The sequence below is a fragment of the Streptomyces hebeiensis genome, from assembly GCF_052983195.1.
On sequence record NZ_CM129812.1, the window covers coordinates 1 to 57,334 of the forward strand.

The 57,334-nt window shown below is 70.8% G+C and carries 48 protein-coding genes and 5 pseudogenes (1 of these 53 cut by a window edge); 27 read left to right on the forward strand and 26 right to left on the reverse strand.

From position 1 onward, the window contains the following. Positions 1-377 precede the first annotated feature (377 nt). The 3 genes from ACU6P3_RS00005 to ACU6P3_RS00015 all read left to right on the forward strand — a co-directional run bounded on the left by ACU6P3_RS00005 (position 378) and on the right by ACU6P3_RS00015 (position 3,665). The gene (locus ACU6P3_RS00005) at positions 378-569 is read left to right on the forward strand and encodes a hypothetical protein (protein ID WP_447195317.1); all 192 of its coding nucleotides are present in this window, start codon (positions 378-380) and stop codon (positions 567-569) included. A 100-nt stretch (positions 570-669) separates the two neighbouring features. Further along, complete coding sequence (locus tag ACU6P3_RS00010) at positions 670-981, forward strand: hypothetical protein (RefSeq protein WP_447195316.1); 312 nt, start codon at positions 670-672, stop codon at positions 979-981. 20 nt (positions 982-1,001) lie between these two features. Next, complete coding sequence (locus tag ACU6P3_RS00015) at positions 1,002-3,665, forward strand: helicase associated domain-containing protein (protein ID WP_447195315.1); 2,664 nt, start codon at positions 1,002-1,004, stop codon at positions 3,663-3,665. Between the two features lie 101 nt (positions 3,666-3,766). Here ACU6P3_RS00015 and ACU6P3_RS00020 read toward each other — a convergent pair whose 3' ends face one another. Then, positions 3,767-4,573, reverse strand: a complete 807-nt coding sequence (locus ACU6P3_RS00020) for a hypothetical protein (RefSeq protein ID WP_447195314.1) — start codon at positions 4,571-4,573, stop codon at positions 3,767-3,769. Here ACU6P3_RS00020 and ACU6P3_RS00025 point away from each other — a divergent pair. The 10 genes and pseudogenes from ACU6P3_RS00025 to ACU6P3_RS00070 all read left to right on the forward strand — a co-directional run. Continuing rightward, positions 4,572-4,859 (forward strand): annotated as a pseudogene (locus ACU6P3_RS00025) (transposase); the annotation flags it as partial. The gene ACU6P3_RS00020 and the pseudogene ACU6P3_RS00025 overlap by 2 nt on opposite strands. Positions 4,860-5,197: 338 nt before the next feature. Beyond that, a protein-coding gene (locus ACU6P3_RS00030) for an IS5 family transposase (protein ID WP_447195313.1) occupies positions 5,198-6,006 on the forward strand; the annotation gives its coding sequence in 2 pieces (ribosomal slippage) (positions 5,198-5,537 and positions 5,537-6,006; 810 coding nt in all). A 25-nt stretch (positions 6,007-6,031) separates the two neighbouring features. Further along, positions 6,032-7,045 carry a transposase gene (locus ACU6P3_RS00035; RefSeq protein WP_447198155.1) on the forward strand — a complete coding sequence of 338 codons (1,014 nt, stop codon included), beginning with the start codon at positions 6,032-6,034 and terminating at the stop codon, positions 7,043-7,045. Positions 7,046-7,089: 44 nt separating this feature from the next. Beyond that, positions 7,090-8,016, forward strand: a pseudogene (locus ACU6P3_RS00040) (IS3 family transposase); the annotation flags it as partial. A 36-nt stretch (positions 8,017-8,052) separates the two neighbouring features. Next, positions 8,053-8,901: a hypothetical protein gene (locus tag ACU6P3_RS00045; protein WP_447195312.1), complete on the forward strand. Its 849-nt coding sequence runs from the start codon at positions 8,053-8,055 to the stop codon at positions 8,899-8,901. After that, positions 8,898-9,137, forward strand: a complete 240-nt coding sequence (locus ACU6P3_RS00050; protein ID WP_447195311.1) for a hypothetical protein — start codon at positions 8,898-8,900, stop codon at positions 9,135-9,137. Before ACU6P3_RS00045 ends, ACU6P3_RS00050 begins: the two co-directional genes overlap by 4 nt. A gap of 304 nt (positions 9,138-9,441) precedes the next feature. Next, positions 9,442-9,603: a hypothetical protein gene (locus tag ACU6P3_RS00055; protein ID WP_447195310.1), complete on the forward strand. Its 162-nt coding sequence runs from the start codon at positions 9,442-9,444 to the stop codon at positions 9,601-9,603. Positions 9,604-9,995: 392 nt separating this feature from the next. Then, positions 9,996-11,240 carry an IS110 family RNA-guided transposase gene (locus tag ACU6P3_RS00060; RefSeq protein WP_447198153.1) on the forward strand — a complete coding sequence of 415 codons (1,245 nt, stop codon included), beginning with the start codon at positions 9,996-9,998 and terminating at the stop codon, positions 11,238-11,240. 313 nt (positions 11,241-11,553) lie between these two features. Further along, a pseudogene (locus ACU6P3_RS00065) lies at positions 11,554-11,853 on the forward strand (helix-turn-helix domain-containing protein); the annotation flags it as partial. A 234-nt stretch (positions 11,854-12,087) separates the two neighbouring features. Beyond that, positions 12,088-13,325, forward strand: a protein-coding gene (locus tag ACU6P3_RS00070; RefSeq protein WP_447195309.1) for an IS3 family transposase whose coding sequence is annotated in 2 segments (ribosomal slippage) — positions 12,088-12,417 and positions 12,420-13,325 — 1,236 coding nt in all. Because the reading frame shifts where the segments join, the coding sequence is not laid out codon by codon here. Here ACU6P3_RS00070 and ACU6P3_RS00075 read toward each other — a convergent pair. From ACU6P3_RS00075 to ACU6P3_RS00095, 5 genes and pseudogenes are all read right to left on the reverse strand, one after another. Then, positions 13,303-14,802 (reverse strand): ISL3 family transposase, encoded by a 1,500-nt coding sequence (locus tag ACU6P3_RS00075; RefSeq protein WP_447195318.1) that lies wholly within the window; start codon positions 14,800-14,802, stop codon positions 13,303-13,305. The genes ACU6P3_RS00070 and ACU6P3_RS00075 overlap by 23 nt on opposite strands. Positions 14,803-14,884: 82 nt before the next feature. After that, a pseudogene (locus tag ACU6P3_RS00080) lies at positions 14,885-15,450 on the reverse strand (transposase); the annotation flags it as partial. A gap of 151 nt (positions 15,451-15,601) precedes the next feature. Further along, complete coding sequence (locus tag ACU6P3_RS00085; RefSeq protein WP_447195319.1) at positions 15,602-16,270, reverse strand: DAK2 domain-containing protein; 669 nt, start codon at positions 16,268-16,270, stop codon at positions 15,602-15,604. After that, complete coding sequence (locus ACU6P3_RS00090; RefSeq protein WP_447195320.1) at positions 16,267-17,274, reverse strand: dihydroxyacetone kinase subunit DhaK; 1,008 nt, start codon at positions 17,272-17,274, stop codon at positions 16,267-16,269. Before ACU6P3_RS00090 ends, ACU6P3_RS00085 begins: the two co-directional genes overlap by 4 nt. Then, positions 17,271-18,611, reverse strand: a complete 1,341-nt coding sequence (locus ACU6P3_RS00095; protein WP_447195321.1) for an MFS transporter — start codon at positions 18,609-18,611, stop codon at positions 17,271-17,273. Before ACU6P3_RS00095 ends, ACU6P3_RS00090 begins: the two co-directional genes overlap by 4 nt. A 176-nt stretch (positions 18,612-18,787) precedes the next feature. Here ACU6P3_RS00095 and ACU6P3_RS00100 point away from each other — a divergent pair, with 176 nt between their 5' ends. The 3 genes from ACU6P3_RS00100 to ACU6P3_RS00110 all read left to right on the forward strand — a co-directional run bounded on the left by ACU6P3_RS00100 (position 18,788) and on the right by ACU6P3_RS00110 (position 22,365). After that, a complete protein-coding gene (locus ACU6P3_RS00100) occupies positions 18,788-19,675 on the forward strand; it encodes a dihydrodipicolinate synthase family protein (protein WP_447195322.1) in 888 nt (295 codons plus the stop codon). 72 nt (positions 19,676-19,747) lie between these two features. Beyond that, the gene (locus tag ACU6P3_RS00105; protein ID WP_447195323.1) at positions 19,748-20,446 is read left to right on the forward strand and encodes a GntR family transcriptional regulator; all 699 of its coding nucleotides are present in this window, start codon (positions 19,748-19,750) and stop codon (positions 20,444-20,446) included. Positions 20,447-20,724: 278 nt separating this feature from the next. Then, positions 20,725-22,365: a cellulase family glycosylhydrolase gene (locus ACU6P3_RS00110; protein ID WP_447195324.1), complete on the forward strand. Its 1,641-nt coding sequence runs from the start codon at positions 20,725-20,727 to the stop codon at positions 22,363-22,365. Positions 22,366-22,374: 9 nt separating this feature from the next. Here the strand turns inward: ACU6P3_RS00110 and ACU6P3_RS00115 are convergent, their stop codons facing one another. The 7 genes from ACU6P3_RS00115 to ACU6P3_RS00145 all read right to left on the reverse strand — a co-directional run bounded on the left by ACU6P3_RS00115 (position 22,375) and on the right by ACU6P3_RS00145 (position 31,781). Continuing rightward, the gene (locus ACU6P3_RS00115; RefSeq protein WP_447195325.1) at positions 22,375-24,762 is read right to left on the reverse strand and encodes a glycoside hydrolase family 3 N-terminal domain-containing protein; all 2,388 of its coding nucleotides are present in this window, start codon (positions 24,760-24,762) and stop codon (positions 22,375-22,377) included. A gap of 69 nt (positions 24,763-24,831) precedes the next feature. Continuing rightward, a complete protein-coding gene (locus tag ACU6P3_RS00120; protein ID WP_447195326.1) occupies positions 24,832-26,766 on the reverse strand; it encodes a glycoside hydrolase 5 family protein in 1,935 nt (644 codons plus the stop codon). A gap of 105 nt (positions 26,767-26,871) precedes the next feature. Further along, the gene (locus tag ACU6P3_RS00125; RefSeq protein WP_447195327.1) at positions 26,872-27,918 is read right to left on the reverse strand and encodes a LacI family DNA-binding transcriptional regulator; all 1,047 of its coding nucleotides are present in this window, start codon (positions 27,916-27,918) and stop codon (positions 26,872-26,874) included. Continuing rightward, positions 27,915-28,742 (reverse strand): carbohydrate ABC transporter permease, encoded by an 828-nt coding sequence (locus ACU6P3_RS00130; RefSeq protein WP_352088340.1) that lies wholly within the window; start codon positions 28,740-28,742, stop codon positions 27,915-27,917. Before ACU6P3_RS00130 ends, ACU6P3_RS00125 begins: the two co-directional genes overlap by 4 nt. Before the next feature lie 13 nt (positions 28,743-28,755). Beyond that, on the reverse strand, positions 28,756-29,697 hold the full coding sequence (locus ACU6P3_RS00135; RefSeq protein ID WP_447195328.1) for a carbohydrate ABC transporter permease: 942 nt from the start codon (positions 29,695-29,697) through the stop codon (positions 28,756-28,758). Positions 29,698-29,728: 31 nt separating this feature from the next. Beyond that, a complete protein-coding gene (locus ACU6P3_RS00140) occupies positions 29,729-31,018 on the reverse strand; it encodes an ABC transporter substrate-binding protein (protein ID WP_447195329.1) in 1,290 nt (429 codons plus the stop codon). Positions 31,019-31,235: 217 nt separating this feature from the next. Then, on the reverse strand, positions 31,236-31,781 hold the full coding sequence (locus ACU6P3_RS00145; protein WP_447195330.1) for a hypothetical protein: 546 nt from the start codon (positions 31,779-31,781) through the stop codon (positions 31,236-31,238). A gap of 659 nt (positions 31,782-32,440) precedes the next feature. Here ACU6P3_RS00145 and ACU6P3_RS00150 point away from each other — a divergent pair. Beyond that, a complete protein-coding gene (locus ACU6P3_RS00150; RefSeq protein ID WP_447198156.1) occupies positions 32,441-33,382 on the forward strand; it encodes an arsenic resistance protein in 942 nt (313 codons plus the stop codon). 469 nt (positions 33,383-33,851) lie between these two features. Further along, entirely contained in the window at positions 33,852-33,989 is a 138-nt protein-coding gene (locus ACU6P3_RS00155; RefSeq protein ID WP_447195331.1) for a hypothetical protein, read from the forward strand. Positions 33,990-34,188: 199 nt separating this feature from the next. Here ACU6P3_RS00155 and ACU6P3_RS00160 read toward each other — a convergent pair whose 3' ends face one another. After that, complete coding sequence (locus tag ACU6P3_RS00160; RefSeq protein ID WP_447195332.1) at positions 34,189-35,067, reverse strand: LysR substrate-binding domain-containing protein; 879 nt, start codon at positions 35,065-35,067, stop codon at positions 34,189-34,191. Positions 35,068-35,149: 82 nt separating this feature from the next. Here ACU6P3_RS00160 and ACU6P3_RS00165 point away from each other — a divergent pair, with 82 nt between their 5' ends. Further along, positions 35,150-36,232 carry an alpha/beta hydrolase gene (locus tag ACU6P3_RS00165; protein ID WP_447195333.1) on the forward strand — a complete coding sequence of 361 codons (1,083 nt, stop codon included), beginning with the start codon at positions 35,150-35,152 and terminating at the stop codon, positions 36,230-36,232. Between the two features lie 25 nt (positions 36,233-36,257). Here ACU6P3_RS00165 and ACU6P3_RS00170 read toward each other — a convergent pair whose 3' ends face one another. Genes ACU6P3_RS00170 through ACU6P3_RS00190 form a run of 5 tightly spaced genes read right to left on the reverse strand, consistent with a single transcriptional unit; the run spans position 36,258 to position 41,885 of the window. Continuing rightward, positions 36,258-37,289 carry an ABC transporter ATP-binding protein gene (locus tag ACU6P3_RS00170; protein WP_447198157.1) on the reverse strand — a complete coding sequence of 344 codons (1,032 nt, stop codon included), beginning with the start codon at positions 37,287-37,289 and terminating at the stop codon, positions 36,258-36,260. A 37-nt stretch (positions 37,290-37,326) separates the two neighbouring features. Beyond that, a complete protein-coding gene (locus ACU6P3_RS00175) occupies positions 37,327-38,328 on the reverse strand; it encodes an ABC transporter ATP-binding protein (RefSeq protein WP_447195334.1) in 1,002 nt (333 codons plus the stop codon). Then, positions 38,325-39,281, reverse strand: a complete 957-nt coding sequence (locus ACU6P3_RS00180) for an ABC transporter permease (RefSeq protein WP_447195335.1) — start codon at positions 39,279-39,281, stop codon at positions 38,325-38,327. The genes ACU6P3_RS00175 and ACU6P3_RS00180 overlap by 4 nt, the downstream gene beginning before the upstream one ends. A 14-nt stretch (positions 39,282-39,295) precedes the next feature. Further along, positions 39,296-40,225, reverse strand: a complete 930-nt coding sequence (locus ACU6P3_RS00185; RefSeq protein ID WP_447195336.1) for an ABC transporter permease — start codon at positions 40,223-40,225, stop codon at positions 39,296-39,298. 1 nt (position 40,226) lies between these two features. Then, positions 40,227-41,885, reverse strand: a complete 1,659-nt coding sequence (locus tag ACU6P3_RS00190; RefSeq protein ID WP_447195337.1) for an ABC transporter substrate-binding protein — start codon at positions 41,883-41,885, stop codon at positions 40,227-40,229. Between the two features lie 226 nt (positions 41,886-42,111). On the opposite strand from ACU6P3_RS00190, the gene ACU6P3_RS00195 reads away from it, so the two are divergent. Further along, on the forward strand, positions 42,112-42,747 hold the full coding sequence (locus ACU6P3_RS00195) for a GNAT family N-acetyltransferase (protein WP_447195338.1): 636 nt from the start codon (positions 42,112-42,114) through the stop codon (positions 42,745-42,747). A gap of 101 nt (positions 42,748-42,848) precedes the next feature. Here the strand turns inward: ACU6P3_RS00195 and ACU6P3_RS00200 are convergent. Beyond that, positions 42,849-42,932 (reverse strand): annotated as a pseudogene (locus ACU6P3_RS00200) (AAC(3) family N-acetyltransferase); the annotation flags it as partial. Between the two features lie 117 nt (positions 42,933-43,049). On the opposite strand from ACU6P3_RS00200, the gene ACU6P3_RS00205 reads away from it, so the two are divergent. Beyond that, a complete protein-coding gene (locus ACU6P3_RS00205) occupies positions 43,050-43,811 on the forward strand; it encodes a metallophosphoesterase family protein (RefSeq protein WP_447195339.1) in 762 nt (253 codons plus the stop codon). Positions 43,812-43,857: 46 nt separating this feature from the next. Here ACU6P3_RS00205 and ACU6P3_RS00210 read toward each other — a convergent pair whose 3' ends face one another. Then, positions 43,858-44,724 carry an alpha/beta fold hydrolase gene (locus ACU6P3_RS00210; RefSeq protein ID WP_447195340.1) on the reverse strand — a complete coding sequence of 289 codons (867 nt, stop codon included), beginning with the start codon at positions 44,722-44,724 and terminating at the stop codon, positions 43,858-43,860. Between the two features lie 106 nt (positions 44,725-44,830). Between ACU6P3_RS00210 and ACU6P3_RS00215 the strand changes: the two genes are divergently transcribed. Beyond that, the gene (locus ACU6P3_RS00215; RefSeq protein WP_447195341.1) at positions 44,831-45,310 is read left to right on the forward strand and encodes a CGNR zinc finger domain-containing protein; all 480 of its coding nucleotides are present in this window, start codon (positions 44,831-44,833) and stop codon (positions 45,308-45,310) included. Between the two features lie 88 nt (positions 45,311-45,398). Here the strand turns inward: ACU6P3_RS00215 and ACU6P3_RS00220 are convergent, their stop codons facing one another. Further along, a complete protein-coding gene (locus tag ACU6P3_RS00220) occupies positions 45,399-45,716 on the reverse strand; it encodes a hypothetical protein (protein WP_447195342.1) in 318 nt (105 codons plus the stop codon). A 564-nt stretch (positions 45,717-46,280) separates the two neighbouring features. Here ACU6P3_RS00220 and ACU6P3_RS00225 point away from each other — a divergent pair. From ACU6P3_RS00225 to ACU6P3_RS00235, 3 genes are all read left to right on the forward strand, one after another. Next, the gene (locus ACU6P3_RS00225; protein WP_447195343.1) at positions 46,281-48,038 is read left to right on the forward strand and encodes an NAD-dependent malic enzyme; all 1,758 of its coding nucleotides are present in this window, start codon (positions 46,281-46,283) and stop codon (positions 48,036-48,038) included. A gap of 31 nt (positions 48,039-48,069) precedes the next feature. Beyond that, positions 48,070-49,203 carry an AEC family transporter gene (locus tag ACU6P3_RS00230; RefSeq protein ID WP_447195344.1) on the forward strand — a complete coding sequence of 378 codons (1,134 nt, stop codon included), beginning with the start codon at positions 48,070-48,072 and terminating at the stop codon, positions 49,201-49,203. Between the two features lie 155 nt (positions 49,204-49,358). Further along, entirely contained in the window at positions 49,359-49,886 is a 528-nt protein-coding gene (locus ACU6P3_RS00235; RefSeq protein WP_447195345.1) for a hypothetical protein, read from the forward strand. Between the two features lie 135 nt (positions 49,887-50,021). On the opposite strand, the gene proP is transcribed toward ACU6P3_RS00235, so the two are convergent. Together proP and ACU6P3_RS00245 are read right to left on the reverse strand one after the other, a co-directional pair. After that, positions 50,022-51,632, reverse strand: a complete 1,611-nt coding sequence (proP, locus tag ACU6P3_RS00240; RefSeq protein WP_447195346.1) for a glycine betaine/L-proline transporter ProP — start codon at positions 51,630-51,632, stop codon at positions 50,022-50,024. Between the two features lie 177 nt (positions 51,633-51,809). Then, positions 51,810-52,880, reverse strand: a complete 1,071-nt coding sequence (locus tag ACU6P3_RS00245) for an Lrp/AsnC family transcriptional regulator (RefSeq protein WP_344280439.1) — start codon at positions 52,878-52,880, stop codon at positions 51,810-51,812. 155 nt (positions 52,881-53,035) lie between these two features. Between ACU6P3_RS00245 and ACU6P3_RS00250 the strand changes: the two genes are divergently transcribed. Then, a complete protein-coding gene (locus ACU6P3_RS00250) occupies positions 53,036-54,655 on the forward strand; it encodes an AbgT family transporter (RefSeq protein WP_447195347.1) in 1,620 nt (539 codons plus the stop codon). A gap of 122 nt (positions 54,656-54,777) precedes the next feature. After that, positions 54,778-56,001: a M20 family metallopeptidase gene (locus tag ACU6P3_RS00255; protein WP_447195348.1), complete on the forward strand. Its 1,224-nt coding sequence runs from the start codon at positions 54,778-54,780 to the stop codon at positions 55,999-56,001. Positions 56,002-56,149: 148 nt separating this feature from the next. Here the strand turns inward: ACU6P3_RS00255 and ACU6P3_RS00260 are convergent, their stop codons facing one another. Beyond that, positions 56,150-57,007: a hypothetical protein gene (locus ACU6P3_RS00260; RefSeq protein WP_447198158.1), complete on the reverse strand. Its 858-nt coding sequence runs from the start codon at positions 57,005-57,007 to the stop codon at positions 56,150-56,152. After that, positions 57,007-57,334, reverse strand: the 3' portion of a protein-coding gene (locus tag ACU6P3_RS00265) for a SigE family RNA polymerase sigma factor (protein WP_447195349.1). It continues 233 nt past the right edge of the window; 328 of the gene's 561 nt are visible here — the last part of the coding sequence; its start codon lies off the right edge, out of view; the stop codon is at positions 57,007-57,009. Before ACU6P3_RS00265 ends, ACU6P3_RS00260 begins: the two co-directional genes overlap by 1 nt.

Genomic DNA, 57,334 nt, shown 5'->3' on the forward strand with positions numbered 1-57,334 from the left:
CTTGGTGATGCTCCGTCCGCTGCGCTTCCGGAGCTGCGGGGCTTTGCCCCGCCGGCCCTGGGCTTCGCTTCGCTCTGCCCTGGGCCGGCGGGTCCGCTGCGCTCCCCCGCCTCAAGGGCCCTTCCGGCTGCGCCTCCAGGGCCCGAGGCCCGCTGACGCGGGCCTGACTGGCTACGGGGAGCGGGGGGTCGCTCGTTCGTGCCGGGTTCTAGTGTGGTGGCTGCCTCAAGTAGATGCAGCATGTATCGTTGGCGGAAATTGGGGACACCCCGCCAGTCACTCGGGATTCTCCCAACTTTCGAGAGGATGGCCAGATGGCTGGTCACCACGAATCTACCGGACCAGATCCTGCCCTGAGCAGCGATTCAATGCTCTGGGTGGCGCAGTATCAGACGGCGGGTGTGAAGGCCCGGTTGAGACCGTTCGCGCTCCTGGAGACGCAGGGCCTGCCCGCGAGCGAGGCGGGCGACCTGGTGGCCGGGGCGCAGTGCGACGTGGTGGAGCTGGACGGCATGGTGCCGGCTTCTCAAGGTGTGCTGTGTTCGCGGGCGGCTGGGACGAAGGGGTGATGGCGGTGAGTGAGGCCCCTGGGGGCATCGCGGTCCGGGACTGGCCACGGCGCGGCGGCCGGTCGGGCGGGTGGTTGAGCTGGCCGTACGTTTCGCGGACGTGAGGCAGCGTGAAGGGGCAGACCTGGTGCGGCTGGAGGGGTTCGTTCGGGAGTCCGTGCTGCTGCACACCATGGCGCGGCGCCGGGTGCTGGAGGTGCTGGGCGAGGCTGGCGGTCTGTGTGCGGCGCGGAGGGTGAACAGCGACGAGGACTGCATCCTCTGCGCGTTCGGTGTCGGGCACTACGGCCCGGACGGCCAGCCGCCCTTCAAGGACGGAAAGCCCGGCTGGCATAGGGCGGGTGCGTCGATCTGGAACGGCTCGGGTGCGGCCTCTATTCGGCACGCGGCCATCGAAGGACCACAGGAATAGGAACCGGGGAGGGCTTAGAAATGCTTTTGCTTTCGCTCAAGGAACACCAGGTCGACCAGAAATTGCGCTTTCGTGACTGGGTAGGGTTTCCTGCAAGATCCTTTATGCCTCCGGAGGGGGCACGTGCCATGGGGGTGTCCGCGACCGGGTCCGGTAAGACGATCACCACCGCTGCGTGCGCTCTGGAGTACTTCCCGGACGGCCGGATCCTCGTCATGGTGCCCACCCTGGATCTGATCGTGCAGAGTGCCCAGTCCTGGCGGCGGGTCGGGCACCGTGCGCCGATGGTCGCGGTCTGCTCGGTGGACAAGGACGAGGTCCTGGAGCAGCTCGGAGTGCGCACCACCACCAACCCGATCCAGCTCGCTCTGTGGGCCGGGAGCGGTCCGGTGGTCGTGTTCGCCACGTACGCCTCCCTGGTGGACCGCGAGGACCCCGCTGACGTCGCTGGCCGTGGGACTGTTCCTGGGCCGTTGGAGTCGGCTCTGGCGGGCGGGGAGCGGCTGTACGGGCAGCGGATGGCTCCGTTTGACCTGGCCATTCTGGACGAGGGGCACATGACCGCAGGGGATATGGGGCGGCCGTGGGCGGCGATCCATGACAACAGCCGGATCCCTGTCGACTTCCGGCTCTACCTGACCGCGACCCCTCGGATCCTCGCCGCGCCCCGGCCGCAGCGAGGCCGGGACGGGCGGGAGGTGGTGGTCGCGTCGATGGAGGACGACTCCAGCACCTACGGCACCCGAATTTTCGATCTCGGTCTGGCGGAAGCGGTGGAACGCTCGATCCTCGCGGGGTTCGAGATCGACGTGCTGGAGATCCGCAACCCGGACCCGATCCTGGGCCTGTCCGAGGACGCCCTGCGTGGCCGGCGCATGGCCCTGCTCCAGGCGGCGCTGCTGGAGCACGCGGCGCAGCAGAATCTGCACACCACCATGGTGTTCCACCAGCGGGTCGAGGAGGCGGCCGCGTTCGCCGAGCAGATGCCGCGCACAGCCGCGGAGCTGTATGCCGCTGAGGCCTCCGCGGCGGCGCTGGCCAGTGCGGAGGAGCTGCCCGCGTCGTCGATCGACGCTGAGCTGTACGAGCTGGAGGAGGGCCGTCACGTGCCTGCGGAGCGGGTGTGGGCGGACTGGCTGTGCGGGGACCATCCCATCGCGCATCGGCGTGCGGTGATCCAGCGGTTCGCCAACGGCATCGACGCCCAGAACCGGCGGGTGCACCGGGCGTTCCTGTCCTCGGTACGCGCTCTCGGGGTCGGGGTCGATATCACCGGGCTGCGCGGGGTCGAGGCTGTGTGCATCGTCGGCTCGCGCAGCTCCCAGGTCGACATCGTCCAGAACATCGGACGGGCACTGCGCCCCAACCCGGATGGCACGACCAAGACCGCGCGGATCATCATCCCCGTCTTCCTCCAGCCCGGGGAGGACCCGAAGGACATGGTCGCCTCCGCCAGCTACCAGCCCCTGGTCGACATCCTCCAAGCCCTGCGCTCACACTCGGAACGCATGGTCGACCAGCTCGCCTCCCGCGCCCTGCCCCGCGCAACCGAACGGCGGCGTATCTACGTCCGGTCTGCCTCCGCGGCCGGCCCGGAAAACGGGGACCTGTCCGAGGAGGCCCGCGAGGCGCAGCAGGAGGTCGACCGCGTCACCTCGGTCGTGGTCAACTTCGCCTCCCCCCGCGACGCCGCCGACATCGCCGCCCTGACCCGCTGCCGCGTCATCCGGCCCCAGTCCCTGGTCTGGCTCGAGGGCTACCAGGCCCTGGTCCGGTGGCGCATCGAGAACGGCATCACCGGCCTGCACGCCGTCCCCTACGACGTCGAGACCGAGGTCGGCGTCACGAAGGACTTTCCCCTGGGCCGATGGGTGCACCAGCAGCGCAAGGCGCTGCGCGCCGGCGAACTCGACCCCCACCGCAAAGAGCTCCTCGAGGACGCCGGGATGGTGTGGGAACCCGGCGATGAAGCGTGGGAGGCCAAGCTCGCCGCACTCCGCTCCTACCGGCGAGCCACCGGACACCTCGCACCCCGACAAGACGCTGTCTGGGGCGAAGGCGCGGCAATGCTGCCCATCGGACAGCACGTGGCGAACCTCCGCCGCAAGGACGGCCTCGCCAAGGACCTGCAGCGCGCGGAGACCCGGGCCGCGCAGCTCGCGGAGATCGACCCGGACTGGAACTGCCCCTGGCCGCTCGACTGGCAACGCCACTACAAGGTGCTCGCCGACCTCGCCGCCGACGAGGACGGTGGAGTACTGCCCGACATCGCCCCTGGCGTACTGATGGACGGCGATGACATCGGACGATGGCTGGAGCGCCAGAAAAATCCAGGCACCTGGAAACAGCTCTCCGAGGAGCAGCAGCAGCGGCTGTTGAAGCTAGGCCTACAGCCCGACCAGGCCCCGGCCCCCGCCCCGACGGCGAGCCGCACGGCGAAGGGGCCGAGCAAGGCGCAGCAGGCATTCCAGCGCGGACTCGCGGCCCTCACGCAGTGGGTCGAGCGGGAAGGCGTGGACCGGCCGGTCCCGCGCGGCGCGGTCGTCGAGATCGAGGTCGATGGCAAGGACGAGCCGGTGCCGGTGAAGCTTGGCGTGTGGGTCTCGAACACCAAGTCGAGGCGGGACAAGCTCACTCAGGAGCAACTCGTTGCCCTACGGGAGCTCGGTATCGCTTGGGCATGACTCTGGCACCGACCCATCGGTGCGCTAACCAGACAGCGCCGAGCCCGCAGTCCCCAAGGGAACGCCTGCAGGGACTGCGGGTTGCAGATTCGACTGGTGTCTCAGCTGCTGTCGCCACTCTGATCAGTTTCTGTGTCCGGGGCCTCTTGCCCGGCGGTCGCTTCTGGGACGAGGCGATCGGTGTCCGACAGTTTTAGCGCGCGGTGAACTCCCGAGATGGGCGGGGGATCGTTGTCCGCCACGATGATCTGCAGGTCATCGATATGCTGGAGGGCAGCGCTGAGCAGGGTGGTGTACATCTTGCGTAGCCGCTCGAGATCGATGCCTTCGTGGCCGACGTTGTTGCTGAGGCCGTCGATGATCAGGATGTTCGGGAGCGGAATGCTGTTGTCCCGCAGGGCAACAAGTTGGTGTGCGAGGACGTGCGCCACGTTGACGAGGACTTCCACTCCCTGAGAGCCGAGGTCTGAGAAGGACCGGCCGTCGACGATGGGCAGGTACGTCTTGCGACTGATGTACGTGCCTGCCGGTTCTTCGAATCGTGGAGTGTCGAAGGCGCGGAGGATCGTCTCGAAGGCTTCGTCGAGTTTCCGCAGTCGTTCTTGGACGGCAGGGTTGCTGTGCCTGGAAGCGTCGATGCTCGCGTTGAGAGATTCTTGTTCCTGCTCAAGCTCGGCGATGCGGCGTGCCTGCTTCTGGGAACGCTCGTACAACGACAGGGCTTGTTCTAGGCTGATCAAGCGTTCTTCAAGCCGGGCTTGTTCGGCGGCGGTGGCGCGGATGCGGTCGGTCTGATCGCTGACGAAGGCTGACGTGGCTCGGTCTAGCTGTGCTCCGAGGTCGTTGCGGAGACGGGTGAACCGTTCCGGGTTCGGTAGAGACTCGATTCCGTGAAAAAATCGAGTCATGGCACGTCCTTCCTCCTATCCCGTTGAGCTGCGCAAACGAGCGGTCCGTATGGTCGCCGAGGTCCGTGGTGACTATCCGAACGAGTCGGCCGCGCTGCGAGCGGTCGCCCAGAAGCTGGGCATCGGTTCGGCCGAGACCCTGCGGAACTGGGTCAGGCGCGACGAGGTCGATTCCGGGCAGCGGCCGGGGGCGTCCACGGAGGAGTCCGCTCAGATCAAGGCGATGAAGAAGGAGATCGCCGAGCTGAAGCGGGCGAACGACATCTTGAAGGCTGCGGCGTCTTTCTTCGCGTCAATGCCATCGTTGGAGACGTCGAACCAGTGACGGTGCGACACTGACGGACGCCGACGGGACTGGCTCTTTTCTTTGCTGCCCCGTCCGTTGCGGGCTTGTCGGCGATGTGCCGCCCCGTCGGCGTCCTCGTTCTTCGCGATGTGGCCTGATAGAAGCGTGCTGCTCGCCCGATTGAGGCGTGCCCCCGCGGAGAGCGACGACACCTCGTCCGACTCCCGCCGGAGGCCCTCTGTGATCGTTGTCGGTATCGATTCGCATAACTGATCGTTTCAGAATGAGTTTGGCTCACAGGCTTGGCAGTTGGGCTGGTGGACGGCAGAGTTCTGAGTGTGTCGGATGATCTTGTGCCTGATGACCTGTGGGATCGTGTCGCTCCGCTGCTCCCGCCTCGCCCGCCGCGGCGTCGGCGGTATCCAGGCCGACTGCCGGCGGATGACCGTGCGGCTCTGCGGGGGATCGTCTACGTGCTGCGCACGGGAGTGACCTGGGCGGACGTGCCGACCGAGACGATCGGCTGCAGCGGGGTGACGTGCTGGCGGCGGCTGCGGGACTGGACCGAGGCCGGCGTCTGGCCCCGCCTGCACGAGATCCTCCTCGCGGAACTCCGCAAGGCCGGACTGTTGGACATGGAGGACGCCGCGGTCGACGGCTCGCACGTCCGGGCCCTGAAAGGGGGGCTCACACCGGACCTTCACCGGTCGACCGCGGCCGCCGGGGCAGCAAGCACCATGTGATCACGGACCGACACGGAACACCCCTAGCGGTGTCGTTGACCAGCGGAAACCGTCACGACGTCACCCAGCTCATGCCCCTGCTGGACGCGATACCCCGCATCCGCGGCCTGGCGGGCAGGCCACGTCACCGACCACGGCGGCTGTTCGCCGACCGCGGCTACGACTACGACAAGTACCGGCGGCTCCTCCGCGCTCGCGGCATCACGCCGAAGATCGCCCGCAAGGGCACCGCCCACGGATCCGGCCTGGGCAGGACCAGGTGGGTCGTCGAGCGAACCTTCGCCTGGCTCCACCAGTTCAAGCGCCTCCGGATCCGCTACGAGATACGAGCCGACCTTCACCTCGGACTGCTCCAACTCGCCTGCAGCATCATCTGCTTGAGACGACTCCGAACCTCATTCTGAAACGATCAGTAAGAAGACCCACACCCTGGTCGCAGTCGACCAGGTCGGAAAGCGCCTGACGCAGTTGACCGTGGACGCGACTGCCAAGGGGCACCGGCAGGTCTGCGTCTGGCTGCGGCAGTTCGAACAAGTGATGCTCGCCATCGAGGACTGCCGGCATCTGACCCGGCGCTTCGAGGCCGACCTGCTGCTGGCGGGCCACGCGGTGGTGCGCGTGCACACCCGACTGATGGCCGGCGCGCGTCGTTCGGCCCGCGAGCGCGGCAAGTCGGATCCGATCGACGCGGAAGCGGTCGCGCGCGTCGCCCTGCGAGAGCCCGACCTGCCCAGGGCCGAGCTGGACGGCCCGACCCGCGAGGTGAAGCTGCGTTCCGACCACCGTCGCACCCTGGTCCGCCAGCGCACTGCCATCGCCAACAAGCTGCGCTGGTTCCTGCACGAGATCGACCCCGAGCTGGCTGTCCCCTCGCGCGGCCTGCGGCGGCTGTGCGTCCTTGACGCCTTGGAAGCGGACCTCGCGGCCCGCAGCGGAGTCGTGCCGGAGATCGCGTTGGATCTGGTTCAGGACTGCCGGCGTCTGTCCATACGCATCAACGCGATGGAGGCGCAGCTGCGCCATTTGGTCCGCGAACTCGCTCCCAGCCTGCTGGAGGTGCCCGGCTGCGGGGTCTTGTCTGCGGCGATGATCCTCGGAGAGACGGCCGGCGCCACCCGCTTCAAGTCCAAGGACGCCTTCGCCCGGTTCAACGGCACCGCGCCGATCCCTGTCTGGTCCTCCAACACCGTACGTGTCCGGCTCAATCGGGGCGGCAACCGCGCCATCAACAACGCCCTGCACATGGCCGCGGTCACCCAAGTCCGCCGCGGCGGGCCCGGCGCCGACTACTACGCCAAGCAACTCGCCGCAGGCACCACTGTCAAGGAAGCCCTTCGCCTGCTGCGGCGCCGCATCTCCGACCGGGTCTTTCGGGCCCTGCTGGCCGACGAGGCGGCACGCGCCTCCCACGGACCCATAACGGATCTTCCGCAGGCTGCTTGACATAGAAGCATCGCCGAACTCGACCGGCCACACACGCGCTCGTAGCGTTCATCGACGAGCACAAGGACCGCTTCGGCGGGGTCGAGCCGATCTGCCGGGTCCTCACCGACCACGACTGCAAGATCGCCCCCTCCACCTACTACGCCCACCGCAAGCGACTCCGGGCCCCGTCTGCCCGCACTGTCCGCGACGCCGAGCTGAAGTCGCTCATCCAGCAGATCTTCGAGGCCAACTACCGTGTCTACGGGGCCAGGAAGGTCTGGCGTGAGCTGCACCGTCAGGGCCACATCGTGGCCCGGTGCACGGTCGAACGCCTCATGCGCGAGCTCGGCATCACCGGTGCCGTCCGCGGGAAGAAGATCATCACCACGATCCCGGACGGCTCCGTCGAGCGGGCGCCTGACCTGGTGGACCGCAACTTCGTCGCGCCGGCCCCCAACCGGTGCTGGGTCGCGGACTTCACCCACATCAGCACGTGGTCGGGAGTGGTCTACGTCGCTTTCGTCGTGGACACCTTCTCCCGCAGGATCGTCGGCTGGTCTGCTGCCTTGTCGAAGGAGACCAGGCTCGTTCTGGACGCCCTGGACATGGCTCTGTGGCAACGCGACCGCGACGAACAGCCGTACCAGGCAGGTGAGTTGATACATCACTCCGATGCCGGGTCGCAATATACGAGTTTCCGGCTTGCCGAGCACCTGGACGCCGTCGGCATAGCGGCCTCGATCGGCTCGGTCGGCGACGCCTACGACAACGCCCTCATGGAGTCCACGATCGGCTTGTTCAAGACCGAACTGATCAAGCCCGGACGGCCCTGGCGAACCCTTTCCCAGGTCGAACTCGCCACCGCCGAGTGGATCGACTGGTACTGCCACCGCCGACTTCATGGTGAAATCGGGCACATCCCACCCGCCGAATACGAGGCCAACTACTACCGCGAAACCCTGAAACCCCAGGTCACAACCATAATCTGAAGTCTCTACCGAACCCGGAACGGTTCAGAGGCACCCATGGCCACCGAGGACCCGACGCCCAGTTACACCATGGTCGAGGATGACTGCTCCGTCCAGAACGATCTGGCGGAGCGGATCAGCCAGTTCAACTACGAGTCCGATACCGGCGTGGCGGTCATGGCCTTGTTCCCGGCCCAATGGAGCGGGAGCGCCGGCGATACCGTGACTCTCCGGGGGGACGGGAGCATCGCCCTCGACATGGACGGCACGTTCGACCTTCCGGAGTCCGGGTTCCGGGCTCTGAACATTCCGGTCCCCGAGGTGATCCAGGCGCTGAGCGCCCGCGAGGCGGCACTCGTCGGCGACGGGCCCACGATTCACTCCTTCACATCGGAGGTGCTGGGAAGGTGGAGCGGATGGAACGAGCCGGTCTCCACCGCCCTGCTCGGCGACTGGGCGGACCCTCTCTACGACCAAGGTCACCTGACCCCTGAGGCCTTGGACAAGCTGAGGTCAGAGGCCAGTGTCATCCACCGGCAACTCACCCCGGTCTGGCGCCGCAAGGTCAACCAGTCGCGGCTGCTGCTGCTCGACACCCCGCTCGGCGACGGGCTGACCCTGTACGACCTGGTCTGCGGACAGGCCGCCGTCGACCCCGGCTTCGAGGCCGGCTTCGAGGACTCGCGCCTGACCGAGATCCTGAAGGCCCTCTCCCCGGCCGAGCGAGCGGTGACTCTCGCTCTCGGCGCCCGTGGGGTCACCACCTGGGCCGAAGCGGCCATGGCCGCAGGTGCTGCGGATCCGGAGAGGCAGGGTGAGAAGGTCCGCCGGAAGGTGAAGGGGCTCGCTGGGCGCATCACCGGCAGCTCGACCGGGGCCGAGGCGGCCACGGTGAGCGGCCGATGAGCGCCCCGGCCCCTGTCGCAGCCCGCCCGGCCAGGCGCCGGGAGGTGGTGTTGCGGATCGCCCTGCCGGGCATTCCGGCCTGCACCGCGGTACTCGGCACCGGCAGCGTCGGCGCGGCCCTGGTCCACGGCGCCATCCCGGCAGCATCCCCGCTCGTGTGGCCGCTCGTGGTCCTCGCCCTCGGCACGATGGCGTACGACGTCGGGCTCCGTGCCCTGCGCCGCCGCGCCGGCTGACCACGCTGCCGCACGGCAACGAAGTCCACCCCAGGCCAAGGTGCGTGCGCCCACCCCCGCGCCTGGCACACCCTGGGCCTGGCGCTCTCGGCGCTGGGCTTGGGCCACGTTGTGCTCGGCCGGCTCCTGCTTGTGCTGAGCCTTCGTGCCCGCCGCCTCGGCGGCGGGCGCCTCGACTTCGGCGAGGCGCGGCCACGCTGCTTGTTCCCGGGCGGCGCTCTGACTCGGGGGCCCGGGGCGGCGCTGGTGGCCTCCCGGCTGCGGGCGCTGGCCGGGAGGGACCGACGCGTTGCTGGACCCGGCCATGGCCGAGCTGGTGTGGAGGGACAGCGGCGCCGGGCGGCCGCGGCCGCTGACCGCCGACGCGGCGTTCTGCCGCCGGCTGGGCGAGCGGGTGGGACGGGACTGGCTGGGGCCGCTGTCCGCGGTGGACCAGGCGAGCATCGCTCGCACCGACACGGGATGACCCTTTCGCGGAGGAGGCGGTATAGCTCGGGGCGGTACGGCTACGGCCTACCGCCCCTTTCCTTGATCCCCTTTCGGCGGCCGATGCTCCAGGCCCAGCAGAACGAGGCCACCACCCGGGCTAGCGGCACAGCCAGGCGTCTCCGTGGTCGCCGCGAAACTCGCGGCGGCCGGCCGGACGTTGATCGTCACGGCGCGAGCCCACCCCAGGGTCGACCTCTTGTTCCATCCGCGAGCCGTGAGCTCTGCAACAGATCGAGCCCCTGGGGTGCGCTGGTGTCGCGAACGGCTACTGAGATGGCGGACCGACGAGTCCTGGGATTAGGGCGCCGCGTGACCCGCATGTGCTCGTGACCTGCATAAATGACTGCATCTGGACTGCATCTGGACTGCATCTGGGAGGACAGCTTGACTGTGTTCTGCGGCATCGACTGGGCAGAGCTCCACCACGACTTCGCCCTCGTTGACGACACCGGCACACTGCTCGCCAAGGCCCGCATCAGCGATGACGCGGCCGGCTACAGCAAGCTCCTGGACCTCCTGGCCGAACACGGCGACAGCCCGGACTCTCCCATACCGGTGGCCATCGAAACCAGCCAGGGCATGCTCGTGGCCACCCCGCGCACCGGCAGCCGCAAGGTCTTCGCGATCAACCCGCTCGCTGCCTCCCGCTACCGCGACCGCCACGGCGTCAGCCGCAAGAAGTCCGACCCCGGTGATGCCCTGGTCCTGGCGAACATCCTGCGCACCGACATGCACGCCCACCGCCCCCTGCCCGCCGACAGCGAACTCGCCCAGGCCATCACCGTGCTGGCCCGCGCACAGCAGGACGCCGTCTGGAGCCGCCAACAGGTCGCCAACCAGGTCCGCTCGCTGCTGCGCGAGTACTACCCCGCCGCCCTGCACGCCTTCCAGGGCAAAGAGGGCGGCCTGACCAGGGCAGACGCCCGGATGGTCCTCGCACTCGCCCCGACCCCGGCCAGGGCGGCGAAACTCACCCTCGCCCAGCTGCGCGCCGCCCTCAAGCGCAGTGGCCGCATCCGTGCCTTCGACACCGAGGCCGCTCGCCTGCGGGACATCTTCCGCTCCGAGTACGCCCGCCAGCTCCCGGCCGTCGAGGACGCGTTCGGCAAGCAACTTCTGGCCCTCCTCAAGCAGCTGGATGCCACCTGCCAGGCCGCGGACGACCTGGCCGCAGCTGCCGAGGCTGCCTTCAAGCAGCACGCCGACAGCGAGATCCTGCTCAGCTTCCCTGGCCTCGGCCCCCTGCTCGCGGCCCGCGTCCTCGCCGAGATCGGCGACGACCGGAGCCGCTTCGCCGACGCGAGAGCGCTCAAGTCCTACGCCGGTTCCGCCCCGATCACCCGCGCTTCCGGCAAGAAACGCTTCGTCGGCCGCCGCTTCGTCAAGAACAACCGGCTCATGCACGCCGGCTTCCTCTGGGCCTTCTCAGCCCTCCAGGCCTCACCCGGAGCCAACGCCCACTACCGCCGCCGACGCGAGCACGGAGACTGGCACAACGCCGCCCAGCGTCACCTGCTCAACCGCTTCCTCGGCCAGCTCCACCACTGCCTCCAGACCCGGCAACACTTCGACGAACAACGAGCTTTCGCACCACTTCTCCCAGCTTCCGCGTAATTCAGGAGATGGGCAGAAGCTCAGTCAGTGAGCGCTTGGCGGCCCTCGTTGAGGCTGCGCCACCTGGGCGCTCAGAGTTACTCAGTGAGGGTGAGTAAGCGAAGTTCAGCGTCCAACATGCGGATCAACTCGCCAACCCGTCCGCCGTCAGCCGGCGCCGTCGGGAAGCGTTTGAGCACGTCAACCACGACCGGTGTTGCACGACGCACCGTCCGTTCAAGGTGTTCAGCACCGACGCTCCGGTCTGTTGGCGACTCGTGAAAACTGACCCCTGAGCGACTCCTGAAAATTGACCCCTCCTGATCCTTGGAGGGTGCTGAAAGTGGAGGACTGGGCAGAGATACGTCGGCTGCACCGAGCGGAGGGTGTGCCGATCAAGGAGATCGCACGGCGGTTGGGGGTGGCCCGGAACACGGTGCGGGCCGCGTTGGCCTCGGACCGGCCCCCGAAGTACGAACGGGCCCCGCGGGCGTCGGTGGCCGATGTTTTCGAGCCGCAGATTCGGGCCTTGCTGAACGAGTGGCCCCGAATGCCGGGGCCGGTGATCGCCGAGCGGATCGGCTGGCCGTACTCGATGACACCGCTGAAGAAGCGGCTGGCCAGGATCCGGCCGGAGTATGTGGGCATCGATCCGGTCGACCTGACCTACGAGCCCGGCGAGGTCGCCCAGTGCGATCTGTGGTTCCCCGAGACGAAGGTCCAGGTCGGCGCCGGACAGGAGAGAATCCTGCCGGTGCTGGTGATGACGCTGGGCTTCTCCCGGTTCATGACCGCGACGGGACCTGTCCCCGAGTGGTGGACACCTCTGAGCCCGGCCCCGGTAGGGGCCGGGTAGGAGGCATCTTTTATGGTGATGAAGGTCTACTCGCCCGAGTTCAAGGCGGACGCCGTCGCGCTGTACCTGTCGGACCCGGGCCACACCTTCGAGGGCGTCGGCAAGGACCTGGGGATCAGCCGGGAGACGCTGCGCAACTGGGTACGGACCGAACGGGCCCGACACGGCGGGGGCAGCACGACGAGTACGAGCACGGAGAAGAACACGGTGGATTCCCCGCCGACGGCCGAAGAGCTTCAGGCCGAGAACGAGGCCCTGCGCCGTGAGCTGGCGACGGTGCGCAAGGAGAACCAGAAACTGGCCACCGAGCGTGACATCCTACGCAAGGCCACGAAGTTTTTCGCACAAGAGATGACCTGGTGACCAACCGCTTCCAGTTCGTCGAGGACCACCACCGCGCCTGGGGCGTGAAGCGGTTGTGTCACGTGCTGGAGGTCGCCCGCTCCAGCTTCTACAAATGGCGGGCCGGCCGTCAGGCCCGCGCCGCGCGCGAGCGGGCGGACGCCGCGCTCGCCGAGCGGATCAGGGCCGTGCACGCCGAATGGGACGGCACCTACGGTCGCCCGCGGATCACCGCCGAGCTGCGCGACCAGGGCGAGCACGTGAACCACAAGCGTGTCGGACGGGTCATGCGCAAGTACGGCATCGCCGGGCTGCGGCTGCGCAAGCGCCAGGTCACCACCGTGCCCGAACCGTCCGCGACGCCGGTGCCGGACCTCTTCCGGCGCGACTTCACCGCCACCGCCCCGAACACCAAGTACGTCGGCGACATCACGTACTTGCCGGTGGGCGACGGCCAGTTCCTGTATCTGGCGACGGTGATCGACTGCTTCTCGCGCCGCCTGGTGGGCTGGTCGATCGCCGACCACATGCGCACCTCGCTGGTCGCCGACGCGCTCCAGGCAGCCGCCGCGACCCGCGGCAGCCTGGCCGGAGCCGTCTTCCACAGCGATCACGGAGTGCAATACACCTCCCGCCAATTCGGCGATGTATGCGCTGAGTTGGGGGTGCGACAGTCCATGGGTGCGGTCGGCACGAGCGCGGACAATGCGCTCGCCGAGAGCTTCAACGCGGCCCTCAAACGCGAGACGCTCCGCGGCGCCCGCCGCTTCGACGGGGCCCGCGCCTGCCGCCTGGCCGTCTTCCGCTGGACCACCCGCTACAACACCCGCCGACGACACTCAGCGAACGGACAGCAGGCACCGATCGCCTACGAGCAACGGTCAGCTACCCTGACACTCGCCGCATAACAACACGAACAGGTGTCCACTCCTCCGGGACAAGGCCCGCGTCGAAGTCACGGCGGAGGTTGCGGGCGAAGCCCGCAAGCGGAGCCAGGGTGTCGTGCTCGACGCCGACGATCCACTCCTTGAGCCGGTCGCCGTGGCGTGCGGTCATCATGACGGCGAACTTCCTGACGTGGCCGGTGAGCCGGTCCAGCTCAGGGTCGCGCTCACGCAGACGGTGCAGCTTGTCGGCATCGCCGTCGCGGAGGTGTTCGGGATGGGTCATGATCCATGAGGTGACCTCACGGACAGAGGGAGGCTTGGGGCCGCCAGCGGGTGCGTGTCCGCGCCCGGTGCGATAGCGCCGCAGGTGACGCTGGACAGCCAACTCTCCTCCTGGATAGCCGAGTTGCTGGATCTCCCGGTGGAGCTGTGCGGCATTTCTTATGCCTTCGTTCCAACGCTGGTGCAGGTAGCCGACGTACGGGTCGACGATGTGCGCCCGCTGCAGGCTCTTGGCGACGACATCATCGGCGGAGCGGGCGTTGACCAGCTTGCGGACGGTGGCTTGGTGCAGTCCGAGCTTCCGCCCGATCGCCGCCTTCGACATCCCCTGCGCCCACAGCTCGTGGGCGGCGGCGTGCTGCTCCCGCAGCCGGGTCACGATCTTCAGCTCCTTTGACGGCTGCACCACCTCGGGCGCCGCGTCAAGGTGGCCGGCGCCGTCTTCCGCTGCGGCAAGCGGTTCGGCCAGGTGGGAACGGTGGGCGTTGACCGTCTTCTCGACCGCCTGGCCGAGGTTGGCCCACAAGTGATACCGGTCGGCGACCTGCTGAGCCTGTGGTGCTCCGACCCGCGCCCCCTCTCCGTAACCGCTGGAGCGGTCCCGGCAGATCACCTTCACCTCGGGATGGCCGCGGAGCCAGGCGGCCAGGTCCTCGCCCTCACGACCGTCGTAGAGGTGAATCGGCCGGTGGGTAGCCATGTCGATCAGTACCGTGCCGTAATGCCGGCCCTTGCGAAAAGCGAAGTCATCGACGCCCAGGACCTCCACCTCACCGACGTCCGGATCAGGCACGGCTCTGACCAGGCGCAGGAGTGTGTCCCTGCCCACCGTGATGCCCATGGCAGCCGCCAGGCGGGCTCCCGCCCGGCCCGCCAGGGCCAGGCCGATCTGCGCCAACATCCCACGCATCAACGGCGTGTAGCGACTGTGCGGGGTGGTCAGTCCCGCGATCTGCTCGGCGAACGTCACCGCCGAGCAGACGGGGTTCTCGCAGCGGAAACGGCGCACGCATAACTCGATCACGACACCGAGACCGCCCGCCGCGGCGTCACGCAGGCTGCGTATGTACCGGCCGTGCACCCGCGCCGAGCTCTCACCGCACCCGCAGACCGCCGTCGCCGCCCGCACCCGCGCCCTGAACACCACCCGATCCGGTCGCCTCTCCACCTCCTCTATCAGCAACGCGGACAGGTACGGAAACAGCTCCAGGAGCACATCACGTGAGCACGCGTTGCATGATCGCGAACAGGCGGAGCAACGTACTCAGCCGTCCGGATCACAAGATCGTCGACAGAACCCTGATCTTGACGTGGACGGCGTCGATGAAGACGACCGGGTAGACCGGATCGAGCGGGCGGGTGCGCCATTCCGCCATCGATTCCAGGGCCTTGTCGGTGATCGTGGAGATGGTCTCCTTCGTGGTCGTCATCCCGTAGGTCTGGGCGAGGTGGGAGACGATCTCGCCGGAGGTCAGGCCCTTGGCGGTCAGCGAATCACCAGATCGTCCAGCGCGCCGGTGCGGCGGGCGTACACGGGCAGCATCCGGGGCCGGAAGGTGCCCAGCCTGTCTCTGGGGATCTGCACCGTCACGGCGCCGACCTCCGTCATGACCTTCTTGGCCCGATAGCCGTTGCGCATGTTGCCGCCTGAACGGGACCCGCGCCCACCGCTCCGGCCGGCCTCGGCGGCCAGGTGCTCGTCCATCTCGGCTTCCAGGGCGGCCTGCATCAGGTGCTGGGCCAGCTCGGGCAGCAGCCCGCCCTCGCCCATCAGCCGCAGCCCTTCCCCGCGGACCTTCTCGGCCGCGAGCGCGGCCAGCTCCTCCAGCAGCTCGCTGGACAGACCGTTCGGCGACACCGGCATCGACTTCACGTCGGCACCCTGAACACTGCTGTCAGCCACGGCAAGCGACACGCTGCCGGAGGTCTCGATCCGGTGATCCATCGTCGTACTCATCAGGTGACTCCTTCGTGGAGGCTCACACCTGATTCATGACACTCCCCGACGGACGGCGTCAGTCCGGTACGGGTGAGTCCCCTCCGGACTCGCGCTCCGAGGGGTTCACGGACGCGAGAAGCTCCCCGAGCTCGATCGGCGAGCGGTCCCGCGCGCGCGCCAAGGACCAGAACAGCAGCGCGACGCCCATCGCCCCGGGGTCCGGTGAGCCGAGGGCGCGCCGGCCGACGTAGGAGGCGCGGCCACGGCGGGCGCGGAAGGAGGCGGTGGCCCGGGCGGCGTTCAGGGCGGCGAGGGCGACGTCCCGCAGGTCCGCGCCGGCGTCCAGGGTGTCCCGGGCGGGGACCAGGGCGTCCACCATCGTGCGGTCTCCGGGTTCGGCCTCCCCCACCCGTTGGATGGCGGCGAGCCCTTCGCGGACACCGGCGCGCCAGGCCTCGTGGTCGTCGTCGTGGGCGGCGAGGGCCCGTGCGATCTCCTGGAACAGGAGCCCCAGCAGGGGGCCGCTGGTGCCGCCGACCTCGTCGAGGAAGACCTCGGCGGCCACGGCGAAGGGTGGTTCGGCGGGGCGGGTGTCCAGTGCGGACGCGACGAGGTCGAGTCCTTCGCGCAGGTTGTCGCCGAAGTCGCCGTCGCCGGAGATCTGGTCGAGGGCGGTGAGCGTGTCGTGTGCGGTGCGTGCGGCCTGCGCGTAGGTGCGCAGGACGAGTCGCTGGTCGGTGGTCAACGGCTGGGCTCCAGTACGGGGAAGGCGGGTGTGCGGGCCGGGGCCTGCCAGAAGGCGGCCCAGTCGTCGCGCAGGGCGGTGACGGTGAGGGAGAAGCCGCTCATGTCCAGGGCCGGGACGAAGGTCCCGACGAGCCTGCCGGCCACGTCCAGGCCTCGCCTCTGAAGAAGGTCCGACACCCGGGCGTGGACGGCGTGCAGTTCCAGCAGTGTGGTGGCGCCGAGCCCGTTGACCAGCAGGACGACGGTGCCCGTGGTCGCGGGCAGCGCGTCGAGGATCTGCCGGGTCATGCGGTCGACGAGTGTGTCGAAGCCGGGATGCGCCAGGGCCGAGGCGGCGCGCTCGCCGTGGATGCCGACGCCGTATTCGAGTGTTCCGTGAGGCAGCTCGAACGCCTCGCCGCCGCGGGACGGGGAGGTCTGGGCGCGTGCGGCCACGGCGACGCTGCGCGAGGCCGCCGCGAAATCGGTGCCCAGCGCGGCGAGTTCATCGAGACCCAGTCCGGAGTCGGCGGCGCCGCCGAGCAGTTTCTCCACGATCACGGTGGCAGCGGTGCCACGTCGGCCCGTGGCGGTCTCGGTGCTCTCGGTGGCGAGGTCGTCGTCTACGAGGACGCGGCGGACGGGGATGCCGTCGGCGCGCAGGCGTTCGGCTGCGATGCCGAAGTTGATGCGGTCGCCGGTGTAGTTCTTCACCACGTGCAGGACGCCGTCGTCTCCCGCGACGTCCCTGGATGCCTCGTGGACCTGGCGGTTGTGGGGCGAGGCGAAGACGCGGCCCGGGACGGCGGCGTCCAGCATGCCGCGTCCGACGAATCCGGTGTGCAGGGGCTCGTGGCCGGACCCGCCGCCGGAGACGATGCCCACGCGCCGGTCGGGGTGGCGGTCGCGGGCGGCGACGTACAGCGGGTCCTCGTTGAGGCGGAGGAGGCCGGGGTGGGTCAGGGTGAGGCCGCGCAGGGCCTGCTCCACGGGGTTCCGGTCGGGCAGGAACAGGCTGTTCACGAAACCGGGGTCCTTTCGGTCGGGTGCGGGGCCGGGCTGCCGGGTGGGTGGGCCTCGCCCGCCCGCAGCCGGGTGGTGGCCAGGGCGGAGACGAGGGCGACGCCCACGCAGTAGACGATCAGCCAGGCCCAGTGGCCGCCGGCGACCGACAGCAGGGCGGTTCCGATGAGCGGGGACAGGCCGCCGCCGAGGGTGGCGCCGATCTGCTGGGTGACGGAGAGGCCGGTGTACCGGACGTTGACCGGGTAGAGGTTGGAGAACAGGGCTCCCTGCGCGCCGTACATCGCACCGTGCCCGATGCCGAGGCCGAGCGTCATGCCCAGGATGTAGGCCCAGAACTGGCCGGTCTGGAGCAGCAGGAAGAACGGCACCGCGAGGACCGCCTGGAAGAGGGCGCCGGCGATGTAGACCTTGCGGCGGCCGACGCGGTCCGAGAGCGCGCCGAAGTACGGCAGGGTGCAGCACTCGACGGCGCAGGCGATCAGGACGGCGAGGAGCACGGGGCCCTTGGGCAGGTCGAGTTCGGTGGTGACGTAGGTGATCGCCACCACGTAGTAGATGTTGAACAGGCCGCTTTCCGCGATCTTGGCGAGGACGGAGAACAGGACCGTCGTGGGCCGGCGGGTCAGCACTTCGCGGACGGGTAGCCTCTGGACCTCGCGGTCCTCGCGCATCTTGACGAATTCGGGGCTCTCCGTGACGTTCAGCCGCATCCAGAGACCCACACCGACCAGGAGGATGCTGGCCAGGAAGGGCAGGCGCCAGGCCCAGGAGTCGTACGATCCGGCGGGCAGAACGGTGTCCAGGACGGAGACCAGGCCCACCGGGACGAGGACGCCGGCCGGAGTGCCGATGTGCACCAGGGAGGTGAAGAAGCCCTGCCGGGACGGCGGGCTGTATTCGAGGGCCATGAGCACTCCGCCGCCGTACTCACCGCCCATGCCGATCCCCTGGAGCAGCCGGATGGCGACGAGGAGGAGCGGGGCGGCGACGCCGATGCTGTCGTAGGAGGGCAGCAGGCCGATCGCGAAGGTGCCCAGGCCCATCATCAGCATGGTGATGATCAGGACGTTCTTGCGTCCGAGGCGGTCGCCGAAGTGGCCGAAGAGGATTCCGCCGAGGGGGCGGGCCGCGTAGCCGACGAAGTACGTGGCGAACGCGGCGAGGGTGCCCACCAGGGGCGAGGCGTCGGGAAAGAAGATCTTGTCGAAGACCAGCGCCGCGGTGGTCGCGTAGAGGGTGAAGTCGTAGTACTCGACGGTGGTGCCCAGGGCGCTGGCGGTGACGACTTTCCGCAACGACGCCCGGGCGTCTGGGGTGGCGGCCGGTTCGGGCATGCTCGCTCCATTGCGATGGCGGCTCGGGCGACACGGTCGGTGCTGTCCTGCATGTTGCACGGATGCCGACCGTGTCCGTTGTGAGTGGCGGCTCTCCTGCCGGAGACCGCGTGCTAGCATCTGATGCATCAGACATTACATTCGCGCCGTGGGCGCGGCAATACCCGGGAGGCCACGTGAAGGACATCCGGCTCGGCGGCATGATCTCGACCGTCGTCACGCCGTTCGACGCGAAGGACGAAGTCGACCTCGACCTGCTGCGCGGCGAGGTCAGGTACCTCCTGGACCAGGGGGTGACGGCGATCTGCGCCTGCGGCAGCACCGGCGAGGGCCAGACGCTGTCGCTGGAGGAGAGCGCGGCGATCTGCGCCGTCGTCGTCGACGAGGTCGCCGGACGGGTCCCGGTCGTCGGCGGTGTGATCCAGAACAGCACGGCGCAGGCCAGGCGCTACTCCCTCGCGCTGAAGGAGGTCGGGGTCGACGCCCTCCAGGTCACCCCCGTGCACTACGTGTTCGCACCGTCCCCCGAGGAAACGGTCGCGCACTACCGTGAGATCGGCGAGGCCACGGACCTGCCGATCGTGCTGTACAACGTGGTGCCGTGGGCGCTGGTGCCGGTGGACACGATCGAGCTGCTGCGCGAGGTCCCGCAGGTCGTGGCCATCAAACAGTCCGGCGGTGACATCCACCTCCTGGCCGACCTGTTGCACCGTATGCGCGACCGGTTCACCGTCCTCGCCGCGCTCGACGATCTGCACTACCCGGCGTTCGTCATGGGCGCACACGGCGCCCTGGCCGCGATCCCCACGGTCACCCCCCGGCTGAGCGTCGAGCTGTGGGACGCGGTGCAGGCCGGCGACCACGCCAAGGCCCTCGAACTGCACGAGCGGATCCTGACGGTCTGGCGGGCCATCGACGCGCCCAACCTGCCCGCCACGCTCAAGGCAGCGCTCGAACTGCAGGGCCGCTCCCCCGGTCTGCCGCGCCGTCCCTTCAAGCCCGCCACCCAGGCCGAGCGGGAGCGCATCAGGACGGCTCTGCGTGCGGCTAACCTGATCGATTAGATGCTGTGTCGACAACGCCGGCCGCCGGGTCGGAACCGGCGGCGCGGCGACCGTTGGAGAAGAAGGGCGATCATGGCCACCCCGTCCGTCCGCAGCAGCCGCGGCACCACCCCCCTGGTCGTGGAGTCGATCTCCGAGCAGCTCCACTCGATCCTGTGCGAGCGGATCACGACGGGCGCCTATGCCCCCGGGTCCCGGCTCGATCCGCAGGCGATCGCGAACGAGTTCGGCGTGTCCCGGACCCCGGTGCGTGACACGCTGCTGCGCCTGGAGCACGACCGGCTCGTCGAGACGCGTCCGCGCTCGGGCACGTTCGTCACCCGGCCGAGCCGTCAGGACGTCCACGAGGTGTGCCAGCTGCGCAAGGGCCTGGAGTGGCTGGCCACCGGAGTGGCCGCCGGGGCCATGCCGCTGGAGCAGATCGCCGACCTTCGAGACGAGGCCGTCGCCGCCATCCGCGCGGCCGAACAGGGCGACTACGAACCGTTCTTCGCCAGCGACACCCGCATTCATCGCGAGATCATCGCCAGCACCGGCAACAGCCGCCTGATCGCGGCCCGCGAGTCGGTCGAACCCTTCGTCTACTGGCTGCGCGTCCTCGGCGCCACCGGCCCGCACCGCCTCGCGGGGTCCACCCGGAGGCATCTCGAAATACTGGACGCCATGGCGGCACGCGACACCGAGGCCGCCCAGGAGGCCGCCGCGCTGCACCTCACCGAGGTCGAGGAATGGACGCTGGCCGACATGGCCTCGCACGACATCGTCACCTGACGCTGACGCCTGCCGCGGCTTGCGAGGGCGACCGCGCGCGAGGCGGCCGAGGCCCCGCCCCCTACCGCCGCTCCCCCGTCCCGCGCGGTTCCCGGCACTTGCGCCTGGCCCTACCGCGCTCCGGGCGCCCGGGTGCGGCACGGACACCCGCGTCGCGGACCGTCGGCGTCCCGGCCGCCGTCGCGGTCCTTGACGTCTCCCACGTGCGGTGCAATGGATGGGAACGCTCCCAAAAACCCGTGCGCGGTAGCCATCAGGCACTCGATCCCGGAGAGACGATGAAACGGAACAGATTCCTGGCCGCCCTGCTGGCCGTACTGGCCGGCTTCTTCTTGACCACGGGTCCCGGCCCGGCGGTCGCCCAGGCCGAGTCTCGCGAGCCACTGGCCGGCGGCCTGCACATCAGCGACGGCCGATTACGTGAGGCCAACGGGAACGACTTCGTCATGCGCGGGATCAACCACGCGCACACGTGGTACCCGGGCGAGACGCAGTCGCTGGCCGACATCAAGGCCGTCGGCGCCAATACCGTCCGCGTCGTTCTCTCCGACGGCCACCGCTGGTCGAAGAACAGTCCCGAGGATGTCGCGGGTGTCATCTCCCAGTGCAAGGCCAACCGGCTGATCTGCGTACTGGAGGTGCACGACACCACTGGCTACGGCGAGGACGCCGCGGCCGGAACACTCGACCACGCGGCCGACTACTGGACCGGCCTGAAGAGCGTGCTCGCCGGAGAAGAGAACTACGTCGTCATCAACATCGGCAACGAGCCCTGGGGCAACACCGACCCCGCCGGCTGGACCGCTCCCACCATCGCGGCCGTGCGAAAGCTGCGTGCCGCGGGGCTCGAGCACACGATCATGGTGGACGCGCCGAACTGGGGCCAGGACCTGCAAGGGGTCATGCGCGCCAACGCCCGGTCCGTCTACGATTCCGACCCCACCGGTGACCTGATCTTCTCGATCCACATGTACAGCGTCTACGACACCGCACAGGAGATCACCGACTACCTGAACGCCTTCGTCGACGCCGGACTGCCCCTCCTGATCGGCGAGTTCGGCGGGCCGCCCGACCAGTGGGGCGACCCCGACGAGAACACCATGATGGCCACCGCCGAGCGGCTCCGTCTCGGCTACCTCGCGTGGTCCTGGAGCGGCAACACCGATCCCATCCTGGACATGGCCACGGACTTCGACCCGGGCAGGCTCACGGACTGGGGCAAGCGCGTCATCAACGGGCCCGACGGCATCGCCGAGACCTCCCGCGAAGCCACGGTCTACGGCGGCGGTTCCGGCGACAGCCAGGCCCCGACCGTCCCCGGCGCCCCCGTCGCCTCCGCGGTGACCGCCACCTCCGCCACCCTCACCTGGCCGGCCGCCACCGACAACGTCGGCGTCACCGCGTACGACGTCGTCCGCGTCAGCGGAGGAACCGAAACCAGGATCGCCACCTCCACCGGCACCACGGCGACCCTCACCGGCCTGACCGCCGGCACCTCCTACACGTTCGGCGTCTACGCGCGGGACGCGGCCGGCAACCGTTCGGCCCGCTCGGCCACGGTCGGCGTCACCACCAAGGAGGGCGGCGGCCCCGGCTCGGGCTGCGCGGTCGGCTACCGCGTCGTCGGCGAGTGGAACGGCGGCTTCCAGGGCGAGATCACCATCCGCAACACCGGCACCGCCGCCATCACCGACTGGTCGTTGGCGTTCGCCTTCGCGAACGGCCAGGTCATCACCACCATGTGGGGCGGCACCCCCCGGCAGACCGCCGCCGCGGTGACCGTCACCCCCGCCCCCTACACCGCCACCATCCCCGCCGGCGGCTCGGTCGCCCTCGGCTTCCTCGCCAACAGGGCCGGCACCAATTCCGTGCCGAGCGCCTTCTCCCTGAACGGCGGCAGCTGCGCCGTCAGCCCGTAGGACGTCCGTTCACCGGGCGGGCGGCGCCGTCACCGTGAGCCGGGCCGCGCGGGTGCGGCCGGAGGACGGACCCGTCTCGATCGCGAACTCTCCCGGCTCCACCGCCCGCTCGCCCGAGCGCGTGACGGAGGCCAGGGTCCGCGCGACCACCGGGAAGGTCACCTCGGTGCTCTCGCCCGGTGCCAGCTCCACCCGGACGAACCCGCGCAGTTCGCGTACGCGCGGCCACGACGTCCCGCCGAGCACCCGGCGCACGTAGAGCTGTACGGTTTCGCGGACGGGCCGGCCGCCCGTGTTGGCGACGCGGACCGTACAGCTGACGGGCCCCGCACCGCCGCCCCGTGTTCCTTCGCCCGCCGGGACTCCGTCCGTCGTGATCCCGTCCGCCCGGGCCCTGTCGGGGTCGGCCGCCTCCAGGTCGGCCGTCGTGGCGGACGGGTGGGAGAGCCGGGGCGGGCCGTACTCGACCGTCGTGCACGACAGACCGTGACCGAACGGATGACGCGCCGTGGCGGGCTGATCCACATACCCTCGGTACGTGTGGTCCTTCCCGTTGTAGTAGACGGGCAGTTGGGCAGCCGACCGGGGTACGGAGACGGGCAGCCGACCGCTGGGCTCCGACACGCCGAACAGCACGTCCGCCACCGCGCGCCCGCCCCACGGGCCGGGGTACCAGGCGCTGAGGACGGCGCCCGTCCGGTCGGTGAGGTCGGGCAGTGCGTGCGGACGGCCCTGCACCAGGACCAGCACCACGGTCACCCCCGTGGCGGCGACGGCGTCCAGCAGGGCCGACTGCCCTGCGGGGAGGGAGAGTTCGGCCAGGTCCACGCCCTCCCCGCAGGTCATCTCCACCGGCTGGGCCGAAGCGACGACGGCCGCGCCGTTGGAGTCGAAGCGCGTGGTGGACTCCCGTGCGCTCGAACCGCCGAGCACCACCACCGCCACATCGGCCGCGCGGGCGAGCGCCACCGCCTCGGGGAGGCCCGTCGTGTCCCCGCCGACGAGGCCGCTCCCCCGGGCGTACGTGATCTCGGTGCCCTCGGGCGCGGCGGCCCGGATTCCGTCGAGCAGGCTGACGCCCGTGCCGGGTCGCGGGGGCGCGGTGTAGTCGCCGATCTGCCCCGCTACGGAGTCCGCGTTCGGCCCGATGACCGCGATCGTCCTGACCTGTTGTGTGAACGGCAGTGTCACACCGTCGTGTTCGAGGAGGGTGAGTGACTCGCGGGCGAGGCGCTCGCTGAGCCGCTCCGGGGCCGCGACGGCCGGGCGCGCTCCCGTGTACGGCTGCTCGAAGAGACCGAGCCGGAACTTCAGCGCGAGGACCCGTCCGGCCGCCGTGTCGAGCGTGCCCTCGTCGACGAGGCCCCGCCGCACCGCTTCCGCCAGCCGTGGGAAGCACCCGTCCCACAGGCTCAGGTCGGTTCCCGCCCGAAGCGCCAGGGCGCCGGCCGCCACCGGGTCGCCGGCCAGTCTCACCAGGCGGTCCAGGGCGAGTCCGTCGGCCATCACCAGCCCGCTGAACCCCCACCGTTCGCGCAGGATCCCGGTCAGCAGATCACGGTTGGCGGCGCACGGAACGCCGTCGAACTCGTTGTACGCGGCCATGACGCCCGCCGCGCCGGCGCGTATCCCCGCGCGGGCGGCCTCCAGGTGGATCTCGTGCAGCTCTCTGGCGCCCAGCTCGGTGGCCGCGCTGTTGCGACCGCCGACGGTGGCGCCCTGTCCCGCGAAGTGTTTGAGGACGACGGCCGCCCGGTCCGGTCCGATCCGGTCGCCCGGCGGTCCCTGGACGCCGCGCACCAGCGCCTCGGTGAACCGTGCCGCGAGGTACGGGTCCTCCCCGAAGCACTCCTCGGTGCGGCCCCAGCGCGGATCGCGCACCAGGTCGAGCGCGGACACGAGGGCGACATGACCGCCGCGCGCCCGGAGCTGCGCGGCGGCGAGGGCCGCCGCCTCCCCGTAGAGTTCCGGGTTCCACGTGGCTCCGACCGCGAGGTTGACCGGCAGTACGGTCCCGTCCAGCGCCTGGTGGCCGTGCGGCATCTCCTCGACCATGAGGACGGGGATGCCGAGGCGGGTGTTCTCCACGACATGGCGCTGCACGGCGTCGGATACCCGCGCGCCGTCCGCCGAACCGATCCCCGTGGCAGCCGTCACGCCCGACCACGGGTCGGCGCGCTGCAATCCGTACAGCGCGCCCATCCCGTCGAAGGCGGCCACCTCCGCGCGGAACGCCTCGGTGAGCCGGTGGCCCTCGGGGGTGCGCTCGTACGCGTCCCATCCGTACATCCGCTGGTTGACCTGGCCCACCTTCTCGATGAGGGTCATCCGTGCCAGCAGATCGCGGACCCGGTCGGCGACGGGCGCGGCGGGGTCGCGGAACAGTGGTTCGGACATCGGATGGCTCACCTCGCGGGACACGTCGGTGCGATGGATGGTGCGGGTGGTGCGGGTGGCTCGAGGTGGTCAGCGCAGCGCGAGGACGCGGACCCCGTACGGGGCGAGCACCACGTCCTGCACGGGCTCCCCACCGGTCAGCTCGGTCAGCTCGCCGTCCGCGGCCGGGCGTACGGTCAGCTCCTCGTCGGACTGGCTCACCAGCCACACGAAGCGGGAGCCGTCCTCGCGGACGAGTGTGTCGGCCGCGACATAGGGCGTGTCGACCGTCACCGTCCGGGCGGCTCCGGCGAGTTCGGCGAGTGCCGCGTACAGCCGGTGCGTCTGTTCCGGGTTGACACGGGCCGTCCGCGCGGCCATGTGCTCCAGCGGGTAGGTGGCCAGCACCGTGCGGCCCTCCCCCGTCTCGTGGCACAGCAGTGCGGGGCGGCCGTGCGCGTCGGTGGCGACGACCCGCGCGCCGGTCGGGACGACCGGCAGGTAGGCGCGGCTGTCCTCGTTCCCTGCGACGGGGAAGGTCAGGATCTCGCCCGCGGCGATCGAACCGAAGTCCTCGGTGAACGTCATCTCCAGGACGTCGTCCGCGATGGGCTCGGCGACACCGTAGGAGAGCTGGAGTTCCACCCCGAACAGGCCGTCGAGGTCGTGGAACCACGGACCGCGCGTCGTCGGGTGTTCGCCCGAGCAGAACGACAGGTAGACGGTCGCCCCTTCCCGGGCCCTGCGCTCCAGGGCCCGGCGGGTACGGGTGGTCAGCTGGCGTGTGGAGGGCAGCAGATACAGCCGGGCGTCGTCCGGCAGCCCGTCCGCCTCCCGGGCGAACGCCACGGGCAGGTCGGCGCCGCGCGCGGCCACGTACCCCTGGTGCAGCGAGGTGAAGATCAGCGGTCGGTCGGCGGGCCGGCTGTAGGGGTAGCCACGCTCCAGGAAGGCGGGCACGACCAGTGCGGCGTCCGCGTCCGTGCGGCGGCAGCGCGCGAAGTCGACGCGGCGCAGCACCTCGGCGAAGTCGGCCAGTTCGCGCAGCGGTTCCTTCGGACGTCCGGTGTGGTCGGTGATCCCGAAGTGCATCTCGAAGGGGTGGTGGTCGTAGGGCGGGCGGTCCCACAGGTCGTCGTAGTCGGTGTTGTTCCAGGCGATCCAGCCGGTGGCTCCCCCGAGCAGTGAGTTGTGCAGGGTCTGCCGGTAGAACACGCCCGCGTTCGCGGCCGACACGGTGTCGGTGGAGAGCCCGAACTCCTCCAGTACGACCGGCCGGCCTGCGACGGCGGCGAGTTCGCACTCGAAGGCGGCGCGGTAGTGCTGGCGTGGCCGGTCCGTGTCGGAGCGGTAGACGTGCGGGCCGACGAAGTCGACGTACTCGGCGGTGTCCCGCAGGGAGAAGCCGTTGTCGCGGCCCGTCACCTCGATGCCCCAGGCGCCGTCGCCGAGTGACACCGGCTGGGTGCCGCCCGCCGCGCGGACCGCGTCGCACATGAACTGTGCCCAGGCGGTGACGACGTCGGGTGAGGGCGGGTCGACCTGGTAGATCCGTCCGTAGCCCGGCATCTCGTTGGTGATCAGCCAGCCGGTCACGGCGGGGTGGTCCTTGAAGCGCCGGGTCATCTGGGAGACGAACCACGCCTGCCGTCCGACGAGCCACACGTCCTCGTACAGGTCCCGTCCGCCGCGCCAGGCGGGGTCCCAGTTCTCGCCCGACATGTGGCCGACGATGAAGGTGGGGATCGTGCCCATGCCCGCTTCGGTGTGGGCCTCGAGGAAGTCGCGGAAGCGGTCGCAGAGTTCCTCGTCGACACGGCCGGGCTCGGGGTGGAAGTCGGGCCAGTAGAAGAAGGACCGGGTCATGTTGAGCCCGTGGTCCCGCAGGACGGCCAGCTCCTCGCGTACCGTCTTCGGCTCGTAGTCGCGCCACATCAGCGGACCGCCGGTGCGGGACCAGAAGTTGGCGCCGAGCCAGGGAAGAACGGCGGAGTCATGGGTGAGCTGGGCACTGTGGCGTCGCATGGTCTCTCTGGCCTCTTCGAGTGCGGGGGTGTGTCGGCGCGGCTGTCGGTGTGGAGGGTTCACAGGTGCGGGCGGGCCCCGGATGGCCGGAACGGGGCGCACGGTTCAGGCTCCCGTCGGGAGGGGACCGGTGGATTCCCGTACGACCAGCCGCGGGCGCCCGTCGAGGACGGCCGGGGACACGTCCTCGCCGCACCGGGCGAGCAGGGTGAGGGCGGCGGCGGCGCCGACGCGCTGCACCTGCTGGTCGACGGTGGTCAGCCGGGGGTGCAGCCAGCGGCCGAGCGGGAGGTTGTCGTACCCCACGACCGACAGGTCTCCGGGCACCCGGAGCCCGGCGCGCTGGGCGGTGCCGATGCCGCAGACGGCCATGGAGTCGTTGGGGAAGACCAGGGCGGTCGGCCGGTCGGGCAGGGCGAGCAGGTCCTTCGTGACGGCGACGGCCGCCTCCTCCGTGAAGTCGGTGTGCCGGACGGCGACCGGCCGCAGTCCCCGCTCGGCGAGGGCCTCCTCGAACGCGGTACGGCGCAGCCGGGTGTGCAGCAGTTCGGCCGGACCCGCGACGTAGGCGACGCGGGTATGGCCGAGTTCCAGCAGGTGGGCGACGGCCTCGCGGACGCCGGCGCCCTGCTGCCCGAGTCCCACGCCGGGCACCGCCGAGCCGTGGGCCGGTGCGCCCAGCAGGACGGCGGGCAGTCCGAGGCCGTGCAGCAGCCGGGGGCGCGGGTCGTCCGCGCGTGCGTCGGTGAGGACGGCGCCGTCGATGCGGCCTTCGGCGACCAGCCGCTCGTACAGCGTGCTCTCCTGCGGCATGTCGGCGACCAGGTGGAGCAGCAGACCGTAGCCCCGCGGGGACAGCTCCCCCTCCAGACCCGTGATCAGTTCGCTGAAGTGCGGGTCGGCGCCCAGTACGTCCGTGGGGCGCCGGACGACGAGGGCGATCGTGCGGGTGCGCGCCCGGCGCAGTGCCGTCGCGGAGGCGCTGGGCGACCAGCCCAGCCTGGTGGCCGCTTCGAGGACGCGTCGCCGCGTGGCGTCCGAGATCCGGCCGGTGCCGTTGACGGCCTGGGAGACCGTCGCGGTGGAGACTCCCGCCTCGGCGGCCACGGCCTTGATCGTTGGGCGCGCGGCGCCCTCGGGACGTTCCTTCACATCTTCACCGCCCCGCTGACGAGTGCCTGCTGCATGCGCTTCTGGAGCACGGTGTACACCACCCAGACCGGGACCAGTGTCAGGAGCGTGCCCGCCGTCAGGATGCCGTAGTCGGTGCCGGTCAGGGACTTCAGGGTGGGCAGGGCGACCTGCACGGTGCGCTGCTCGGGGTCGGGGCCGATGATGACGAGCGAGTAGAGGTACTCGTTCCAGAAGGTCAGGAAGTTCAGCAGCAGGATGGTCGCGATCCCCGGCATGCACATCGGTGTGTAGACGTGCCGCAGGACGGCGAAGGTGGAGGCGCCGTCGATGCGCGCGGCCTCCTCCATCTCGCGCGGGATGGTCCGCATGAACTGCACCAGGATGACCACGGAGAGGGGCATCGCGGTGGCGGGCAGGAACAGCACCATGAAGGCGCGGGTGTGGAACAGCCCGGTGCCGGCGGCGAGCAGGAAGGTGGGGAAGAGCGCGGCGAACGTGGGAACCAGGAACCCCAGCGAGAACACCCGCTCCACCAGGGCTCCCAGCCGCCCCTCGGAGCGGGCGATCGCGAAGGCCGCGGGGACGGCGAGTGCCAGGGTGAGCGCGAGTGCCAGTGCCGTGACGAGTGCCGAGTTGACGACGGCGGGGCCGAGGTGGGCGGAGGAGAACGCCTCCCCGAAGTTGTCCGGGGAGAGCGAGGCGGGCGGGGAGAAAGGGCTGCCGAAGATCTGGTCGTTCGTCTTGAAGGCGGAGACCAGCAGGTAGTAGAGGGGGACGACCAGCAGCGCCGCGTACAGCCACGCGAGGATGTGCGCCGGCAGCCAGGACCTTCCGAACTTCATGGAACCGCTCCGATCAGTAGTTCTGGCGGAAGACGCGACGGATGGTCAGGAGCCCGGCCAGGCCGGCCAGGAACAGGACCACGCCGACGGTCTGGCTGTAGCCGAGATCGGCCGCGATGAAGGCCTTCTGGTAGACGAGGAAGGACAGCGTCGTCGACGAGCTTCCGGGGCCGCCCTGGGTGAGCAGCAGCACGTTCTGGGCGGAGCCGAACAGGGTCCACAGGAACTGGAGCATCGTCACGACCCCGACGAAGTCGCGGATGACGGGGAAGTGGATGCGCCACATGGCGCGCCAGTGGCCCGCGCCGTCGAGCTGGGCGGCCTCGCCGATCTCGTCCGGCACACTGCCCAGGCGGGCCGCGAACAGTACGGCGGTGAAGCCGATGCCGCTCCACACGTCGAGGAGGATGAGGCAGGCCAGCGCGGTGGAGGGCGAGGCGAGCCAGGCGTCGGTCAGCGAGCCGAGGCCGGTCTTCTCCAGTCCGCCGTTGAGCAGTCCGTCCGGGGAGAGGACGGCGTAGAACACCATCGCCTTGGCCGGGGTGGAGATCAGGCCGGGTATGAAGAGCAGGTACCGCAGCGCGCGGTGGCCGGGCGGGCGCTGGGCGACGTAGTACCCGAGCATGTACGCGGCGACGATCATCAGCGGGAGCGCGACGACGAGTTGGGTGGCGGTGTTGCGCGCCGCGTCCCAGAAGACGGGGTCGTCGAGGACGGTCCGGACGTTCCCGAGCCCGGCGAAGGAGATCGGCTGGAGCATGCCGGGCCAGTGCAGGGCGGCGATGACGAAGATGGCGACCAGCGGACCGACCATGAAGACGAGGTACCAGACCAGCGCGGGCACGGCGAGGACGACCCCGCCCTGGGTGCGGCGGGCCGCGGCGGCGGGCCGCGGTGCGGGCGGGGCCGGCAGGCGGACCGAGGTGCCGTCGGGGGCGGGCGAGAGCGTCGGCATGAGTGACTCGCAGAGGGCTCGGGCGCGCGGATCAGGCCGTGCGGTAGGCGGATTCGAGGGCGGAGCGGACGGATGCCGCGCTCGTTCCCCGGGTGAAGGCGGTACTGGTCGCCGTGATCAGTGGCTGGGTGGCGGCCGGGGGGACGTACAGGTCGGGCAGGAGCGCCTGGTCGACCCGGTCGCCGAGTTGCTGGGCCTTGGCCACCAGGGGGAACTCCTTGCTGACCGTTTCCGTCACGAGCGCCATGTCCCGTCCGCTCTCGGTGATGAAGCGCGACACCACCTCCGGTCGGTACATGAAGCGCAGGAACATCTCGACGGCAGGCAGCTTCTTCACGCCGTTGGGGCTGATCCAGAAGCCGATGAGGGTGAACGAACGCAGGATCGTCGGCTTGTCGTGCGCGGCTCCGGGCGCGAGCGGCCAGCCGCCGACCTCGGTGTGACCGGCGGTCTTCGGCGGCACCTTCGCGAGGGCGGAGGACATCGCGGACTGGACGGCGGCGGCTTCGGTGTTGTACTGCGTGGTCATCGTGTCGGAGGTGAGGCCCTGGGCCTTGTCGGCGAAGACGCCGGCGTCCCGCAGCGCGACGAAGTAGTCGATGCCCTCGCGGGCTCCCCTGCCGCTGAAGTCGCCGGTCGAGTAGACGACTCGGGCCTCCTGCGGGGTGAGGAAGGTCTGGATGATCTGGGCGAGCAGCTTCTGCCCGGTCCAGTCGTTGCCACCCACGGTGACGGGGGCGATGCCCTTGGCCCGGAGCTTGCGGGCCGCGCCGATGAGCTGGTCCCCGGTGGTGGGTATGGAGTCGACGCCGGCCCGTTCGAGCAAGGCGGTGTTGTAGGCGACGGGCCAGTTGGCGGCGAAGTACGGGAAGGCACGCAGCCTGCCCTTGCCGTCGGTCCACTCCGTCAGGGCGGCGGGCAGGACGCGTTCGCGCAGCCCCCAGTGGTCGAGGTAGTCGCGCACGTCGACGGTGGCGCCCACGTCGGTCCACGCCAGCGTCTTGTCGTACAGGTTGACCATGACCACGTCCGGCTCCTTGCGGGCCAGCCGGGAGGTCTCGTACACCTGGGCCAGGTCGTCACCGTTGACGAGGTTCTTGATGCGGAGCCCCGGGTTCTCCCGGTGGAACTCCTTGACGACGGCGGTGTACGTGGCGGAGCCGGGTGCCGTGGTGCCGAGCTGGGTGTGCACCACCAGGGTGCCGGGATCGGAATCGGCCGAGGCGAGCGAGGAACAGCCGGACACAGCGGGGATCGCGGCAGCGGCGGCGAGGCCGGAGCCTGCGGCGAGGAAACCGCGCCGACTCAGAGGTGAGCGCACAGCGGGATGTCTCCAACCAGGACGTCAACCATGTTGGTTAAACGATGTACCAGTGGGTTGCGAGAAACCTAGGGGCACGTCCACGAATGGTCAACCCCTTGTGTGCATCCGGTGGTGCGCCGCGCGGACGAGGGGATCGGCTGGGGCCGGTGGGGTCGGTACGGTACGGCTCATCCGCTCGACGCGGTCCGCTCGTCAGCTCGACGCGGTCGGTTCGTCAGTTCAAGGCGCTCCGCGCCCGCTTCAGGAGCTCGTTCCGCATGTCCTCCGAGGTCTTCAGACATTCCATCCACACGTCGCTGGCGAAAATGCCGAGGCTTTTGGTCGTCCCCTGGTCACGCGCGTCGCGGACGACGGCCTCCAGTTGGTCGACCTGTCTCTGCGCGGCGATACGGACGTCACGTGCCGCCTCGGTCACGGAACAGGGTCCCTCCATGTCCAGCACGTGGAATGTCTCCCGCAGTCTCATCAGCCTGGCGCGGTGATCCTTGAAGACCGACTCACAGTCCTGGGGCAGTGGCTGGTCCCAGGTCTGGATCAACGCGCTCTCCAACGCCTCGGCCGCGTTGAGGAATTGCACGTACACCTCACGGCGCATCTCTCGCTTCCGTGCCTTCCGCTGCTCCTCGTGGTCCCTTCGCTTCTGCCTCTCCTGGGCTTCCACCTGACGTGCCGTGGTCCGTAACGCGACCCGCCCGGTGAACCACACACCGAACAACGTCGACAGCGCGGTGACCAAGGCAACCGCAATCGTGTCGCTCACATCTGAACGGTCCCCGCCGCGCGCCGCGGCTACACCGTCCCCGCACCGCGGAAGGCCGCCCCCGGCCGGGGAAGCGGCCCCTCGGCGCGGCCTGTTGTCCTCGCTCCCCGCCATCGGAACCGGCAGCGGCACCCTCCTGTCCACCGGCGCGTTCGCGCTCATGACGGCCCTGCTCTCCGAAGAGGCGTTCCTCAGCTGGGGCCGGCGGGTGCCGTTCGTCATCAGCGCGGTCCTCTCGCCCCCCTGTTCGCGGCCGGCCTGCTCCTGCTGTCCGTCCGGCCCGACCCGGTGTCCGCCTCGGTGGAGCCCGGCCGGGCCACGACCCCGCCGGAAGCGGCGACGGACCGCGTGGCGCCCGGCCCGCGGACGTCGCGGGAGAGGACCGGCTGACCGCGGCGCCCGCCCGGCCGGTCACGGTGTGCCACGACCGGGCGGGTCACGGCCCTGACGATCTCGAGGGGGCCCGACGAACCAGTCGGGTCGACGGTCTACCGTCGGGGCATGAGGTTTCGTCCCGCGGTGGGGTTCCGCGTCCCCGTCCGGGGGCGCCGGCCCGTTCGCCGAGCCGTTCACCCCCGCGGCCTGACGCCGGTCCGGTCCGTCGCAGCCCCTCCCGAGGAGTACGTACGTTGTCGCAGTCATCCGGCCCGGTCGCGGCCATGGAACGCCACCAGGTCGCCGTCTACGTGGGGGCGCTGGCCGCCGGCGGACTGGTGGGCTGGGCCGCCCCTGCCGTGGGAGCGGGCCTTGAGCACGCCATCAATCCGGTCCTCGCCGCCCTGCTGTACGTGACGTTCTTGCAGGTGCCCGCCGCCGAGCTGGTCCGCTCGCTGCGGGCGGGCCGGTTCCTGGCCGCCGCGCTGGTGGTGAACTTCGTGGTGGTGCCCTTGGTGGTCGCGGCGATGTTCTCCTTCCTCCCCGGCGACCGGGCAGTGCGGCTGGGCGTGCTGCTGGTGCTGCTGGCCCCGTGCGTGGACTACGTGATCGTCTTCAGCGGTCTGGCCGGTGGCAGCAGCCGGCGGCTGCTCGCGGCGACTCCGCTGCTGCTGCTCGTGCAGATGGTGCTGCTGCCCGGCTATCTCTTCGTGTTCCTGGGCTCGGGCCTGGCCGATGTCGTCGAGGTGGGACCGTTCGTCGAGGCGTTCCTCGTGCTGATCGTCGTCCCGCTGGCACTGGCCTGGCTCACGCAGGCGTGGGCCGCCCGGCGCCCGGCCGGCCGGAGGACCGCGGACGCGATGGGCACGGCCATGGTGCCGCTGATGGCCGCCACCCTGCTGACCGTGGTCGCGTCCCAGGTTCCCGGACTCGGCGGCAGCCTCGTCGACGTGGCCCGCGTCGTGCCCTTCTACGTCCTCTTCCTGGTCGTGATGGCGTTCGCCGGGCTCGCCGTCGCCCGACTGTTCCGTCTCGACATACCGGAGAGCAGGGCGATCGTGTTCACCGGCGCGACGCGCAATTCCCTGGTCGTCCTCCCCCTCGCCCTGGCCCTGCCCGGCCAGTTGGCCGTCGCCTCGGTGGTGGTGGTCACCCAGACCCTGGTCGAGGTGGTCGGCATGGTCCTCTACGTGCGAGCGGTGCCCCGGATGCTTCCCGCTTCCTGAGGGCCCGCACCCGGTGCGGGCGGCTTCGATGGCTCCCACGCGACCTGCCGAGTCGTCGACGGCCTGCGTCGCCCCGGCGGGGAGCTCGCCGGACACCTCCGGGGTCTGACCCGCGGCGACGGTGAACGCCTTCTTCACCTCCTGCGTCACCGCGTTGCCGTCCGCGTCGGTGGCGGTGACGCGCAGGGACGCGTCCCGGCCCGCCGCGGAGTCCGAGGGGGCCGCTTCGCGCGGAACTTCATCTGGCCGAGGGAGGCGGTGGAGGCCGCTGTCCGCCACTTGCCGTCGTCGAAGGACACCTCGACCGTGCCGGCGGGCGCGTTCCGGCGGGTGTACACGTCGAAACGCAGGTCGCCGGTGGCGACCCGGCCGGCCGGAGGGCTGCACGCGGACGGGCAGGCCGCCGGCGACGCCGACGCTGCCGTTGAACGCCACGGCGTCCTTGGCGTCGCGGCGCAGGCAGCCGAGGATGAGCTGGTTCTCCCGGGCCGGCCCCGGTGTCGAGAACATGACCCGCTCCGGTCGCCTTGCCCAGGTCGAGCACGGCCTCGGTCCCGGTGCCGGGCGTGTCGTCGGGGACGGTGAACTCGGCTGTGGCCAGGTGTAGGCCGGTCGCGTCGCCGGCGCTGTCGAACGTCGTGGCGTAGCCCATGGCGGCGGTAGTGGCCCGCGGGAGCATCGGCCTTCGCCTCGCCGTCGACCGCCACGAGGGATTCCCCGGAGATGTGTGCGTGGCCGGGCGGGTGGCGACGGGTGCCACCGGGCGCGTTCGGTCGCCGGACGGGACCGGCACCGATCCGGCCGGTTCACGGCGCGCAGAGAATGGCGAGCGCCGCCGTGCGCGCCGGGCTGTACGGGGGTTCGGACCACGCGGCCACCAGGTCCACCACGGGTGCGCCCGTCAGAGGGCGGAAGACCACTCCCGGCCGTGCGAGGGACCGCTGGGACGCGGGGACGAGGGAGATGCCCGTTCCGGCCGCCACGAGCGCGATGATCGTCTGCATCATGACCGCCTCCTGCGCGACTTCAGGACGGGCACCGTCGGCGCGGTGGCAGTAGGAGGTGATGACGTCGTGCAGCCAGGGGCCCTTCTCCCGGGGGAACAGGACAAGGGACTCACCCCGCAGGTCCGCGGGAGCGATCTCCTCCAGGTCCGCGAGGGGGTGTCCGGAGGGCAGGACGGCGACGAGAGGCTGCCGGGTGAGCAGCCGGGTCCGCAGTCCGGGCACGGGTGGGGAGGGCGGACGCATCAGGCACAGGTCGAGGCCACCCCGTGCGAGTGCGGCCAGTTGCTCGGCACTGGTCATCTCCCGCAGGACGAGGCGGAGGTCCGGCAGCCGTGCCCGGAACACGGGCAGTACCCGCGGCAGCAGTTCATCCGCCGCCGATCCCACGAAGCCCAGAACCAACCGACCGAGCTCGCCGGCGGCCGTGCGGCGCGCGGTCCGCGCCGCACGGTCGGCGTGGGCGAGGGTTTCGCGGGCCCCGGGCAGGAAGGCATTCCCCGCGGGGCTCAGCGTCACCCGGCGCCGGTTGCGTATCAGCAACCGGACGCCGAGATCGGTTTCCAGCCTCTGGATCTGTTGGGAGAGCGCGGGCTGGGCGATGCCCAGACGCTCCGCGGCCCGACCGAAGTGCAGTTCTTCTGCCACGGCGACGAAATATCTGAGGCGGCGCAGCTCCATGGGCTCAACTTATAAGTAACGGCGATGGTTTGATAACAGCCGATTGATTGTCTTTTCCACCGGGCCTTTCTAGCGTCGCGTCATGCGCAGACGACATTTTCTGAGGACCACCGGGGCGGCGGGGCTGTCGGCGGTCGTGGCACCGGCCGGACCGGCGCGTGCCACGGGCCGTACCGGCTCGGGCCGCGCGGCGCTGGTCCGTAACGACGTGTGGGCGACGGGTGAAGACGGAAAGCGGATCTTCGTGCGCGAGATCCTGCCCTCCCGCCCTGTCGTACGTGCGAGGCCGCTGTTGCTGGTGCACGGGGCCCGGCCCGGTGGCACGGCGGCCTTCGACCTGCCCGTCCCGGGCGGGTCGTTGGCTGCGGATCTGGCGCTGGCCGGCTTCCCGGTCTACGTCATGGAGGTGCGCGGCTTCGGGCACAGCGATCACCCGCCCGCGATGGGCCAGGATCCCTCGGCCGCGCCACCGCAGGTACGCTCCGGCGAGGCGGCGGCCGACATCGACGCCGCCGTGTCACTCGTCCGTCGGCGCCGGCCCGGGCCCCTGTCCGCCTTCGGCTGGGCCACCGGCGGCCACTGGCTCGCCACACACGCCGCGTGGCGGCCCGGGCGGATCGCCGATCTCGTGCTGCTGAACACGCTGTGCGCGGGCACCGGCCCGTGGCCGCTGCAGAGCGAACTCGAGGACCCCGAGAACCCGGGGCGGCCCCGGCCCCAGCCCGCGTGGCGGGCGGTCACGGCCGATTCGCTCACCGCGCGCTGGGACAGCGGGCTGTCCGACGACGATCCCGATGCCCGACGTGACCCCGCCGTGCGGGACGCCTACCGTAGCGCCGCCCTGAGCGCCGACCCCACCAGCGGCACTCGCATGCCACCCGCCTTCCGCAACCCCACGGGACCACTGGTCGACGCCTTCCATCTGGCGCAGGGACGCCCCTCCTACGATGCCGGGCGCATCCGTGCCCGTACGCTCCTGCTCCGCGCGGAACGCGACTTCTGGTCCCGCCCGGGAGACGGTGACCGACTCGCGCGGCGACTGGTCAACGCCCGGGACGTACGGGTGCGGACCCTGCCCGAAGCGAACCACTATGTGCATCTGGAACGCCCCCGGTACGGCCGGGACCTGCTGCTGGACGAGATCAGGGAGTTCCTCGGCCACTGACCGGACACACGGCCGGCCGTCGGCGTCAGGGCTGTTCCCCGGCCAGCGGGAAGTGGCACAGCGCCGCGTGGGGTTGGCCGGGCCTTCCGGGGTCCCCCGCGTCCGCTCGGGAGACGGCCGGAGGTGCCAGGTCGGCGCACCGGTCCTCGGCCTGCCAGCACCGGGTGCGGAAGCGGCAGCCGGAGGGGATGTCGTACGGGGAGGGGATCTCGCCGCGCAGCCGGATCTCCGCGTCCTCGGCGGCCCGGGACGCGTCCAGTACGGGCGCGGCGGACATCAGGGCAGCGGTGTAGGGGTGCAGGGGGCGGTCGAAGACGTCCTCGGTGCGGCCGTGTTCGACGACCTTGCCGAGGTACATCACCGTCACCCGGTCGGCGACGTACCGGACCACGGACAGGTCGTGGGAGATGAACACGTAGGAGACGCCCAGCCGTTCGCGCAGCTCGGACAGGACGTTGAGCACCTGCGCCTGCACCGACAGGTCCAGGGCGGACACCGGCTCGTCGCACACGATGAGGTCGGGGTCGAGCGCCAGCGCGCGGGCTATGCCGATGCGCTGCCGCTGGCCGCCGGAGAACTCGTCGGGGTAGCGGTGGGCGTCGCTCTCCCGCAGCCCGACCAGGGAGAGCAGTTCACGGACCCGGCGTTCCCTGGCCTGTGCCGTGGGCACGACGTCCCGGTGCGTGCGCCACGGTTCACCGATGAGGTCGGCGGCGGACATCCGGGCGTTGAGCGAGGCGAACGGGTCCTGGAACACCATCTGCACCCGGCGCCGCCAGGCCAGCAGTGCCTTGCCCCGCAGGGTGAACGGGTCGGTTCCGTCGAAGCGCACGGTGCCCGCGTCGGGCCGCTCCAGCCCGAGCAGGACGCGGGCCAGGGTCGACTTGCCACAGCCGGACTCGCCGACGAGCCCGAGGGTCTCGCCGCGGCGCAGCCGCAGGTCGACGCCGTCCAGGGCGGTCAGACGCCGCCGGCCGTGGCCGAACGTCTTGGTCACGCCGGAGACCTCGAGCAACGGCGGGGCGTCGGCCCGGCCGTCGAAACGGTGGCCCGGCACGGAGGTCCCGGTCGCGGAGGTCTCGGTCGCGGGGTTCTCAGACACGGTGGAGTTCCTCCGAGAAGTGGCAGGCTGCGGAACGGGAGGCTCCTACGGACCGCAGAGGAGGACGCTCCCGCACACAGCGTTCCCGTACGAGGGGGCAGCGGTCCTGGAACACGCATCCGGACGGCACCGCGCTGAGATCCGGCGGGCTGCCCGGTACCGCGGGCAGCGGACGGCCCCGGACGGCGTCCTCCGGAACGGAGTCGAGCAGCCCTTTGGTGTACGGGTGGCGGGGGTGGGAGAAGACCTCCCGTACCGTTCCGTTCTCCACCACGGTGCCCGCGTACATGACCACGACATCGTCCGCCCGCTGGGCGACCACCGCCAGGTCATGCGTGATCAGGACGACCGCCATGTCCCGCTCCGTCTGCAGGTCCCGCAGCAGCCGCATGATCTGCGCCTGCACCGTGACATCGAGCGCGGTGGTGGGCTCGTCGGCGATCAGGACGTCAGGGTCGAGCGCGACGGCCATCGCGATCAGCAGCCTCTGCCGCATGCCGCCGGAGAACTGGTGCGGGTACGCGCGGGCCCGCAACCGCGGCTCGGGAATACCGACGCGGGTCATCAGCCGGACCGCTTCCTCCTCGGCCCTGCGCCGGGAGAACCCGCGGTGGATACGGAACGGTTCCCCGAGCTGCCGGCCGACCGGCTGCACGGGGTTGAGGGCGGTCAGCGCGTCCTGGAAGACGATGGACAGCGCGGGGCCGGCGAGCTTCCTGCGCTCCGCCCGGCTCAGCCGCAGTGTGTCGGTGCCGCCCACGCGGACGGCACCGCCGGTCACCTCGGCCACCGGGTCGAGCAGGCCCACGACGGACAGCGCGGTCATCGACTTCCCGCAGCCCGACTCGCCCAGCAGGGCGAGGGTCCGGCCCCGGTGCACGCCGAAGCTGACGCCGTCCACCGCGCGTACCGTGCCGGAGGGGGTACGCAGGTCGACGCACAGGCCCTCGACATCCAGCGCGGGGCGGTCGGGATCGCAGGGTGAGTGCTTCACTGCATCATCTCCGTGGGAACGGCCGTGGCGCCGCGGCGCTTCCTGGGCAGCGTCAGACGCCAGCGCTGGGCCGGGTCCGTGGCCAGGCGTGCCCAGGCGGCGAGCACGGTGGCGGACACCGTGGTCAGGACGATCGCGACGCCGGGCAGCACGGCGATCCACCACGCCGTCCCGAGGTACTGACGGCCTTGAGCCACCATCAGGCCCCAGCTGACGTCGGGCGGCTGGATGCCGATGCCCAGGAAGCTCAGTGATGACTCGGTCAGCATCACGAGGCAGAAGTCGAGGGTGGCCACCGTCAGCAGCGTCGGCAGCACGACGGGCAGGACATGCCAGTAGATGATCTTCCGGCTCGGTGTGCCGAAGGTCCGCGCCGCGTCGACGAACAGCCGGCTCCTCAGCTCGGCCGACTCGGCGCGGGCGGTGCGCAGGTAGACGGGGACCCGCGTCACCGCGAGGATCAGCACGATGTTCATCGCGCTGGGCGCGAAGACGTACAGCACGACGACCGCGATCAGCAGGGAGGGGAAGCTGAGGATGATGTCGGCCACCCGCATCGTGACGCTCTCCCGCACGCCACCGTGGTACCCGGCCCACAGTCCCAGCGCGGAGCCGATCACCAGCGAGCACAGCACCGCCGGCACCGCGACGGACAGCGTCGTACCGGCGGCGTCCACCAGCCGGGCGAGCACGCTGCGTCCCAGCACGTCCGTGCCGAGCAGCCCGTGGACGCCGTGGTCGAGGGAGGGCGGGCGCAGCGAGGCACGCAGGTCCTGCCGTTGTGCCCGGTCCCCGATGAACAGGCGGCCGGACAGCGCGACGAGGACGACCAGGGTGAGGACCGCGGCCGCGACGGCGGCGAGCCGGTCCCGGCCGAGCAGCAGCCACCAGCGGGGCGGACGAGGGGCGGGTGGGGTGTCCGAGGCCGAGGGCGGCTCGATCCGGTCGGTCATCGTGGCTCCTTCCCTCATGCCGGCACCGCCTGGCGTACCCGGGGGTCGAGCAGCGCGTGGCAGACGTCGACGAGGATGTTCAGCGCGAAGATCGTCACCGCGGTCAGCAGCACGGCTGCCTGCAGCACCGCGAAGTCGCGCTGGAGGATGGAATCGATCATGAGCTTGCCGATCCCGGGCCAGCCGAAGATCGTCTCCACGATCACCGCGCCGTTGACCAGAGCCACGGTGAGGTCCCCCGCGACGGTCAGGACCGGGGTGACGGCGTTGCGCAGCGCGTGGCCGAAGACGACTCGCCGGGCATCGGCGCCCTTACTGCGGGCGAGCTTGACGTAGGGGGCGGACAGCGCGCCGACCATGCTGCCGCGGACCACTTGCACCAGCACACCGAACGGGCGGATCAACAGGGTGGCGACGGGCAGGATCCACACCTCCGGGCCGCCCAGCGTGCCGGACGTCGGCAGCAGGTCCAGGCTCACACCGAAGACCAGCACTCCCACGATCGCGAACCAGAAGTCCGGGATGCTCGCCGCGGTCATCGACAGCAGGCCCGCGATCCGGTCGATCGCCGAGCCCGGCCGGTAGGCGGCGAGGCTGCCGACCAGCAACGCGCCGCTGATCGCCAGGAGCATGGTGACACCGGCGAGTTGGAGGGTGACGGGAAAAGCGTCCAGCACCATGGTGGCGGCCGGCTGTCCGGTGCGCAGGGAGGTTCCGAAGTCGAGCTGTACGGCACCGGTGAGGTAGTGCCACAGCTGTACCGGCACGGAGTCGTCGAAGCCCTGGGCGGCGGAGAAGTCCGCCCGCTGCTCGGGGGTGGCGCTCAGCGGAAGGTAGAGATCGACCGGGTTGCCGGTCATACGGGCCAGGAAGAACACACCCAGCACCACGCACAGGAGCGGGATCGCGCTGGATACGACGCGCTTGCGCAGGAACGGGACCATGTCAGTGCCGCACCTCCTTCGCCGCCCTCGCTGGTTCCGCCGCCTTCGCCGCGTCCGCGGCCTTCGCGGGGGTGACGTCGGCCAGCCGCATCTCGTCTCCGGTGGCGGAGTTCGGCCGGTACCGTACGGACGGTGACAGGCCGAGCAGTCCGCGCATGTGGGCCAGGTAGGCGTACTGCGCCACCGACGCGTTCTGGTGGGCGAGCAGGCCGGCGAAGGCCCTCTGGCGCGCCGCACCGGACAGGCCGCCCGCGGCGGCGATGCGCCGGTCGAGTTCCGCCGTGCCGAAGGTGGACTGCGGGCCGTCGCTCAGCAGATACTGGCTGGTGGTGAACGCCGCGTCACCGGCCTGGTTCCCATGCATGATCAGCAGGGCGATCGGCCCGACGCCGCGCGGCAGCGGCCGCAGCTGGTACTGGAGTTGGGTGGCGGTGTCGGCCATGCGGACCTTCACCTTCAGCCCGATCCGGCCCAACTCGTACTGCAGGGCCTCGGCCGTCTCCGCGATTCCGGCGAACTGGCCGTTGCGTGCGACCAATGTGATCTCCCGGCCGGTCGGCACGCCGTCGGCCGCCGCCTCCTCGACCAGCGCGCGGGCGGCGTCCACGTCGTACCGGGTGGGTTCGAGCGCGTCGTTGTGGCCCACCACGCCGGGCGGGACCAACTGGGCCGCCGGCTCGGCCAGTCCGCCCAGCAGGGCGTCGGCGATGCCCTCCCGGTCGACGGCCATGCCGATCGCCCGGCGCACCCGCAGGTCGTCCAGCGGCGCCTCGCGTCCGTCCAGCCGCAGGGCGGTCGTCTCGTTGTTGGGGTAGTCGACGGTGGTCTTCTTCTCCGCGTCCATCGGGTCCAGCGACATCGCGATGTCGGCCTCGCCCTTGTCGATCATGGCGGCGCGAACGCTCGCGTCACCGCGCCAGACGTAGCGGGCCCGGGGGTAGGCGGGGGCCTCGCCCCAGTACTCCTCGTTGCGGGTCAGGGAGATCGCGGAGCCCGCCTGCCAGGACCGCACGGCGTAGGGGCCGGTGCCGACCGGTATGCGCACCTTGGCCTCGGTGTCGGTGGTGCGCGGCACGATCTCGACGAAGCTCAGCCGCAGCGGGAGGATGGGATCGGGCTTCTCGGTGGTGACGGTCAGCCGGGTCGGGCCGTCCACGCGTACGTCCAGTCCCTCGTCGCCGAAGACGTATCCGTCCACGTTGCAGGCGAGGTCGGAGTTGACGGCTCGGTCGATGGAGAAGGCGGCGTCCTGCGCGTCGAACCGGTCGCCGTTCTGGAACGTCACCCCCGGGCGGATGTCGAAGGTCCAGGTCGTGGGCCGCGTCTGGGTCCAGCCGGTCGCCAGCAACGGCCGCAACTCGCCCGAGGTGGGGTCGCGTTCGACGAGCGGTTCGGTGATGTTGGAACGGACGACGACACCGGTGGCGGTCAGGGACGACTCGCAGGGCTCCAGCGTCGGCGGTTCCTGGGTGAGCACCACGCGCAGGGTGCGGCCGTCCGCGCTGCCCGCGTCGCCGGCGCTGTCGCCGTTCGCCACGGCACACCCGCTGGACAGCAGCATCGCGCCGGAGAGGAGCAGAGTGAGCAGGGTGCGGGACCGGCCCCGGCCCGGGCGCGCATCGGAGGAAACAGAGGAAGCGGAGGAGGCGGAGGACTTCATCGTCGGCGTGTCTCCGGGAGTGCTGTTGTGGTGCGTTCCGAGTCCGCACGGCCGTTATCGCCGTCCACATACACATACTCGGTCTGCATCTGTAGACGCCGAAGCTAGACCCGGGGTGCAGCAGCGTCAAGACATGCGACGTGCGCGACGTTCCCCTGCGCTCCCCGATCCGCACTCCCTACGTCGTACGGTTGTGGCAGCGCACACGGTCCGGCAGGATGCGGCCATGCCGACCTCACCCTTCGTCCGCCGCTACCGCCCCGGGGACCGCGCTGCCGTGTTCAACGTCTGCGTGCGTACCGGGTACGAGGGGGGTGACTCCCGGGAGATCTACCCCGATCTTGAACTCCTGCCGAACATCTTCGCCGCGCCGTACCTCGAACTGGAGCCGGACCTGGCGTTCGTGCTGGACGACGGCCGGGGCGAGGCCGTCGGCTACATCGTGGGGACGGCCGACACCCCCCGGTTCACCGAGGCGTTCCGGGACGAGTGGCTGCCTCGGCTGACGGACCGGTATCCCGCTCCCACGACGCCGCCGACCACGCCCACGGAGAAGATGCTCGCGCTCATGCACACCCCGGAGCGGATGGTCGTGCCGGAGCTGGCCGACCACCCGGCGCACCTGCACGTCGACCTGCTGCCGGGACAGCAGCGCCGGGGACACGGGCGCACCCTGATGAACGCCCTGCTGGCGGCCCTGCACGCCAAGGCGGTACCCGCCGTCCACCTGTGCATGTCCACGGCCAACCGCCCGGCCCGCGCCTTCTACGACAGGGTGGGCTTCCGGGAGCTCGACGTCCCCGGCTCCGGCTCGTCCACCTACCTCGGGCGCCCCACCGAGCCCGGTCCGCTCCCGGAATGAGTCAGGTCCCCACACGGTGTCCGGGCACGAGACACCGCGCCGGGCCCGAGCGGCGCGCCGTGCGGTGCGTCGCGATCCTCGTCCGGGCCCTTACCCAGGCGTGTCCGAGGCCGTGAGCGGACGGCACCCGGCCAGGTGCGTACGGTCTCCGGGACGACACCGACGCCATGGGTGGGTGTCGTAGCACCACTCGTTTTCGACCACCACCCCAGGCCCTCGTCCCGGTGAAACCGGGCGAATCCCGGCCGGTACCGGCCAGGCGGGGTAGAGCGCAACGCCGCCGAGGTCGCACAGTGGTGACCATGCTGAACCGAGTCGCCGTCCTGTCCGACATCCACGGGGTCCTGCCGGCGTTGGAGTCCGTCCTCGCCGAACCGGACGTCGACGCCGCCGATCGCATCGTGCTCACCGGTGACATCGCGGCAGGCCCGCAACCGACGCGGGTTCTCGATCTGCTCACCGGTCTCGGCGACCGCGTCGTGTGGATCCGTGGCAACGCCGACCGCGAACTGACGGAATACCGACGGGGACTGCGCGACACGATCCCCGACCCCATCGCTCCCTGGGCGGCGGAACAACTGCGCGAGGAGCATGTGGTCCTTCTCGACTCGTTGCCGTCCTCACGTTCCCTGTCCGTCCGCGGCCTGGGAAAGGTGCTGTTCTGTCATGCCACCCCCCGCGACGACGAGGAGGTCGTCCTGGTCGACTCCCGTTCCGACCGCTGGAAGGAGGTCTTCGGTGGCCTCGATGCGGACATGCGCACCGTGGTCTGCGGCCACACCCACATGCCGTTCGTCCGCCTCGCCGAAGGCCGGCTCGTGGTCAACCCCGGGAGCGTCGGCATGCCGTACGGAAGGGCCGGAGCGCACTGGTGCCTCCTCGGACCCGGCGTCGAACTGCGCACCACGCACTTCGACATCGAGGCGGCCGTGGCTCAGGTCCGCCAGGACTCGTCCTACCCCCGAGCCGGCGAGTGGGCGGACTACTTCCTGCGCGCCCGGGCGACCGACGTGGAAGCCCTCGCGGCCTTCGCTCCGCGCGACGGGCGCGCCCACACGCCGTGAACGCCCTGTCACCGATCGGCCGGAAGATCAGTCATGAGACACCCGCTCAGCCCAGCACCCGCCCGAGGAAGCCGCGCAGGTAACCCGCGACGACGTCCAGGTGGCTCTCCAGCAGGAAGTGGCCGCCGTTGATCAGGTGCACCTCCGCGTCCTTGGCGTCGCGGGCGAAGGCTCGCGCACCGGCCGGGCCGAAGATTTCGTCGTTGCGGCCCCACACGGCGAGCACCGGGACCTCGCTGGTACGCAGGAATTCGTGCAGCCGTGGGTAGAGCGGGCGGTTGTTCTGGTAGTCGCGGAACAGCGCCAGCTGGACCTCGTCGTTGCCCTCGCGGGAGACGAGGGCGAAGTCGTGCTCCCAGGTGTCCGGGCTGACCAGGCTCGGGGCGGGCACGCCGTGCACGTACTGCCAGCGGATGGCGTCGATGCTCAGCGCGGCGCGGACGGCGGGTTCGGTGTCGGGGCCGGGGTTCGCCCCGTAGGCCCAGACGTCGGTCCAGAACGACTCGACGAAACCTTCTTCGTAGCCGTTGCCGTTCTGGGTGACGAGGGCGGAGATCCGTTCGGGGTGCCGGAGCGCGAGGCGCCAGCCGATGGGGGCTCCGTAGTCCTGGACGTAGAGGGCGTAGCGGTCCAGGCCCAGTTGGTCGAGCAGTCCGGAGGTGAGTTCGGCGAGGGCGTCGAAGGTGTAGGCGAACTCCCCCACGTGGGGAGCGTCGGAGTGGCCGAAGCCGAGGTGGTCCGGCGCGATGACGTGGTAGTCGTCGGCCAGCAGCGGGATGAGCTCGCGGAACATGAACGAGCTGGTCGGGTAGCCGTGCAGCAGGACGATCGCGGGGGCGTCGGCCGGGCCGGCTTCCCGGTAGAAGATCTCGTAGCCGTCGACGGTGGCGGTCCGGTGGTGCACCGAGCTCATTTCTAACCCCTTTGGATGTCCGATCCGGTTAGTTCACCGTCAGGCAAGCACGGAATGGGCTAACCTGTCAAATGATTCGATCCGGTTAGATGGAGAGTGTTGCCCGATGGACACGCTGCTGGACCTGCTCAACAGCAGGCCGCTGGTCAACGGCGAGGAGCAGGACGCGCTCGGCGACCCGGCCGGAGGCATACGCTGGGCACGGGAGCACGGCGGCGAAGGCAGCCTCGCGGAACTGGCGCTGCTGCGCGACACACGAGACATCCTGCGGGACGTGGTGCGCGGAGAGAGCTCGCCCACCGCGTTGAGCCCGCTGCTCGAAGGGGTCCACCAGATCCCGGAGATCACTTCCGACGGTCTTCAGTGGACAGTCAAAGCTCCCCCGCACGCCCGGCTGGCCGTCGAGGTGATCCTCGCCTGGGCCGCCACCGAGAAGCACACGCCCGGGCGGCTACGCCCCTGCGCCAACGACGAATGCCAGTTGTTCCTGCTCGACCGCAGCCGCGCCAACCGCGCCCGCTGGTGCTCGATGGCTGTCTGCGGCAACCGCGAGAAAGCACGCCGCCACTACGAACGCACCCGCTGAGCTCGTTCTGGGGCCGACCGCGCCGAACCGCGCGGGAACGCCGATGTGCCGCGGCTGCGGGCAGGTGCCGGCCGGGCCGCCTCAGCGCTCAACGCATGCCGGCGGCGTCGAGGAGGGTGGCCACAGCGGGCCGGAGAAGTCCGGCCGAGGTCTCGGCCCGAATTCCGAAGCGGGCGCTCGCACCGTCGAAGACAAGAATCAACTGTCGGGTCGGCAGGCCGGGAGCGCCGGCCCCGCCGCGTTCCGCCTCCGCGTGGTAGACGGACTGCGGCTCGCCCTTGACCCGTTGCGCGATCCGGCTCGCGGGATGGTCCGGATCCTTGACCTCGACCTGGACAGCGAGGTACGGGCAGACAGCGAGGTACGGGCAGCATCGGTACGTCGCCGCGACCGCCTGCGTCCCCATCTGCGCAGGCAGGGCTACCGCTCCCGCGTCGAAGCGCGAGAGGAGACGTCACCGAGAACCCTACCGAGCGTCATGACCTGCCCTTTCGGAGAGATGACGTCAGAGATTCACACAACGCGCTCGCGATGAGCAAACGCGTGCGGAGGTCCCGGTACGGCAACGAGCGGCAGGTACCGGGGGTTGTCGCGGTCAGGCGGCCGAGAAGCTGTCCACGCCGAGGCGGGCGCCCGGGCGGGAGCCGTCCGGGGCGGCGTCTCCCCAGGGCCCACGCCCCGTGCCGGGCCCCGGCCGTCGGCGGGCCCTCACGGCCCAGCCCCTCGGCAGTACAAGCCCCGCGTCCGTTTCGTTCATAAAGAACCTCCGGCGACGGTGCGCGCCACACCGCCGCCGCTCCCCCTTCACACCGCCGGTGAACCCACACGCGACCTGCGGGGTTTACCCGTCCTTGACTCGTGAACGCCCGTGCCACGAACGATGATTCGGATTTAAATATGTTGATACCGTGATTTCCCGGGGTGCCACCCACCCCGCGAACCGCATCACAGCAAGGAACAACGAGCAGCAATGAAGAGCGACCCTCCTGAAGCGAAGGACTCCGGCCCGTCATCCTCCGCCTCCCCGGCCACCCGCTGGAACAGTGCGGACGGCTCCTGGGAGACCACGTCCCGCGGGCGCGCCGTACTCACCGATCCGCGCCTGAACAAGGGAACCGCGTTCACTCGTGAAGAGCGCCGCGACCTCGGGCTGACCGGCCTGATCCCCGCCCAGGTGATGACTCTGGAGCAGCAGGTGACCCGCGCGTACGCCCAGTACCGGGCGAAGGCGACGGACCTGGACAAGAACGTGTACCTCCGGTCCCTGCAGGACCGTAACGAGGTGCTGTTCTACCGGCTGCTCGGGCAGTACCTCAGCGAGATGCTCCCGATCGTCTACACCCCCACCGTCGGTACCGCGATCGAGCGCTACAGCCATGAGTACCGGCGCTCTCGCGGCATCTACCTCTCCGTGGACGCCCCCGAGGACATCGAGCCGGCACTGCGCGCCGCCGGGCTCGGCCCGGGTGATGTGGACCTGCTCGTCGCCACGGACGGCGAGGCCATCCTCGGCATCGGCGACTGGGGCGTCGGCGGCATGGACATCTGCGTCGGGAAGCTCGCCGTGTACACCGCCGCGGCCGGTATCGACCCCGCCCGCGCGCTTCCGGTCGTTCTCGACGTCGGCACGAACCGCCGGGAACTGCTCGACGACCCGCTCTACCTCGGCAACCGCCATCCGCGCGTGGACCGTGAGACGTACGACGCCTTCGTCGCCGAGTACGTCGCCGCCGCCGGCCGGGTCTTCCCCGAAGCTCTGCTGCACTGGGAGGACTTCGGCTCCGCGAACGCGCGGCGCATCATCGACACGTACGGCGACAAGGCCCTCACCTTCAACGACGACATCCAGGGCACCGGCGCGGTGAACCTGGCCGCCGTCCTGTCCGGCGCCCGGGTCACCGGCGCGCCGCTGCGCGACCACCGCGTCGTGATCTTCGGCGCCGGGTCGGCCGGGCTCGGCATCGCCGACCAGCTGCGGGACGCGCTGGTGGCCGACGGCCTTTCGCCGGACGAGGCATCGGACCGGTTCTGGTGCGTCGACCGGTACGGTCTGCTCACCGACGCCGACACGAGCCTGGACGGACACCGGCTGCGCTACGCCCGCCGCGCCGACGAGGTCGCCGGCTGGGACCGCGACGAGCGGGTCGGCGGCATCGGCCTCGCCGAGGTGGTCCGCCGTGCCCGGCCGACCATCCTGATCGGCACCTCGGGCCAGGGCGGTGCCTTCACCGAGGAGATCGTGCGCGAGATGGCCGCGCACACCGAACGGCCGGTCGTCCTTCCGATGTCGAACCCGACGCCGCTGGCCGAGGCCACGCCGCAGGACCTGATCGAGTGGACCGACGGGCGCGCGCTGGTCGCCACCGGCAGCCCGTTCGCCCCGGTGACCCATGGCGCCGTGACCCATGTCATCGGTCAGGCCAACAACGCCCTGGTCTTCCCCGGGCTCGGCCTGGGCGCCGTCGTGGCCCGCGCCGACCGGATCACCGAGGGCATGCTCCTCGCCGCGGCACGGCAGATCGCCGCCATGGTCGACCCCACGACCCCCGGCGCACCGATCCTCCCTCTCGTGGACCGGCTGCGGGACACATCCGCCGCCGTCGCCGTGGCCGTGGCCCGCGCGGCCGAGCGTGACGGTGTCGCCCGCGCGACTCTTGACGACGATCTCGACACGGCGGTGCGAGCCGCCATGTGGAGCCCGGACTACCGACCCGTGAAGTCGGTCTGATGTCCGCGCCGGTGAAACAAGGGACAAGACTGTGAGCTTCTCTCATATCTTCACGATCGTCGTGCCCGTCTTCCTCGTGATCGCACTCGGTTACGGGGCGGGCCGCGGGCAGTCGTTCGCCGGGGAGCGCGGCGGTGCGCTCACGGTGCTCACGATGCAGTTCGCCCTTCCGGCGTCGCTGTTCCTGAGCATCATGAACACCCCGCGCCACACCCTGCTCAGCCAGGGGCCGCTCGTCGGCATGCTCGCCCTCGGGCTGCTCGGCCTGTACGCCCTCATCCTCCTGGGGCTGCGGACGATCGGCCGGCTGCCGCTCGACCGGGCGGCGATCGTGGCGCTGGCCTCGGTCCAGCCGCAGTACGCCTTCATGGGTGTGACGATCCTCGGCAACCTCTTCGGGGGCGCGACCGCGGCGATCCCGATCGCCATCGCGGGCATCCTGGTGAATGTCGTCCTCGACCCCGCGGTGCTGATCCTGATCAGTTGGGACCGGGGCGGGGACAAGGCCAGGACCGCCGCCGTTCCCCGGCCCCGGGTGGCGGCGCACGCGCCCGGGCCCGTACCCGCCGCGGCGGGCGCCCCGGCCGGATCCGGCGCGGGCGGCGGGTTCGGCCCGCCGGACATCGCGGGCCCGGACGCAACGGACCCCGACGCCGCCGAGATGCCGCACGGCCCGGACACCGGCCCGGCCGGCGCGGGGGCGCGGGGGCCCACCTGGCTACGGATGGTGCAGCCGCTGCGCAAGCCCTTCGCCTGGGCCCCGCTGCTCGGCCTGGTCTTCGCGCTGGTCGGGATCCACCCGCCCGAGATGGTGGACAGCTCGCTCACACTGGTGGGACAGGCCGCCTCGGGCGTGGCGCTGCTGTCGGTGGGTGTGACGCTGGCCCGGGTCGGCCGGCCGCAGCTCAGTGCCGGCGCGTTCGCCGTCGCGCTGTGCAGTGTGGTGGTGCTGCCGCTGAGCACCTACGGGATAGGGCTGCTGCTGACCTCGCAGCAGGTCGCGGCGCAGGCCGCGCTGATCGTGGCGTTCCCCGTCTCCCCCGTGCCGATGATGCTCGCCTCGCAGCACGTCAAGAGCGAGGAACACCGCATCGCCTCGGCGGTGATCATCAGCATCGTGCTGGCGTTCGTCACGCTGCCGCTGATGATCAACCTCACCAACTGACCGGGAGCGACTCGACCCCGGCGGGGACGGTGCGGAGGGCGAGCCGGATGACCGGCTCGCCCTCTTCGGCGTACGTGTCCGCCGGTCACCGGGCACGGTGCGCGATGTGCTGGTACACCTCACGGAACGGACGGTGTTCCCCGCCCCGGGAGGTGATGCCCGTGCCCGGCCGTTCCCGTGTCGTCGTGGCCCCCGGCGGCCTGCGGCGGGAGCCCTTGCAGCGGCTGTTGTTCGGCTGTGTGTACGGGACGGTGCTGGCCAGTGTGCTGGCGGCGGCGCTCGGTCACAACGGCGGTGCGCCGGACCCGGGCTACGACGCGGTGTGGGTGCTGCTGGCCGCGCTGGCGGCGGCCACGGCACACGGCTACGCCCACGCCATCGCGCACCGGACCCACCTCGCCGGACCGGCCACCGCGGGCACCTTGTGGTCGATGCTGACCGAATGGCCGATCGTCGCCGCCTGTGTGCCGACGGTGGCTGCGCTGCTCGGAGCGCGGGCCGGGTGGTGGTCCGAGGACGACGCGATCGAGTTCGCCCTGGTCCTCAACACGGTGGCGCTGTTCGGCTGGGGGTACTGGGCCGCGCGGGTGGCCGGGCGCGGCCGTCCGGAGGCCTGTCGGGCCGGGGCCGTGGACATGCTGTTCGGGCTGTTCATCGTGGCGGCGAACGTCCTGAGCAAGTAGACGGGAGGGCGTGACCCGGCTCCGGTCCGCCGAACCGTCGGCGTCGAACCGTCGGCGTCGAACCGTCGGCGTCGAACGGCCGGTCCCGTCGGGCCAGGTACGTCCGGGGCCGGTCCGTCGGATCCGGTGACACCGTCAGCCGTCGTCGCGGTCACCGTGCGTGTGGTGGTGGACCCATGGGTGCCGTACCCGGATCCATACGTCCCTGGCCCGTCGGCCGGCCTCGGTGCGGCTGCGGGCCACCAGTTCCTGGGCCTGTTCCTCGCTCTCCACCATCGGCCCCGAGCCCCTGAGCGGCTTGCCCGCCGTCTCGTGCAGGAAGAAGGTGGCGATCAGTCCGACGACACCGGCGGCCATCAGGTAGTAGGCGGGGACCATCGTGCTGCCGGTCGCCTCGACCAGGCTGGAGACCACCAGCGGAGTGGTGCCGCCGAACAGGGAGACGGAGATGTTGAAGGAGATCGACAGGGCTCCGTAGCGCAGCCGGGTGGGAAAGAGCGCGGGCAGGGTCGAGGCGGACGTCCCGGCGAAGCACACCAGCAGCAGGCCGAGGATCAGACAGCCGAGGGCGGGCAGCAGGATGCCGCCGGCCCTGATGAGCAGGATCGCGGGCGCGGCCAGCGCGATCAGTGCGAGGCTGCCCGCCATGAAAACGGGCCGCCGGCCCCAGCGGTCGGAGGTCCGGCCCACGGTGGTGATGGTGAGCACCACCACGATCATGGTGCCCAGGACCAGCAGCTGGGCGGTGAGGGCATCCTCGCCGAGGGTCTCGGTCATGAACGTGGGCAGGTAGGAGGTCACCATGTAATTGGTGACGTTGTAGAGCAGCACCAGCCCCATGCAGATCAGGACGGCTTCCCAGTGCCGGGTGAAGATCTCCTTGAGCCGTCCCTTGCCGGACTGCCGGGCCTCTTCGGTGGGGTCCTCGGCGCCGGGCTGCTGCCTGGCCTCTTCCGCCTGCTCGGTCGCCTGCTGGAAGGCGGGGGTCTCCTCCAGCCGCAGTCGCATGTAGAGGCCGATGAGACCGAGCGGTCCGGCGATCAGGAAGGGCAGCCGCCAGCCCCACTGCACCATGCCGTCGTCGCCGAGGACGGCCGTCAGGACGGTGACGATGCCGGAGCCGAGCGAGTAGCCGACGAAGGTGCCGAAGTCGAGCCAGCTGCCGAGGAACCCACGGCGTTTGTCGGGGGCGTACTCGGCGATGTAGGTGGTGGCGCCCGCGTACTCACCGCCGGTGGAGAAGCCCTGGACCAGGCGGCAGGCGAGCAGCAGGAGGGGCGCGGCCAGGCCGAGCGTGGCGTATCCGGGCAGCAGCCCCACGGCGAAGGTACTGATCGCCATTATGATCATGGTGGCGGCGAGCACCCGTTTGCGGCCGATGCGGTCGCCGAGCGGGCCGAACACCAGCCCGCCCAGTGGGCGCACGAGAAAGGCCGCGGCGAAGGTGGCGAAGGTGGAGACCACCTGGGTGGCGGGCGAACTCGACGGGAAGAAGACCTTGCCGAGCGTGCCCGCCAGGTAGGCGTACACACCGAAGTCGAACCACTCCATGGTGTTGCCGAGTGCCGCCGCGGACACGGCCCTGCGCACTTCGGGACGGTCGGTGACCGTCACGTCCTCGGCGCTCAGCGGCTGTTTGCCCCGGCGCAGCAGGATACGGAGCAGTCGGTCGGTGGCGGCGCTACCGGCCCCGCCCGGCCGCCCGCCCCGCCGGGGCCGCGGCGTCTTGCGGTGTCCAGTCCTCATTCCATCCCGTCCGCAGGGCACGTTCGTGGTGACGCATTATTCCCCCGCCGGTCCCTGCCTGCGGAAACGACGGCGGGGACCGCGTGTCCCCCGCGGTCCGTCCCGCGTCTACCCGAAGGGAAATCCCCTATGCCCCGGGGCACCGGGGCTGCGGGGCTGGACGGGCGGTGTGCGGCGTCAGGACGTGGAACGGGGCCACAGTCCGGCGACCCTCTCCCCGAGCCGTACGCCGTCCCGGGCGGTCCAGTGGCGGCGCAGGACGCGCACGCCGACGCAGGTGTTGACCGTGGTGACGGCGGGGAAGGCGCCGAGGTCGGTGGTGATGAAACGGGCCAGGTCCTCCTCGTCACGGAAGACGCCGTAGTGGATGACCGACGAGGACCCCGCCACCATCGACACCTGGCGGGCGGAGGGGTGGGCGCCGAGGGTGTCGAGCAGGCCGGGAATGGCCTGCGGCAGCACGGTGAGGGAGAGCAGGGCGTTGAGGGGGAAGCCCAGCAGGGTGGGCTCGATCTCCACCCGGGGCACCAGGGCGCCGCATTCGAGGAGCGACTGCGCGGTGCGGTAGGCGGTCGAGCGGCTGACGCCCAGTTCGCGGGCGATGTCGGCGGCCGGGATCCGGCCGTTGGCGACCATCAGTTCCAGGGTGCGGCGCTCCAGCTCCGAGAGCCGGCCGGGCGAGGTCAGCCGCTCGCGGGTGACCTGGACCGCGTGCTCGCGCAGCTGTGCCGTCCGGTCCTCGGAGAGCCGGTGCAGCCGCCAGGTCTGGCCGAGCGTGTGGGCGCGCAGGACGAGCTGGGACTCGGTGGAGACGATGCCCTCGGTCGCGGGCAGGCGGTGGGTGAGCAGGTCGAAGATGTCGGTGCCGAGCAGGGGATAGACACTGCAGTAGATGTCGGCACTGCCCGTCGTCAGCAACAGGGTCTGTACCTCGGCGAGTTCGAGGAGCCGGCGGGCCACCTCCTCGGAGCGGCCGGGGGCGCAGGTGATCCAGACCTGGCGCGGGTTCTCCGTGGTGATCAGCGGCCAGTCCAGTCGGCCGACCACCCGCAGCAGCCGGTCCGCACGCAGTCGGGAGAGCCGGCGGGCGATGGTGCTCGGTGAGCTGTCCAGCACGTCGGCGAGGGCGTTGACCGGGGTCCGGGGCGCTATCTGGAGCGCGGCGACCAGGTCGAGGTCGACGTCATCGAGCAGCCGTTCTTCCGGGCGCGCCGATGTCCGCCGGGTGGTGACGGTGGGCGAGGGCATGGACCGATCCTAGACCCTCCCATCACCAAGAAGTTACACGGATGAAATCGGCGTACATCACTTCTCCATTGACACAAACAACCATGCTGACGTCTTATTGCCGATCAATACGCCGCGCTGCGGCCACCCGGCTGGTGAGGAAGGGAAACGATGTGGTGACCAAGACGACGGTGGAGACGACGGTGGAGAAGCCCACCGCGTCCGTGGCGCTGACCCTGCGGGTACTCGGGATCGTCGAGCGCGTGGGCAACCGGCTGCCGCACCCGTTCTGGCTCTTCGTGATCCTCAGCGGCGTGCTGCTGGTGCTCAGTTGGGCGCTGCACGCCCTGGGCGTCTCCGCGGCCTCTCCCGCGGACGGCGGACGAGTCGTGGTCCGGAGCCTGGTCTCCGACGCGGGTGTGACGATGATGCTCGACGGCCTCATCGACAACTACGCGACCTTCCCGCCGCTCGGTGTGGTGCTGGTCGTGATGCTCGGCGTGTCGGTCGCGGACCGGGCGGGACTGCTGACCGCGATGCTGCGGGCCGCGCTGGCGAAGGTCCCGGTCCGGGCGGTGACGTTCGTCGTCGCGTTCACCGGGATGGTGGCGCACATCGCGTCCGACGCCGCGTTCGTGGTGATGATCCCGCTGGGCGCCATCGCCTACCGCTCCGTCGGCCGCAACCCGGTACTGGGCGCGGTGGTCGCCTTCGTGTCCGTCTCGAGCGGCCACGCGGCCAGTCCGCTGGTCACGCCGTCGGACGCCACGCTGGCCGCGCTGACGACGGCGGCCGCACACACCATCGATCCCGCCTACACGGTCACCCCGGTGGCCAACTACTTCTTCTCGCTGGTCTCCTCCGTGGTCCTGGCCCTGGTGGTCACCGTGGTCGCCGAGACCCTGCTGACCCGGCGCGTGGCGATGACCGCGGGCCCCGAGGAGTTGACGGCGGCCGGCTCCGGCCCGGCCACGCCCGCCGGGGGCGGGGACCGGGTCTCGGGGCCGGCCGACGGCGCGGACCTGCCCGATCTCTCGCTCACGGGGGACGAGCGGCGCGGGCTGCGGAGCGCCGCCGCCACCGCGCTCGTGCTGCTCGCGGTCATCGCCGCCGCCGCGCTGCCCGCCGCTTCCCCGCTGCGCGGTGAGCACGGCGCCGTCATCGACTCACCCCTCGTCCACAACGTCGCCGTGTTCCTCGCACTGCTCTTCTTCACCACGGGCGTCGTCTACGGCCGGGCGGTGGGAGCGGTACAGCGCGCCCGGGACATCCCCGACATGATGGCCCGCGGGCTGCACGACCTCACCCCGGTTCTGGTGCTGTTCTTCGCGATCTCGCAGTTCCTCGCCTACTTCAAGTGGACGAAGATCGGTGAGGTCATGGCAATCAGCGGCGCGCGGCTGCTGGACTCCTCCGGGGTGCCGCTCACCTTGGTCTTCGTCGGTGTGATCGTCGTCGTCAGCGTGATGAACCTGTGTCTGACCAGCGGGTCCGCGATGTGGGCGCTGATCGGGCCCGTCTTCGTGCCCATGCTGATGCTGCTGCATGTCGCGCCCGAGACCACGTGGGCGCTCTACCGCATCGCGGACTCCTGTACCAACGCCATCACACCGATGAGCCCGTACTTCGTCCTCTGTCTCGGCTTCGTCCGCCGCTACCGGCCCACCGCCGGCATCGGCACTCTGATGTCGCTGACGCTGCCCGTGTCCCTGGCCATGCTCCTCGTGTGGACCCTGCTCTTCCTGGCCTGGTACACGGCCGGGCTGCCCTTCGGACCGGGGGCGCCCGTGCACTGACCCCCGCGCGTCGCACGGCGCCCGCCCCGCCCGGCGGCCCCGGGAGCCCTCGATCCGGCTCCCGGGCCGTCACTCCATGTCCCCCGCACCCGCCACCGCGAGAACCGGAGAGTCACCGCGTCATGTCCGTACCCGCATCCGCCTTCCCTTCCCCGTCCGACGCCTCCGACGGCGTGTCCCGCATCGCCGACCGGTGCCGTACGGCGGAGTACCGTCAGGGCTTCCTGACGGATCTGCGCCGACTCGTCGAACAGGAGTCGCCGAGCGACGACAAGGCCCTCCTCGACGCGACCGCCGGCCTCCTGGTGAACCTGCTCACCGAGCGGCTGGGAGAGCCGGACCGCCTCGTGCGCCACCGCGACGCGGCGTGCGGTGATGTCGTCGAGGCCGAGTACACCGGCTCGGTGAGCGGCGGTCCGACGGTCACGGTCGTCGGCCACTACGACACGGTGTGGCCCGCCGGTACCCTCGCCGGATGGCCGTTCACGGTGACGGAGGAGACCGTCACCGGACCCGGTGTCTTCGACATGAAGGCGGGCCTGGCGCAAGGAGTGTGGGCCCTGCGCGCCCTGCGGGAGCTCGGCCTGGCCCGGCCGACCGTACGCTTCGTCCTCAACGGGGACGAGGAGACGGGGAGCGTCATGTCACGCCCTGTCATCGAGCGGGCCACCGAGGACGCGGTGGCGACCCTCGTCCTGGAGCCCGGCGGCTCCTGGGGTGTCAAGGCCGGCCGCAAGGGGGTGGGCATTTTCACCCTGAACACGACGGGCATCGAGGCCCATGCCGGACTGGACCCGGCCAAGGGCGCCAGCGCCGTGCACGCCCTCGCCGACGCCGTGCGGCAACTGGCCGACGCGGCGGACCTGGAGCGGGGCACCAGTGTCAACGTCGGGCGGATCAGCGGCGGTACGGCCCGCAATGTGATCGCGGGCGAGGCACATGGGCTGGTGGACATCCGAGTCGCCGGCCAGGAGGAGATCCGGCGCATGGACGAGGTCCTGGCGAGCCTGGCCCCCACCGATCCGCGGGTCACCCTGACCGTCGGCGGCGGCTGGAACCGGCCTCCCATGGAGCCCGGTCCGGCCGGCCGCGCACTCTTCGCCGTGGCGGACTCCGTGGCCGCCCAGCTGCGCGCCCCGCTCGCGGAGCTGTTCGTGGGCGGCGGCAGCGACGCCAACTTCGTCGCCGCCCTCGGCCGCCCCGTGCTGTGCGGCATGGGCGCGACCGGCGACGGCGCGCACGCACGCCACGAACACGTTCTCACCGCCGACCTGCCCGACCGTACGGCACTCACCGCGGGGACCCTGCACGCGCTCGCCCTGGGCAGCGGCGGCGCCGCGGAGTGAGACCGCGCCGGTGGGCGTCCGGTGACGGGCGCCCACCGGCCGGGGGCGGCACGGGCGGCGGCCGACCCGTCGCCGCCGGGCGCCGGATGCGACGCGGGCGCGGCGGTGCCCAGGTACCGATCGGGACGCGGCGGTGCCGGTACGTGGCTCAGCGGGCGCCGACCGAGGTGAAGTCCCCGGTGACCTCGGCCGCTCCTCCCACGGCCGAGGCCCGCGCCGTGTACCGGTCACCGGTGGCGTCCCGGCCGCCCTCGGCGTGGTCGTACTGGGCGGCGAACATGTGCGTACCGGCCGGCACCGTCGCGCCGTCCCTGAGCGTCCAGCGGAAGACCAGGGCACCACCGTCCGCGTGGACCGAGACGGAGAAGTCCGTCACGGGCAGCGACCGCCAGGAGCCGGTGTCCCGCACCCCGCCGGTCTGCGCGATCCGCAGTTCCACCGTCAGCGCGGTGAGCGGCCGTTCGGTCGTGAGGGTGAGATTGTTCTGGGCCCAGTAGGCGTTGCTGTGCGGATCGACCGCGCCGGCCGACCGGAGATAGCGGGAGCGGGTGCCCGCCCGAGCGGACGCGTCGCTCCCGCCCGCGGAGGGTCGCCCGGCGGCCGGCGACCGCTCGGCGTCGGCGGACGCGGCGGAGTCGGAGCCGGACGCGTCGGAGCCGGCACTGCCGGTCGTGGCCCGCGGGCTCCGCGGGGCCGCCCCGGAGTGCTCCGGGGCGTCCGCCGGGCCGTTCGGCCCCGCGACGGCCGGCCGCTCCGTGGCGGCCACGGTCCGGGAGGGTTCGTGGGCACCGTCGACGACGGGGCCGAGGGCGAACAGGCTCAGGCCCAGGACACCGACGGCCCCGCCCGTCACGGCGGCCACCCGCGGCCAGGGCGCGGGCCGGTGACCGGGTCCGGCCGCGGGCGCCGGGTCCGCCATGCCCCGCTCGATCCCGGCGAGTATCCGCTCCCGGTCCGGGCGGTGGGCGCGCGCCTCCTGCCGAAGCCGCCTGCCGAGGTCGTCCATCAGCACCTCTTCTCCATGCGTCCCACGGCCACCTTCGCATGGATGCCGGCTTCCGCGGCACCGGTGCCCAACAGGCGTTGCAGCTCCGCCATCCCGCGTGACGACTGGCTCTTGACCGTGCCCACCGAGATGCCGAGGGCGAGAGCGGTGTCACGCTCGGAGAGGTCCATCGCGTACCGCAGGACGACACACGCGCGCCTGCGGAACGGCAGCCGGCCCAGCGCGGCCCGGACGTCCAGCACCACAGGCACGTCCGGGCCGTCGACCCCCTCGGGGCGCTGGGACCAGAACAGCGAGATCCTGTGGCGCTCGCGCACGGCGCTCCGG

Coding starts and splice junctions, on each gene's coding strand:
- ACU6P3_RS00015 (WP_447195315.1), top strand. CDS start 1,002: ATGCTTTTGCTTTCGCTCAAGGAACACCAGGTCGACCAGAAATTGCGC.
- ACU6P3_RS00020 (WP_447195314.1), bottom strand. CDS start 4,573: ATGACTCGATTTTTTCACGGAATCGAGTCTCTACCGAACCCGGAACGG.
- ACU6P3_RS00045 (WP_447195312.1), top strand. CDS start 8,053: ATGGCCACCGAGGACCCGACGCCCAGTTACACCATGGTCGAGGATGAC.
- ACU6P3_RS00050 (WP_447195311.1), top strand. CDS start 8,898: ATGAGCGCCCCGGCCCCTGTCGCAGCCCGCCCGGCCAGGCGCCGGGAG.
- ACU6P3_RS00055 (WP_447195310.1), top strand. CDS start 9,442: ATGGCCGAGCTGGTGTGGAGGGACAGCGGCGCCGGGCGGCCGCGGCCG.
- ACU6P3_RS00095 (WP_447195321.1), bottom strand. CDS start 18,611: ATGCCCGAACCGGCCGCCACCCCAGACGCCCGGGCGTCGTTGCGGAAA.
- ACU6P3_RS00105 (WP_447195323.1), top strand. CDS start 19,748: ATGGCCACCCCGTCCGTCCGCAGCAGCCGCGGCACCACCCCCCTGGTC.
- ACU6P3_RS00110 (WP_447195324.1), top strand. CDS start 20,725: ATGAAACGGAACAGATTCCTGGCCGCCCTGCTGGCCGTACTGGCCGGC.
- ACU6P3_RS00115 (WP_447195325.1), bottom strand. CDS start 24,762: ATGTCCGAACCACTGTTCCGCGACCCCGCCGCGCCCGTCGCCGACCGG.
- ACU6P3_RS00120 (WP_447195326.1), bottom strand. CDS start 26,766: ATGCGACGCCACAGTGCCCAGCTCACCCATGACTCCGCCGTTCTTCCC.
- ACU6P3_RS00130 (WP_352088340.1), bottom strand. CDS start 28,742: ATGAAGTTCGGAAGGTCCTGGCTGCCGGCGCACATCCTCGCGTGGCTG.
- ACU6P3_RS00135 (WP_447195328.1), bottom strand. CDS start 29,697: ATGCCGACGCTCTCGCCCGCCCCCGACGGCACCTCGGTCCGCCTGCCG.
- ACU6P3_RS00150 (WP_447198156.1), top strand. CDS start 32,441: ATGGAACGCCACCAGGTCGCCGTCTACGTGGGGGCGCTGGCCGCCGGC.
- ACU6P3_RS00155 (WP_447195331.1), top strand. CDS start 33,852: ATGAGCTGGTTCTCCCGGGCCGGCCCCGGTGTCGAGAACATGACCCGC.
- ACU6P3_RS00160 (WP_447195332.1), bottom strand. CDS start 35,067: ATGGAGCTGCGCCGCCTCAGATATTTCGTCGCCGTGGCAGAAGAACTG.
- ACU6P3_RS00165 (WP_447195333.1), top strand. CDS start 35,150: ATGCGCAGACGACATTTTCTGAGGACCACCGGGGCGGCGGGGCTGTCG.
- ACU6P3_RS00180 (WP_447195335.1), bottom strand. CDS start 39,281: ATGACCGACCGGATCGAGCCGCCCTCGGCCTCGGACACCCCACCCGCC.
- ACU6P3_RS00185 (WP_447195336.1), bottom strand. CDS start 40,225: ATGGTCCCGTTCCTGCGCAAGCGCGTCGTATCCAGCGCGATCCCGCTC.
- ACU6P3_RS00190 (WP_447195337.1), bottom strand. CDS start 41,885: ATGAAGTCCTCCGCCTCCTCCGCTTCCTCTGTTTCCTCCGATGCGCGC.
- ACU6P3_RS00195 (WP_447195338.1), top strand. CDS start 42,112: ATGCCGACCTCACCCTTCGTCCGCCGCTACCGCCCCGGGGACCGCGCT.
- ACU6P3_RS00205 (WP_447195339.1), top strand. CDS start 43,050: ATGCTGAACCGAGTCGCCGTCCTGTCCGACATCCACGGGGTCCTGCCG.
- ACU6P3_RS00210 (WP_447195340.1), bottom strand. CDS start 44,724: ATGAGCTCGGTGCACCACCGGACCGCCACCGTCGACGGCTACGAGATC.
- ACU6P3_RS00215 (WP_447195341.1), top strand. CDS start 44,831: ATGGACACGCTGCTGGACCTGCTCAACAGCAGGCCGCTGGTCAACGGC.
- ACU6P3_RS00220 (WP_447195342.1), bottom strand. CDS start 45,716: ATGGGGACGCAGGCGGTCGCGGCGACGTACCGATGCTGCCCGTACCTC.
- ACU6P3_RS00225 (WP_447195343.1), top strand. CDS start 46,281: ATGAAGAGCGACCCTCCTGAAGCGAAGGACTCCGGCCCGTCATCCTCC.
- ACU6P3_RS00235 (WP_447195345.1), top strand. CDS start 49,359: ATGCCCGTGCCCGGCCGTTCCCGTGTCGTCGTGGCCCCCGGCGGCCTG.
- proP (WP_447195346.1), bottom strand. CDS start 51,632: ATGAGGACTGGACACCGCAAGACGCCGCGGCCCCGGCGGGGCGGGCGG.
- ACU6P3_RS00245 (WP_344280439.1), bottom strand. CDS start 52,880: ATGCCCTCGCCCACCGTCACCACCCGGCGGACATCGGCGCGCCCGGAA.
- ACU6P3_RS00255 (WP_447195348.1), top strand. CDS start 54,778: ATGTCCGTACCCGCATCCGCCTTCCCTTCCCCGTCCGACGCCTCCGAC.
- ACU6P3_RS00260 (WP_447198158.1), bottom strand. CDS start 57,007: ATGGACGACCTCGGCAGGCGGCTTCGGCAGGAGGCGCGCGCCCACCGC.